The sequence below is a fragment of the Sutcliffiella cohnii genome (assembly GCF_002250055.1).
In the GTDB taxonomy this organism is placed as follows: domain Bacteria; phylum Bacillota; class Bacilli; order Bacillales; family Bacillaceae_I; genus Sutcliffiella; species Sutcliffiella cohnii.
Genome location: NZ_CP018866.1, coordinates 245,687 through 303,357 on the forward strand (window position 1 = coordinate 245,687; position 57,671 = coordinate 303,357).

Sequence of the window (57,671 nt, forward strand, 5' to 3'; positions counted from 1 at the left end):
TATACGAAAAAGTATCATGCAAAAAAACGTAGAGACTTTTATCTCTACGTTTTCGTTTTTACTGTTATTTCACTTTTTGAATTTTATCAATAACCGCTAACGAACGGCCTGTACCGATTGCGACGGATTCTAATGGATTTGGTGCTAAGTAAACAGGTACGACGATTTCTTCGCTTAACCATTCTTGCATGCCGTTTAATAAAGAACCTCCACCTGTTAGGATGACACCGCGGTCAACAATATCTCCACTTAATTCTGGAGGACAGTCTTCTAATGTTGCGCGAATGGCTTCTAAAATATGAAGTAGTGATTCTTTAAGTGCTTTTTGAATTTCAGTGGATTGAAGTTCAATTGTTTTCGGTAACCCCGATACTAAATCACGGCCACGAATTTCCATCGTCATCTCTGGATGTTCGACTAGAGCGTAGCCAATTTCCATTTTAATTTGTTCTGCCGTTCTTTCTCCGATGAGGAGGTTATATCGTTTGCGAACGTGATGGATAATATCTTCGTCTAATTGATCCCCACCAACTCGAATGGAGTGACAAGATACAACGCCACCGTAAGAAATTATCGCAACTTCTGTCGTACCACCACCGATATCGACAACAACATTCGCAACAGGCTCTTCTACTGGTAAGTCAGAACCGATAGCAGCAGCGACAGGTTCTTCAATTAAATGAACGTGCTTTGCTCCACAATTTCTAACGGCATCTTGAATAGCTCTTCTTTCTACAGATGTAGAGCCAGAAGGCGTACATACTACTACGTTTGGCTTTTTTAAAGTAAAACCTAACGTTCTCGTTGCTTTTTTCATAATTTGCTTAAGCATACTTGTCGTCACGTCAAAATCTGCAATTACGCCGTCTTTTAGTGGGCGAACAGCGACAATTTTACCCGGAGTTTTTCCAATCATATTTTTCGCTTCTTGCCCTACTGCTAGTACAGTTTTTGTTTCTATATCTAAAGCAACAACGGAAGGTTCGTTATAAACAATACCTTTATTTTTACTATAAACGAGCGTATTTGCTGTTCCTAAATCAATCCCAATTTCTGCATTTGAAAACATAATATTCACCTAATCTTCCTTATTATTGGAGTCTCATATAGTCGTTCTAAAAATGTTGTCGATTTTTGGGGGTTAAAACTCTAGATAAATATGGAAACCACCAGAGGGAAAATTATGGTATATTTTAATTTATAGGAATGTATGTATAAAATTTCTAAAGTGTAACTAATACAGCTCGCTTCGTCCAAGGGAGTCGCGAGTTTTCCTAAAAAGTGGGGGATGGAAAGATGAAAGATAGAGAAGAAGTACTCTATGAAGAGAAAGAGCGGTTGTTTACGAAAAAGCAAATCGTCTGGATCATCGTAAGTGCGGTAAGTTTAATGGTAATAGTAATTGCTTTACTTTTTGGCATCGATCAAGTAGAAGCTTATAAACATAAACGAACAAACCATTATTTACAAGAAGTGGAGCAGTTATTAAAAGAAAGTGAACAAACACTGCAAACGTTTAAAGAAGGAGAAGATGTCCCTGTTGAATTATTACCGATAATTGAAGCATCAGGAAAAGAGTGGATTGCTACTGCCCAAAGCTTAAACGCACCTTCCGCATTTACTAAACATAAAGAAGCAGTTAAACAGCTTATATTGAAGCGTTATTCGGTTGTGTCTTCAGCGGCACTTATGGTAGAAATAAATAATTATCAAGTAAATACGATTGAGGAATTATTGGCAGCATCACAAGAACTAGTGGATTTAGAAAAAGAACAATTATTTGCCTCTTTAGAAGCGGCACAAATAAAATACGAATTATTAGAAGACGGAACGATAAGATATTACATAAGGAAATGATGTAAGTATGAAGTGCTAGGCTAAAATGAATACTTTTTATTTCTACGATAGAAACTATACTTGTGAAGAACAAGGAGGAGATTCCTTATGGGAAGGTTTGTTAGACAAGTAATCATTTTGGCACTACCAATCATTATAAAAGAAGGTTTTAGTTACTTACGTGAAAGAAAGAAAAATAATAATCCTAATACAAATTCTAATTAAATCAAACGTTTGATTGAACAGAGCAGACCCTCTATAGATGCGGGTCTGCTTATTTTTTTCTAATGAAAAAACACTCAGACAATGACGTCTGAGTGTTAGTTAAACCGATAAGTGTTCTTATCAATACACGTGCGCTACAAATGTTAAGAAAAATAGCGCTGCAATGATGTACAAGGTTGCTGGTACTTCTTTTGCTTTTCCTATTGCAAGCTTTACTAGTGGGTAAGCAATAAATCCAAATGCAATTCCATCTGCAATACTGTACGAAAATGGAATCATCACGACCACTAAAAATGCTGGAATTCCTTCTGATAAATCGTGGAAGTCGATTTGCTTCACACTTTGAAGCATGAGAACACCAATAATAATTAAAATTGGTGCAATCGCACTACCAGGAATAATAGCCATGAAAGGAATAGCAAGAATGGAAAGTAAAAATAAGCTACCAGTAACAATTGCTGTGACACCCGTTCTACCTCCAGCAACAATTCCGGCAGCCGTCTCAACAGTAGAAACGGTAGGGCTAGATCCGAAAAGTCCACTCGTTAAAATAGAAATTCCGTTTGCTTGGAAGGAACGTTTAAATTTGTCAGGTCGATTAATCATATTTAGGTGCCCGTTGATCAGTCCGATATTTTCAAATAATAGGACCATCGTTAAGGAAAAGACAGCAACTAAAAACGCGAAGCTACCTACCTTTTCAAACGAAATAGCACCAAATAAGGAAGCGTAACTTTCAAATGAAATAGAACTATTGCCTACATCTGAAAAGTTAACCACACCAAGCAATCCTGCTATAACAGTTCCAACGATAATGCTAATTAAAAAATTAGCTGGAACGTTACGAATGAATAGTATTACAGTGACGATAATAGAAAGGATCGTTGCGATAACAAAGGGATTTGTCATATCGCCTAACGCTAAAAGAGAACTTTCTCCTTTAACAATTAAGCCACCTTTTTCTAATCCGATTAGTGTTAAAAATAAACCTAACCCTACTGTAATAGCATGCTTTAAAGAGTGTGGAATTGCTTCAAGTAGTAGTTGGGACAAACGTGTGAAGGAAACAATGGTAACAATAATCCCAGACACTACTACAACGCCCAATGCTTCTTGCCACGATAACCCCATAGAAAGGACTAACGTGTACGTAAACATCGCATTAATTCCCATACCTGGAACGAGAATAATTGGAGCATTTGCCCATATTCCCATTAACCAACACCCAACAACGCAAGTTAAAATGGTGGCTATAATTCCAGCTTCAAGAGGAATTCCTGCTTCTGCAAGAATGGAAGCATTAACAGCAATAATGTACACAATGGTAAAGAAAGAAATTAAACCAGCCATGAACTCACGTTTCAAGTTCGTTTCATGTCCAGATAAATCAAAATAGCTCTTTAGCCATTGAAGCATGAAAAACATCCTTATTCAGTTTCCCTCTCCCGCCCGGCCTCAAAGGACCCACAAACAATTATTATATAACTGAAATCCGGATTCGTAAACTTAAAATAGTTTTTAAAATATTCACATTTTTCATAGTGGAAATAGGGTAAAATAAAAATAAGAGAGCGAAGGGACGTGAGTGAATTGGATTTTTCAAGATTAACGGATGACCGAATTCGGAAAGCGTATGAAGAAGGTGAGTTTGAAAACTTACCTGGTTACGGCAAAAAACTGCAACTAGAAGACCTTTCGAATGTTCCCCCAGAAATGCGAATGGCCTATAAAATGATGAAAAACGCTGGAATGATGGAGGAGCAACAAGTTCGTTCGGAAATTGAATATATAGAAGACTTAATCAAAAATGCCCACGATGATTTAGAAGAACAAAGACTAACGCAACGCCTAAATGAAAAACTACTTCGCTTTAATCAAATAATGGATAAAAAGAAAAAAGAAACAAACTCAGCCACCTTTAAAAACTACCAATCCAAAATATATGATCGTTTTTCTGATTAGAGGTTGGGACATAACTTTTTTCATGAAAGTAAAAAACGAACAAAAAAATATCCAGGGAAAACTCGCTCCTGAAATATACTTCGCTTTCCGCGGGCGGCTGGTGAGCCTCCTCGTGCTTCGCACTGCGGGGTCTCACCTATGCCTTTCCTCGAAGCTGCTGAAAAAGGTTGTTATATTTAAACCAGATAAAAATTTATAGAAATAAAAGGAGTACTTTTTGATTTTTAATCAGAAAATACTCCTTTTTATCTCCTTCACAGGTCAATTTCTTACCTATTTTTCATTTATTAGTTTGATTATCCTCTTCATATTAGTGACAAATATGGTGGTAGCTCCTTGTATTTTCATACCAAATAGACCCGAGGAATTGGCTTTTTTATACCCGTGTCTATGTTTTAATTCGCTATTTTTAGCCTCAATTTTGTAACGTGTTTTAGCTAATCGCTTAAATTCCTCTGTTTCTTGAAATGCTTCTTGGGAAAGGTGTTCCGAGGATTTAATCGATACTGAATACGTTTTGGTTTTGGCCCCTTCTATATAACAGCCATCGCGTAGCGGACAAACTTTACATTTCTCTACATCAAAAAAGTATTTCAACTGCGGATTCTGGGATGTATCTTGTCTTTTTTTAACTGACTTCTTATTAGCTAAATGGCCAGCGGGGCATACATACATATTTGCGTCCTTATTAAATTCAAATTCCTTTCCTCTTTTACGATTTCCGTTCGTAATGATAGGATGCAGGCGAGAAATTAATTGCTTTTCGTTCTCATTCATATATTGTAGATTATCTTTACTAGAGTATGCGGTATCTCCAACTACTGTATCCACCATGAAACCATTTTCCTCACTAGTCTCTACCAATTCTTTTAAGTACTTGGTATCGCTTTTCTCACCTGAGGTAACCACGGCAGCCGTAATAATGCGTTCATCTGACATCGCAATATGTGTCTTATATCCCAAAAAGGAATAATCTGAAGCTTTATATCCTTTTCGTGCATCGGGATCTCCGCCATAATTCGCTTCTTCTTGAATATCCTCCACAACTTCTTTTACCATGTTGATTTTTTCTTTAATAGCTGGCAACTGCTTTAATTGTTCCTCTTTTTCGAGAACCTCGAGTATGGCAGTGGTATAAGCTAACTCATCTTCTAATGAATCTGTGGCTGGTTTATCTGGGAACTTTTCTTTTATAGATGGTTGATGTTGATAGGCAACTTTCCGTAATGATTTAGATTTCTCTTGAACATATTCATTCGCTGTTTTGGAATGGAAACGTGATAATGTATGCGTGGCATCTACAATAATCGTGTTACTCTTTAAAACCTCGTGTTCCAATGCAAGTTCGACTGTCTTCGCCACAAGTACATTCATTAAGTCCTTATCTTTCAAACGTAGTCTTCGAAATTTGGTTAAAGTACTAGAATGGATAACAGAAGCCTCTGGGATAAGATCCAAAAAATATTTAAAAGACAAATCATACCTAGCTCGTTCAACTAAGTCTGCATCAGACAGATCATGTATTTGTTTTAGAAGTAAATATTTAAACATTCGAACAGGTGGTTCAGCATTTCTCCCAGTATCTAAACAATACTTATCTTCTAGTTCCTCTTCCACAAAACTAAAATCGACCAATTCCTTCATTTGACGAAGAAAGTTATCTTTCGGAATTAACATATCGTAAAGTTGGTAATGTGCGCTTAAAGGTAATGAAGGCTGTCGTTCTAACATTGGAAATCCCCACTTTTTAATATAATAGGTTAATTATATTAAAAAGTGGGGATATTGTGTATTCTTATAGGGACTTTTTCAGCAACTTCGCCTTTCCTCCCGCTGGAGTCTACGTATATTTCCTCCGCTAATCCTGCGATTGTTCGTTTTTTATCATGATAAATTTAGTTTTGTCTCAGCCTCTTTTAGGACAAAGCAACTCTAAAGAAATAGAAACTATTCAGTCAAAGACATTGCTTTTTCATCCTCTTCCCGACGTGTTTTAAATAAAACGTTGTTTCCACCAAAAAGGGAAATACCAATGATAACTAAAAAACTAGCGACACATAGGCAAACTGGGATGAAGCCGAAATGATGGATTAATACACCACCCATTATTGGAGATATTAATACAGTGAAGCTTATCACTGAATTAGAGATACCTGTAACACGACCGATTTCGTCTTGTTTTGTCTCCATTTGTATAATGTATTGGGATGTAATAGAAAGGAGACCTACTCCTAAACCAAGAATAAAGGAGAGAGCTAAAGGAATAGCTAGTATAAATCCTTCCTGTAAAAAACCAATCCCTCCAAATCCTCCACCAATTAATACTAAACTACCTCCAATAAGCCACCCATACTGTTTTAGATTTTTATAGCGGTTTAACATAAGAATCATAACTAGAGCTCCAAGACCTGAGCTACCCATAATCCACCCAGCTAATTGTGGTAGATGTGGTGCAATTTCACGGAAAAAAACAGGAAATTGAAAGTCAATCATTTGGATGGCTGTAAAAGCTAGAAAACAAGCTATCAAACTAACGAATAATACTTTCTTTTGATAAACAATCACCCAGCCTTTTTTCCAAGAGCCCCAGAAATGTTCCTTTTCTGTTTCAGCATTTTGTTGACCAATCATTGTTGTTTTCTTAACCATTTCCTTATTAACGATAATAGTAAGAAGAATAATGGCAGAAATGGTAAAGGCGATAGCATTTATAAGTATACATAGTTTTGGTGATGCAATTCCGACTAAACTGGCACCTATAAATGGCCCGATGATTTTTGATAATTGATTAACCGAACCGTTTAAGGTAATAGCTTTCATTATTAAGTTTTCTTTTACTACTAATTTAACTAGACCTTGTTGAGCAGGGGAGTGCACGACATTTACAGTTGCTCGTAATGAAATAACGATAATAGCTGTGATTGGATGATTCGAAAATAATAAAATAAAGGTCAATAAAGCGGTAGTAAAATCAGCGACCATCATGATCTTCACTTTATGGAATTTATCACTCAACACTCCAGCGAATTGTCCTAGCACTACTTGTGGTAATGCATAAGCAACCGGAATTAATGCAATCATCATTGGGTCGGCATTCCATACATACCCGAATAAAACAATAATAGCGACCATGTCGAACCAATGTCCAAGCATGGATACCGAGTAGGAAGCAAAAAGCCTCATAAATATCGAATTTTGCCAAATTGTTTCTTCTTTTCTTAAATTTGTTGTCATCTTTCATACATCCCTTCTGAAATCTTTGTATTTAAAAGATATCGTAGGAATGTCAGAGGAATATCAGAGAATCGAATCAAGAAATTTTTTTATTTTAATTGTTAATAATGGTAGCTCATATTGTTCATATACTTCTTCTGTTTTCATCGCTAACATCTCACTTGCCTCTTCTGATATGTCCTTAACACGTAATATATCAGCAATATATAGAGCGTGAATGGTCGGAAAAGCAAATTTGGTCTTTTTCAGGACAGTAAAGGCTTGAGTGAAATAATTTACAGCAATTACTTTCCTTTTTACATAGAAGTGATAAATTCCTTTTAGCGTTAAAAATAAACCATATTCACGTTGGAAAGGGTGCTGCTCAAAAAAGGAACTAAGCACATCTATTTTCTGTTCGGCTAAATCCCAATCCTTTATACTGATTGCATATGTAAGCCAATTAATTTGAAAAAAACCGTAAAAACCGACTAATTTTGGTGATATGTTCGAATCGGCCTGTATTAGTAGACTCTTTGCCAGGTCATTATTTCCTTTTCGAAGTTCGAATAAAATTCGAATCAAGTCAATTTCTTCTTTATCATCTTCACCAAAGTATTGTTTTAATTCTAAGTTGGTTAAGTAGTAGTCTACAAGTTTTGTATCCTTTTCTAACAGTAAATAAAGACCGAATAACGGGAGTGCTTTTTCCTTATTAGTTAGTTCGGCAGAATGGAGAATGGATAAAAAATCTCCCTGTAAAAAGTTCACTAACAGTCTATGTTTATCATCCAATTGAATACCGAATGTTGACCCATCGATTAATTGCTGTATTGCCTGTCCGTGACCATAGAGATGATACTTCGAAATAAGGTTCTTCGTTAAAGACTGGAACTCCATATCATGAGCTATTTCGTGGCTTTCATGAAAAGGTACATATAAGACCAATTTGTAACCTAACCCCTTTACAGTTTCAATAGTTACCACATTGTCCCATTTTTTTAACTTTTTTCGTAACCTATATATATGGTCGTCAACTGTTCGATCAGAGGGCACTTGAAGTGGCCATACTGCTTGTAACAACTGATCCCTAGTTAAAGTTTGATTCTTGTTTTGATATAAGAAATCGAGTAATAAAAACTCTTTACGTAATAGCTTCAGTGTTGTTCCCTCGATAGTTATACTATATTCATTTAGATTGAACGATATCGACATACCGGCATCCCTTCTTTTTTGACTAATATATTTTATATTACCATTTTCAAAGAGTAATTGGATATTCTTCCAAAATAAAAATACTAACTATTCAAACCATTCTGTTTTGTACTATAATAGATAAAAAAGACTATGGACGAGGGGTAGACAGATGAAAAAGTTAGCGCTGATAATAATTACGATATTTATTGTATTAGTAGGTTGTAGTAATAATAACGAAGAAACATCTTCTGTCATTGAAAATGGACAAGTTGCATTAAAAAAGATGGAAAACACAAACATTGAATATCTACAGTTTTCTGGAAACATAAAAGTTACAGAACTAGATACAGACCAGCCCTTCTCTGTTAGATTCCTTGTAAAAGATGGCGAAGTGGAAAATATCATTAAATCAACGGAAATTGTCCTACCAGAGCAATATTTCAGAGGGAATGGTGAAGTTGTCCCAGTTGGCGAAATGCGAATGGTGACTGGAGAATATTCTGTTAAAGAACTAGAAAAAAAGATTGAAAAAGAAAATGCAGTTTATATCGAGCTTTTTAATGATGATGAAGTACTATTAAGTGAACCGATTAAAACGTTTGTACAAAATAACGGATAATACAAGGAATATGGCCGACTCATTTACGGCCATATTTTTTATTTTTAAAAACGAGATAGTGCATTAAATATCGAATTGGTATTTTCTAACTTCACTAAAATAGATTCTTCTACTATAATATTTTTTTATATGAATTAATTGTGGAGAGAAACTGTTATCCATATATAATTGGAAGAATGTTTGTATTGAACATCCTTCTCATGAAGAGGTAACCTAGAAAAAGGGAAAAAATGAAGGAGGTAACGTATGGATTGGTTTGTGAAGATTTTAGACTTCGGTAATACCGTACTATGGTCGTATTTATTAATTGTTATGTTAATCGGTTTAGGACTTTATTTTACGTATAAAACAGGTTTTGTCCAGTTCAAAAACTTTTTAGAAATGTTCCGCTTATTAGGGGATAAAAATACGGCAATAAGCGGTAAGAAAAAAGGTGTCTCGTCATTATCTGCATTTTTTATTAGTGCCGCGAGTAGAATCGGTACTGGTAACTTAGCAGGTGTTGCTAGTGCAATTGCGTTAGGTGGACCTGGTGCTATTTTTTGGATGTGGCTTATCGCTTTAATTGGATCTGCTACAGCATTTGTGGAAAGTACATTAGCTCAAATATATAAAATAAATGATAAAGAAGGTTTCCGTGGGGGACCAGCTTATTATATTGAAAAAGGTTTAAAGGCAAGATGGCTAGGGATCGTATTTGCAGTGTTAATTATTTGTTGTTTTGGCTTAGCATTTAATAGTGTACAAGCTAATACCATTACATTTGCATTTAACAACGCATTCGGAACAGACCGACTAATGTTAGGTATTGTTCTTGCTGCTTTCGTTGCACTTGTTATTTTCGGTGGAGTAAAGCGTGTGGCGAAAGTTTCTTCTATTGTTGTACCGATTATGGCTACGATATATTTAGTCGTTGCGATCTATGTACTCATAATTAACATTACAGAAGTTCCAGCAATGTTTGCCCTTATTTTTAAAAGTGCGTTCGGTTTAGAGCAAGCAATTGGTGGTGGAGTTGGTGCTGCTTTAATGATGGGAATTAAACGTGGTCTATTCTCCAATGAAGCAGGGATGGGAAGTGCGCCAAATGCGGCTGCAACGGCAAATGTTAGCCATCCTGCAAAACAAGGTTTCATCCAAAGTTTAGGTGTATTCGTTGATACCATTATCATCTGTTCAGCAACTGCGTTAATGATTTTACTTTCAGATGGATTTGCAAGTGGAGCCCAAGGAATTGAACTAACACAATTAGCATTAAGTGAGCATATTGGTGCTTGGGCAAGCAGCTTTATTGCGATTGCTATTATGTTTTTTGCTTTTAGTTCTATTGTCGGTAACTACTATTATGGAGAAACGAATATTGAATTTATCCGTTCTAGTAAAACAGCGTTATTTATTTACCGTGCAGCAGTAGTCGGTATGGTACTATTCGGCTCAGTAGCAAGTCTTCAAATTGTATGGGATATGGCCGACTTATTTATGGGATTAATGGCGGTCGTAAACTTAATTGCTATTACTTTACTAGGTAAGTTTGCATTTGGAGCATTAAAAGATTACTTAGAGCAGAAAAAAGCTGGACAAGATCCGGTCTTCTACTCTAAAAACGTTGAAGGATTACGTGATTTAGATCATTGGAAGGACGTATCACCTTCAGAGAAAAAATAATGTACTAGGAGAGGTCGAGTTAGTTTCGGCCTCTTTTTTAAAAAAAAGGTGTGGCCAAATCGTTTCTGATTTGGCCTTTATTGTGTGGATTTAACTTTTGTTAATATTTATTTTAGAGCAAATGAAATTAATGTGTTACAGCAAATAAGAGGGTGCTTATCGCAAATAAAAAAGGATTTAACCCAAATAAAAGGTGTCTACCTACCACAAATAAACTGGTTTCCCGCAATTAGTCTGAATTACTAAATAAGAATTTTAATATCTCAAGAATAAGTATTTAGAAAATTTAAAATTAATAGTTGACACACGAACGTATGTTCGCATAAAATAAGTGTACAAGCAATAAATACGAACGCGCGCTCTGGTAAATTGTTTGTATAAATTAATTTTTAAACAAGGGGATGAAGAAATGGTTAAAATTTTTATTGATCCAGGACATGGGGGAACAGATCCAGGTGCAATCGGTAATGGACTTCAAGAAAAGAACATTACATTAAGTATTTCAACAAAGATTCGGGATATTTTAGTAGCGGAGTATGATAACGTCTCAATACTCATGTCTCGAACAGGTGATACTACAAGATCATTAAGTGAGCGAACAAATCAAGCAAACTCATGGGGTGCAGACTTTTTCCTATCTGTTCATGTAAATGCAGGTGGGGGAACGGGCTTTGAGAGTTTTGTCTATCCAGGTGTTGGGGCACCGACAACAACGTATCAAACGAATATTCACGATGAAATTATGAAGGTCAATCAATTAAATGACCGTGGGAAGAAGCAACAAAACTTCCATGTGTTAAGAGAAACTTATATGCCTGCGCTTTTAACAGAAAACGGATTTATCGACCACTCAAGTGATTCAACAAAGATGAAAAGTGATAGTTGGCTTACAGCAGTAGCTCGAGGTCATGTAAATGGAGTAGCGAAATGCTTTAACCTCCCAAAGAAAAACACAGCGATTTACCACACTGTAGTTTCCGGTGACACAGTTTACTCCTTAAGTAGACAATATGGAAGTACAATTGAACAAATTAGAGAATGGAACAATTTAGATGCAAATTACACTATTTATGTTGGACAAGTTTTACGAGTGAAGTAAGTAACAAGTAACTAGCAGAAAACGGAGCAGTGGCAATAGCCATTGCTTCTTATTTTTATCAAAGTAGACCACCATGCAAACGAACTTTGCACCATGGCATATGAAATCGAGTGGTTAGGGAGTTGCTACGATATTTTACCTTTCGAAATTTAGAACCGAGAGTGGAACGTAGCGGAAGGTGCGAGACTCCAGCGGGAAGAAGAGGAATCGGGAGACCCCACAGGGCGAAGCCCGAGGAGGCTCCCGTTTCTCCCCGCGGAAAGCGAGTACCTGCAGTGAAGTGAAACGGACAAACTTAAGAAAACCAACCTATTTTCAATGTAGACTTAAAGTATAAAGTATTGTTGATGTATTATGAAATGCTATTTTCCTAAATAAGGCTATATCACAAAGGTAGAAAGGACGGTATAAAAATGGAAATAACAGATGCAGTGTTCATTCCACTAATTATAGGGTTGGTTGAGATGTTTAAACGACTAGGACTGCCAGTAAAGTATGCTCCAGTAATAGCTGTCTTGATAGGGTTACTAGTTGGAATTTTGTATATGGATATCCCCTTCAAAGATGGGATTATAATCGGACTAGTATTTGGTTTATCGGCGAGCGGTTTATATAGTGGTACGAAACACTTAGTCCACGAATAGCAAAAAAATAACGCCTCTGCTTTTCAAAACAGAGGCGTTATCATGATAAAAGAAACCTTAATGGACATACTTCCCGTAATCAGGTTTTGCAATATCATCAAAATCATGAACCAATTTTTCTAAGCTACTTGTTAACAAATCACCAGACAGTGGTAAACCATGTCCAGTAACTGCGACAGTTGGCTTAAGTGCTGCTAATTTAGCAACAGATGCCTTCGCCGCATTCCAATCCGTTGTTAAATATCTAGGTGGCCCACTAATCTCTAGTTCTTGTGTAAATACTTTATATAAATATTCTTGTTTAACAGTGACGAATGCATCACCAACGATTAATGTACCATCATTTTCTCGATAAAAAGAAACATGACCTGGAGTATGACCTGGAGTGTGAATCCACTTAAATCCAGGCATATGCGGTACTGTTCCATCAGACGGGAATGGTTTTATGTGGTTTCCTAAATTTATTGGTTCATTAGGAAACATTGGGGACATTTTCGCAACCATGCCACCTTCGACCGTTGCGTCTGGTTCAGGGTAACTTTTTTCTCCTAATAAAAACGGCATTTCTAGTTCATGTGCGTAGACAGGAATTTCCCACCGTTTTACTAATTCAATAATTGCTCCAACATGATCGAAATGGCCATGCGTTAAAATAATTGCTTTAGGACGGCTATTTTCTCCAAATCGATTTTCAATAACAGAAATAATTTCTTCTGCTGAATCTGGCATACCAGCATCAATCAAAACAAAATCATTAGTATTTGGATCACCAACTAAATGAATATTTACTATTTGAATGGTATAGTTGTAAAGGTCAGGTAAAATATCTATTCCGACACCACTCCCAATAGAAGTAGCTGGAATAAATTTATAATCACTTCCATAACTCATTTCCTTTTCCAAAAAAATCCCTCCAAAAAATCTAATTCGGAGTTAGAATTCCCTAAAGTAATCATTTTTAAATGAACGGGCATTTGTCATTTAAAGGGGAGAAAGGAAAAATGCTCAGCCTTTAGCGACTGAACATTTTAGACATGATAGGTAGCTTTTGTTTTGAAAAAGGGAAGCGTTTTCATTAAAAGACACTTCATTTTTGCTCTACAGGTAAATTTAAAGTAGGTACATTTAGAAAATGTTTTATTGCTAAAGCGCATGCACCTAACACAGAAGATCTTTTCCCAATCGTTGAAATCGATAGTGAATGATAATGACTAATAGATGAATGTAAGTTCGCCGTTATCTTTTCTAAAGCGTTCGGGTATATACGTAACAGTTCACTATCTAATACAATTACTTCCGGGTTGTACATATTAATTAAATTATTAAGTCCGATTGAGATGTAATAGATAAACTTGTCCATTAATTGCTGAACTTCTTCATCACCTTGTGCGAGGAACTCTTCTACTTGTTCATAAGTCATCTGTTCGTTTTTTAATTCGGAAAGATGAGCAAAAAAACTTGATTCAGAAGCGTATTTTTCCCAACACCCTTTATTTCCACAATTACAAGTAATCCCTTCAGGTACGATGATCATATGCCCAATCTCTCCTGCGAAACCGTTATGACCGCGGAAAAATTCATTGTTCATCATCATTCCTAATCCAATTCCAGAATAATGCGTCGTACAAAGTAAATTATTTGTTTCGTGATGGATGTATGCTCTTTCTGCAAATGAACTTAAATTTGCGTTGTTTTCAAGATGGACAGTAATACCAATTTCTTTTTCCAAATCTACTTTCAAATGAATGTTCTTCCATTTTAAACGAGGTACGAAATGAATGGTTTCATCTTTTCCAACAAGTCCGTGTATGGCAATAACAATTCCGATAATCCCAAGGTCAGTATCCGTAAACGTATGCTTCAGTTTATTTATTTCTTCCACTAATATGGATAAAATTTCTGAATAGTCCGTAGTATGTAACTCAACCGTATGTGATGAAACGGGGCTACCTAATAAATCAGATAACATAAATGTTACTTGTCCATAATCGAGATCAATTCCTAGTGCGTAACCTACTTTACGATTAATAGATAACATAATTGGTTTACGTCCAACCGCATTATGTTCTACATGAGTCTCTACTACAAGTCCATCATCTATTAAATCGGCCACTTGGGCTGAGATTGTCGCTCTAGTTAGTTCTGTTGCTTTTGATAAATCAGCTCTAGATATAAATCCTTCTTTCACAATCTCTCCGATAATAATTGATCGGTTTATTTGTTTGATAAAAGAAGCATCACCAGTAACCATAATAATCCTCCATTTCAAGCGTAAAAGTTTACTTTCATTATAACAGTTTTCATCTAAGAAAAGATACGGATAACTTTGCGTTAGATTAAATAGGAAGAAAAGAATACGGATTGTCCAGTTTGTACGCCGCTACCCAAACGCCCTCCGCATTTCTATTGTCCAGCTCCGGCGGCTAGGTCCGGCTCGAACTTCACTTTTCCTCCGTACGATAAGTCAACATCGGCTCTCTACGTTCGCCGTGTTTCCTATATCTCCTGCGGAAAACCTCCAGTTTGATTGGACCTAAACGAGCCGCCTCCGCATTTCGGATTGACGAATATATAAAAAAGTGTTAAATTAGACATGTAATTAATTTGTTTAATAAACAAATTAAAGTAAAAGGTTAATTTAAATCGTTTTTCTTCAAATTTTTTTATATTTATGAAAAGGTTTACAGAAAATAAAATAGGTCATTATGTGTGAAAGAGGGGGAGAATGAATGAACACTTTTTTAAATAAGCATTTTTTATTAGATACGAAGGCTGCTGTAGATTTATATGAAAATGCAGCGAAAGACTTACCAATCTTTGATTTCCATTGTCACCTTGTACCAGAAGAGGTTTGGGAAAATAAACCTTACGAAAATATTACGCAATTATGGCTAGGTGGGGACCATTACAAATGGAGAGCTATGCGTATGCATGGTATTGGTGAAGAATTCATTACTGGAGAGAAAAGCGACTGGGAAAAATTCGAAGCTTGGGCAAAAACAATGCCTTATTTAATCGGAAATCCGTTACATCATTGGGCTCATATGGAGTTAAAAATGTTCTTCGGAATCGAGAAAATTTTAAGCCCAGAAAAAGCACGTGAAATTTATGATGAGTGTAATGAGAAACTTGCACAGCCTGACTATAGACCAAGATCATTTATTGAAACAGCAAACGTAAAGTTTATCGGTACTACAGATGACCCAGTTTCTACATTAGAATATCACCAAAAATTAAAAGCAGATGAAACATTTGATGCAATTATCGCACCAACATTCCGACCGGATGGAGCATTATATATTGAACGTCCAACTTTTCATAACTGGGTAAAAACGTTAGAAGAAGTGTCGGATGTAAAAGTTACTGATTTAGATAGCTTCCTACAAGCATTACAGCAACGTGTTGATTACTTCCATGAAAATGGTGGTAGAGCATCTGACCATGATATTCAAAAGTTAGAATATGTGGAAACAACAAAAGAAGAAGCAGCTCCTATTTTTGCAAAACGCTTAAATGGTGAAGAACTAACTGATAACGAATTAACTGCTTATCAATCTTTCTTACTAAAACAAGTAGGTATGATGTACGCAGAAAAGAGCTGGGTAATGCAGCTTCATATGGGTGCAATGCGTAATAATAATACGAGAATGAAAGAATTAATCGGTCCTGACACTGGATTTGATTCTATTGGCGAAAAGAATTTTGCAGAAGGCGTTTCTAAGTTTTTAGATGCGTTAGAAATGGAAAATAAATTGCCAAGAACGGTCCTTTTCAACTTAAATCCGAAAGATAATGCCGTTTTAGCTGGAATGATGGGTAACTTCTATGAAGCTGGAGTACCTGGAAAAATTCAATTCGGTTCTGGTTGGTGGTTTAATGACCATATCGACGGAATGGAAAGGCAAATGAAAGACTTAGCAAACGTTGGTTTATTAAGTCACTTCATCGGAATGCTTACAGATTCTCGAAGCTTCCTATCTTATGCACGTCACGACTATTTCCGCCGCATTTTATGTAACATCTTAGGTGATTGGGTGGAGAGAGGTTTAGCTCCAAACGATCCGAAGTTTTTAGAGGAAATGGTTCGTAATATCGGATACAACAACGCTGAAAAATATTTCTTAGAGCGCTAATTCATTTTTATAAAGGTGGCTGTCTACTCGCGATAGTATTGCGGGTGAGACGGTCACTCTAATACTAAAACCATTTGATAGGAAAGGTAGAGAATATAATATGTCCAAACAACAAATTGGTGTAATTGGTTTAGCAGTAATGGGTAAAAACTTAGCACTTAACATTGAAAGCAGAGGTTATTCCGTAGCAGTATTTAACCGTTCTTTCGACAAGACAGAAGCATTTTTACAAAATGAAGCAAAAGGTAAAAACTTCGTTGGTGCAGAAACAGTTGAAGAATTTGTTAACTCTTTAGAAAAACCAAGAAAAATTTTACTTATGGTAAAAGCAGGGGATGCAACGGATGCAACAATTGACTCTTTAAGACCATACCTTGAAGAAGGCGATATTATTATCGATGGCGGAAATACGTATTTCGAAGATACAGTTCGTCGTAACAAAGAATTAGCAGAAGCGGGACTAAACTTCATTGGTACTGGTGTTTCAGGTGGAGAAGAGGGCGCGTTAACTGGTCCTTCTATTATGCCAGGTGGTAAAAAAGAAGCTTACGAGCTAGTTCAGCCTATTTTAGAAGCAATCTCTGCAAAAGTAGAAGGCGATGCTTGCTGTACGTACATCGGTCCAGACGGTGCAGGCCATTATGTGAAAATGGTTCATAATGGGATTGAGTATGGCGATATGCAATTAATTTCAGAAGCATACTTCATTTTGAAAAATGTATTAGGCTTAAGCGCACAAGAGCTTCATGAAGTGTTCGCTGACTGGAATAAAGGTGAGTTAGATAGCTACTTAATCGAAATTACTGCTGATATCTTCACGAAAGTTGATGAAGAAACAGGTAAACCGTTAGTAGACGTTATTTTAGATACTGCTGGACAAAAAGGTACAGGTAAATGGACAAGTAAAGATGCATTAGATCTTGGTGTTCCACTACCAATCATTACAGAATCCGTATTTGCTCGCTTCATTTCAGCAATGAAAGAAGAGCGTGTGAAAGCTAGTAAAATGCTTGCTGGCCCAGAAAGTAAACCATTTGCTGGTAATAAAGAAGAGCTTATCGAAGCAGTTCGTAGAGCACTTTATATGAGTAAAATTGTTTCTTACGCACAAGGTTTCGCGCAAATGCGTGCTGCAAGTGAGGAACGTAATTGGAACTTAAACTATGGTGAGATTGCAATGATCTTCCGTGGTGGTTGTATCATCCGTGCGCAATTCTTACAAAAAATTAAAGATGCGTATGATCGTGATGCAAACTTAGCGAACCTTTTATTAGACCCATACTTTAAAGAAATCGTAGAAGGTTACCAACAAGCACTACGTCAAGTTGTGGCAGTAGCAGTAGAGCGTGGAATACCTGTACCGTCATTTGCTAGTGCAATTGCATATTATGACAGCTACCGTACAGAAACATTACCTGCAAACCTTCTTCAAGCTCAACGTGATTATTTCGGTGCTCATACGTACCAACGTGTTGATAAAGAAGGAGTATTCCATACAAACTGGATGAGTAAATAATAAGTGACATCAGAGGCAAAACTAGCAAAAAAGAGCTTGTTTTGCCTCTTTTTTAACATTTTTTTAGTTAAAATTGATATGATAGAGCAATCTCAGTCAAATTTTATAAAAAACTAAGCATTTGTAGAAAACGATTTTTGTAAGCAGTTACATTACAATATAACTATACCGTTACTAGTAAATACATTGCTTTAACAAGAAGCGATGTTACGTATAAAAATGATTGTTAACGGTTACATGAGGGTGTGGAAAAATGGATCAATTTAACGACATATATAAACAACTAAATATGACAGATAACTGGCTCAACGCCTTTTATCGAATTCAAGGGCTAGAGTCGTATGAGTTTCCATTTCATTCCCATCACGAATATGAAATCTATTTTTTCTGCTCAGGTGATTGTAAATATTTAATAAATAACCACATTTATGAATTAGAGCCTGGCGACATTATTTTGTTAGATGGGTTAACGTTGCATAAACCAAATCCGAATAAAAATACGGCTTATACGAGAAGTATGCTTCATTTTTCACCAGATTGGGTGAAGGAGCTTTTACCTTCTTTAGGAATACCGAATCTACTTGATCCATTTCGAAAGCTCAACAATTTTTTAATTCGAACAGGCTATAACGAGTCAGGTCAATATGTTGACGAAAAAATGAAAAGAATTGCAATGATGCAGTCCCAATTAGGGGAAGAAAAGCAACGAACAGGTAAAGAGAATGAAGTACTAAAAGCAGAAGTAAAACTGGAACTCATTCAGTTATTAGTCAAAATTTATAAAATGAGCCAAGAAGAATTAGCTCAAGTGTCCAATAAGAAATCAGAAAAAGAGTTACATGCTGAAAATATCGCAACATGGATTAATGACCATTTTAAAGAAAAGATTAGTTTAGATCGCCTAGCGGAAGAACTAAATCTTAGTAAATATTACGCTTCCCATGTGTTTAAAGAAGTTACCGGTTTTACCGTGATGGAATATGTAATGGGATGCAGGTTAAGAGAAGTGAAATTTTTATTAGAAACGAAGCCAAAAGAAACGTTGGCCGACATTTCAAGAGAAGTAGGATTTGAAAGTGTCGCCCACTTTAGTCGATTTTTTAAAGAAAAAGTCGGGATGACACCGTCTCAATATCGTAAAACAAGATTACAGTAATTGCTTTAAGGGAGGAAGACTTAATGTTTGAAGGAATCCATATTTCAGGTTTTTCTGATGAAATTTCATCAGACTTTAACACTCAGTTAGAAGTTGTCGCTAATCTTGGGATGAACTATATATCACTACGTGGTATTGATGGAAAAAATATTGGGGATTTTACAGCAGATGAAGTAAAAGAATCTGTACTACCAAGGTTAAATGCTGCTGGAATTAAAGTATCTTCTGTCGGTTCTCCAATTGGAAAAGTGTTCATTAATGATGAAGAAGGCTTTGAAAAGCAAAAAAGTATGCTAGAAGAGCTTTGTCAAATTAGTAAATTACTAGATTGCAAGTACATTCGAATTTTTAGTTTTTATATACCTAAAGGAGAAAATCCAGACGGATATCGCGATGCTGTCGTTAGCAAAGTGAAAGAATTTGCTCAAATTGCTGAGAAGCACAACATCGTTCTTTTACATGAAAACGAGAAAGATATTTTCGGTGATATTGGCAGACGTTGTGACGACCTATTAAGATCTGTGGATTCTCCAAGCTTTAAAGCAATTTTCGACTTCGCTAACTTCGTTCAATGTGGAGAAGATACACAAGTTTGTTACGACCTACTAAAAGATTTAGTAGAGTACATTCATATAAAAGATGCAGTAACAACAGATAGTCAAAACGTTGTATGTGGTACAGGGGAAGGAAAGATACCTGAAATTTTAGAACAAGCTATTTCCTCTGGATATAAAGGGTTCTTAACATTAGAACCACATTTAGTACTTTTCGACTCATTAAAAGATTTAGAGTTAGAAGATGCTACAGAAGTAATTAAAGATGATAAAGGTTTAGACGGTGCTGGCGGTTATAAGCTTCAATACGAAGCTCTATTAAATATACTAAATCAAATCGAAAGTAAGGGGGAGTAATAATGAAAAAAGTAAGATTAGGTATTATCGGGTTAGGTGCACAAGGTGGAGCATATGCAGGGTTTATTAAAGAAGGTAGAGTACCAAACATGGAAATCGGTGCAATTTGTGACATCGATCCAGCTAAAAAGCAAGAATCTCAAGAGAAATATCCAGAAGTTCCCTTTTATGATAACTATATTGAAATGTTAGAAAGTGGCGACGTTGATGCAGTTGTAACGTGCGTACCGCATTACTTACATCCAGAAATGGGAATCGAGTCTATTAAACGTGATGTCCACGTACTAGTAGAAAAGCCAGCTGGTGTTTATACAAAGCAAGTTAGAGAGTTAAACGAATATGCAGCTACAAAACCTGAAGTGAAGTTCGCGATCATGTTCAACCAAAGAACAAACCCACTCTATCAAAAATTAAAAGAAATTATTGATAACGGGGAAATCGGTAATATCCGTCGTACAAACTGGATTATTACGAACTGGTGGAGACCACAAGGTTATTATGACCAAAGTGAGTGGAGAGCAACTTGGAGCGGTGAAGGTGGCGGTGTCCTTGTAAACCAAGCTCCTCACCAATTAGACTTACTACAATGGATTTGTGGAATGCCTGAAAAAGTTTACTCAAACGTAAAATACGGTTACCAACGTGACATTGCGGTAGAAGACGAAGTAACAGCTGTATTAGACTACGGAAATGGTGCGACTGGTGTATTCGTTACTTGTACACATGACGTTGTCGGAACAGACCGCTTTGAAATCCTTGGAGATAAAGGGAAAATCGTTGTGGAAGATAGCAAAAAAGTAACGATTAAACGTTTAAATAAACCAGAAAACGAAATGAGCGCAAGCATGAGCATGCAAGATGTGATGAGAATCTTCATGGGTGGCAGCACAGATGATATTTATAGTGAAGAAGTATTAGAGTTCGGTAGTGCATGGGGCGTTCAACACTCCGCAGTATTAGAAAACTTCGCGGCAGCTATTTTAGATGGAACAGATCTTTTAGCTCCTGGTAGCGATGGTATTTTCGGAGTACGTTTAGCGAATGCGATTCACTTATCTAGCTGGTTAGGTAAAGAAGTAGAAACGTCATTTGACGAGGATGTATTCCTTGCAGAGCTAAATAAAAAAATTGAAGAAGAAAAGAAAGTAGAAGTAAAGTAAACTTCATAAAAGACAGACGAACTTAAGGCGCAATTTCCCCTTAAGTTCGTTTCCTAAAGGGGATCGTCATATGCTGAAAATAGCAGTTATAGGTTTAGGAGATATATCTCAAATACACATTCCAGCGATACAAGCTAACCCAAATGTTCAACTTGTTGCCGCATGTGATATAGATGAAACGAAAAATGTGTATGACTCTAACATCCAATTTTATACGGATTATGAATCGATGTTAAAAAACGAATCGTTAGACTGTGTTCATATATGTTTACCACACTATTTACATTACCCTGTTACAAAAACTTGTGTAGAACATGGCGTGAACGTGTTTCTTGAAAAGCCTCTTGGACTGAACGAGCAAGAAGGATTAGAACTCGTGAAACTAGAGGAAGCTAATCCAAATGTAAAAATATGCGTTTGCTTCCAAAATCGTTTCAATGAGACGTTTGAAATGCTATACGACGCTGTTCAAACAGAAAAGTATGGGAAAGTATTAGGTGTGAAAGGGTTAGTAACTTGGTATCGACCGAAGTCTTATTATGAAACGAAACCGTGGCGTGGTCAAATGGACTTAGCAGGTGGCGGAGTGATGATTAACCAAGCGTTACACACTGTAGATTTAATGCAATTACTAGGTGGAGAAATCGAATCGATTAAAGGCTCTATCGACCAATTGCTAGACTATAACATTGAAGTGGAAGATACGGCAACTGCTAGAATTCAATTTCGAAATGGCGCAACCGGTTTATTTTTCGCAACAAATTCGAACTATGGTAACTCTAGTGTCGAGCTACAAGTTATATTTGAGCACGGCAAGTTAACGATTAAAGACAGTATTTTAACTCGAGTGGATGACGAAGGTAAAAAAGAAAGATTAATAGAAGATTCAAGATTACCTGGTACAAAGTTTTACTACGGTGCAAGTCATATGAAGCTCATTCACCATTTTTACAAGTGTATTGCAAATGATACGAACGATTATATACATGCGAAAGATGCTTTACCATCCTTAACAATTATCGATGCAATTCGAAAGTCTTCTGAAACTAACAAACGAATTCAAATGGAGGGATAAGGAATGAAAAAAGGTAAAATTGGCGTACAAATGATGATGTTAAAAGATAAAGTAGAAGAACTTGGTGTGTACGAGACGATGAAAAAGATACACGGGCTAGGTTTCAGTGCGGTGGAAGTATCACAAATTCCAATGACAGAAGAAAATGTTGCAGAGTTAAAACGTGCGAGCGAAGACTTCGGAATTGAAATCGCCGCGTTATCAGCAGCATTAGAACCAATGATGCCAGGAATGCCAGGGGAAACGTTATCTGCTGATTTTGACAAGATCGTAAATGACTGCAAAACGTTAAATTGTAATTTCCTTCGCATCGGAATGCTACCACTCACAACAATTGGCCATAAAGATAAAATTATGGAATTCGTTCAAAAAGCAGATGAGGTAGCAGAAAGATTAGCAGAGCACGGAATTGACCTTTATTACCATAATCACCATATTGAATTCCAAAAATACGACGGCGAATATTTATTCGATATTATTAAAAACAACACATCTAAGCTTGGCTTTGAAATAGACGTTCATTGGGTTCATAGAGGCGGCTTAAACCCGGTTGATGTAATTCGTAAATACGAAGGACGCGTTTCATTAATTCACTTAAAAGATTACCGTATTGGTCAAATGGACTTAAGTGTAATGGAAGGCGGATTTGATAGAGATAAGTTCTTCCAAGCGTTTAATAATACAGTTCAATTCGCAGAGCTTGGCCAAGGTAGTTTAGACTTTAACGCGATTATTGATGCTGGCCTAGAAAGTGGATCTCAATACTTCTTAATCGAGCAAGACGACGTATACGGACGCGATCCATTCGATTGCTTAAAAGACTCAGCAGAACATTTAAGAAGCATCGGATATGCGGATTGGTTTTAATAGATAAATAAACTTATTGGGAAGGCCTTTGTATAGGGTCTTCTTTTTTTGGCTCTGTCTAATTGCGACTGGAATCTATCTGTAGTTGTTCAGATATGAGCGGATGTTGACCAGAAACTGTAGGTTGTTGAACAGAATCGGCGTTGTGTTGTTTAGAAAGTGAGAATGCATAGGATATGACTGTCTGGAAGAGTAGTAATTGTTCAGATATGAGCGGATGTTGACCAGAAACTGCAGGTTATTGAACAGAACCGGCGTTGTGTTGTTTAGAAAATGTGAATGCATAGGAAATGTACGTCTGGAAGAGGGGGAGTTGTTCAGAATGAATCGGATGTTGTCCAGAAACTGCAGGTTATTGAACAGAATCGGCATCGTGTTGTTTAGAAAGTGAGAACGCATAGGAAATGTGCGTCTGGAAGAGAAGTAGTTGTTCAGATTTGATCGGATGTTGACCAGAAACTGCAGGGTATTGAACAGAATCGACGTTTTGTTGTTCAGAAAGTGAGAACGCATATGGAATGTACGTCTGGCCGAGGAGTAGTTGTTCAGAATTGATCGGATGTTGAACAGAAACTGTAGGTTATTGAACAGAACCGGCGTTGTGTTGTTTAGAAAATGTGAATGCATAAGAAATGTACGTTAGGAAGAGAAGTAGTTGTTCAGATTTAATTGGATGTTGACCAGAAACTGTAGGTTATTGAACAGAACCGGCGTTGTGTTGTTTAGAAAATGTGAATGCATAGGAATGTACAACTGGAAGAGGAGTAGTTGTTCAGAATGAATCGGATGTTGACCAGAAACTGTAGGTTATTGAACAGAACCGGCGTTGTGTTGTTTAGAAAGTGAGAACGCATAGGAGATGTACGTATGACCGAGGAGTAGTTGTTCAGACTGAATCGGATGTTGAACAGAAGTTTCAAGATATTGAACAGAACCGGCATTGTGTTGTTCAGAAATTGAGAATGCATAGGAAATGTACGTATGACCATGTAGTAGTTGTTCAAATTTGATTGGATGTTGAACAGAAACTGCAGGTTATTGAACAGAACCGGCGTTGTGTTGTTTAGAAAATGTGAATGCATAGGGAATGTACAACTGGAAGAGGAGTAGTTGTTCAGAATGAATCGGATGTTGGCCAGAAACTGCAAGATATTGGACAGAACCAGTCTGTTGGAGCCTAGAACAAGCTTGTGGACGCACATAAAAGGAAAGATAACCCACATAAATAAAAGCGTAACCCACATAAAAGAGTGGTTAATGCACATAAACGTCGGAGAAAGCCTAGAACAAGCTGTTGGACGCACATAAAAGGAAAGATAACCCACATAAATAAAAGCGTAACCCACATAAAAGAGCGGTTAATGCACATAAACGTTGGAGAAAGCCTAGAACAAGCTGTTGGACGCACATAAAAGGAAAGATAACCCACATAAATAAAAGCGTAACCCACATAAAACAGCGGTTAATGCACATAAACGTCGGAGAAAGCCTAGAACAAGCTGTTGGACGCACAAAAAAGGAAAGATAACCCACATAAATAAAAGCGTAACCCACATAAAGGAGCGGTTAATACACATGAACAGAGGGAGAGCGTAGAAAAAGGATAGGGAATGTACGACTGACCGAGGTGAAGTGGTTCAGAACCGACCGGAAGTGGAACAGAACCAGGTTCGAGCGGAACAGAGTAAAAATTGGCTCGGAAATGCACGCCTAGACCATACGTAGTGGTTCACAACCAAACACAAGTGAAACAGAAACCCGAACAAGTGAAACAGAACCCAGTTTGAGCGGTATAGAAGAGAAAACAACATTAAAAAAATCCACGCCCGAACCAGTCGTAGTATTACAAAATCAAGCTGATATTAACGAGAAACGAAATGCTGTTTTACCAAACCTCCTGCTCACCTCTAGGACGTGTAAAAAAAATATTTTTAGAACTTTCAAAATATATTGACACCGTATAAAGATGGTGGTAATCTAATTTTAATCATTTAGTTAGTTTAATGAACTAACTAATATTGTTAAACGAACTAGAATGGTTCGTTAATTTTAGATTGCGTATGAAAGGGCTTACAACTTAAAGAAAGGGTTGAAGGGGTAAAGGGGTTTAGTGGTTCAATCGTAAAATGTAAACGTATTCAAGAATGGCTTCAAAAACATTGATTAATGGGGGGAATCCGATGGGAGCGGTCAATACGACAGTGAATGATCAAAATTATCATTCTTCAAAACTTTGGAAGATAGGTTTTTTTGCATTAAATAATACGGCTACTAACTTTTATCTATTCGCAATGGGGTTTGTTGCTTACTATGCAACTGGAATAGCTGGTTTGACAGTAGTAGTTGTAAGTACAATTTTAACGGCAATGCGTTTATTTGATGGGGTAACGGACCCAATCATTGGATTCGTTATTGACAAGACGGAATCAAAGTTTGGAAAGTTTAGGCCGTTAATGATACTCGGAAATATTATTTTAGCTGGGTCTGTCATTATTATGTATAGTGTCACCCATCTTTTACCTACTAATTTGCAATTGTTATTTTTTATCTTCATTTATGCCATTCACATTATCGGCTACACTTTACAAACTGCCGTAACAAAAGCAGCTCAAACTGTTTTAACAAATCATCCAAAGCAACGCCCGCTATTCTCCATATTTGATGCAACATACAACGTTGGATTATTTACTGGTATGCAAATTGTTGTCGCATCTTATTTAGTACCGAAATACGGTGGCTTCGAAATGGGGCTATTCTTAGAGTTAAATGCATACGCAATCATCGCTTCCGCAGTTTTCACAGTACTCGCAGTAATCGGTATTTGGGACAAAGATCGTAAAGAATATTTCGGTTTAGCTGAGCAAACAGTGGAAACGAAATTCCGTGATTACTGGCCAATACTAAAAGGAAATCGTCCACTTCAAATGTTAGTCATCTCTGCATCATCTGATAAGCTTGCTGGTAGTATCGTAAGACAACCTGCAGTACACATCATTTTCTTCGGGATTATGATGGGGAATTATGCACTAAGTGGTACCGTGTCTTTAGTTACACTTATTCCAACTCTATTATTAACTTTCTTAGGGATAGGATATGCGAGAAAAAGAGGTTTGAAGAAATCGTTTGTAGCTGGGACATGGTTAGCGCTAATACCGTTTTCCATTTTACTAGTAATGTTCTTCTTCATAGACGCTACACAAATTTCATTAACTAGTTTGAACCTTGTAACGATAGTCTTCCTAGTTCTTTACTGTATCGGTTTAGGATTTGGTAGTTTAACTGGTAACATGGTTATCCCAATGATTGCCGACTGTTCGGATTATGAAACGAATAAAACAGGAAGATTCATCCCAGGAATGTTAGGAACATTATTCTCATTCGTAGATAAATTAATTTCCTCTCTTGCAGCAACTATCGTCGGAGTAGCGCTAGCATCGATTGGCTTTAGAGAGCAGTTCCCACAAGTGGATGATTCATTAACAACGTCACTACTAATGATCGGGTTACTATTAAAATTCGGATTCCCGATCTTAGGTTGGATTACTTCATTAATTGCAATGAAATTCTACCCACTAGATGATGTGAAAATGAAAGAAATTCAAGCTGCTATTGCAGAAGTAAAAAACAATGCGAAAGTAGCTTCATAGATTAGTGAAAATCAGCCTTCTAAATAGGGGGCTGATTTTTCGTTGTCGAAGGGCGGTTTTAATCATAATTTTTTCTATTTGTCTATCCTATTTTGCACTGTGCAAACAAAATTTTTAGACTCTTCAAAAAGCATTGACAACGCATACATACGGTGATAATCTATATTTAATCATTAGTTAGTTTAGTATACTAACTAATAGTAAATCAAGGGCGAACTAGCAAAATTCGCTATTTTCAGCGCCGAGATGTAAAGGCTTACATATAAAGGGATAAAAAAGAGAGATAGATAAACTTTTGTCCTTAAAATGTAAGCGTATTCCCTATCCTTTTTAACAAGCACTATAGGGAGGACAAAAGTAAAGTAATAGATTTTCAACTAGTTACAAAGGGTTTTGAAAGCGTTTTAATCAAACTTAAATAAGGGGGAAAAAATAATGGCAAACAAAGTAGGGGAATTTGCAGAGCAGTACCATAGAGCAAAAATGTGGCAGATTGGTTTTTTCGCATTAAACAACACAGCTACTAATCTCTATTTATTTATTGTTGGTTTCGTATCATATTACGCAACTGGAATTGCAGGGTTATCAGTAGTTATTATTAGTTCGATTTTAACAGCGATGAGAGCATTTGACGCCGTAACAGATCCGATTATAGGATTTATCATCGATAAAACGGAAACGAAATTTGGTAAGTTCCGACCGATGATGATTATAGGGAACGTTATACTAGCGTCTACCGTGTTAATTATGTATAACGTAACACATTTATTACCAGAATCATTCCAATTTCTATTTTTTGTATTTATTTATGCTATTTATATCGTTGGATATACGCTTCAAACTGCAGTAACGAGAGCAGCGCAAACAGTTTTAACAAATCATCCGAAGCAGCGCCCACTTTTCACTATTTTTGATGCAACGTATAATGTTGGTATATTTACGGGTGGTCAAATATTTGTGGCTTCCTATTTAATGGTGAAACATGGCAACGAATTCAATATGGGATTATTCACAGAATTAAATACTTATGCAATAATTATTTCTGCATTATTTACTATTTTAGCTGTAACAGCAATTGCTCCAAAAGACCGTAAAGAATATTTCGGATTAGCTGAAAAAGCGGTAAAAGTTAAATTTCGTGATTATTGGCCAGTATTAAAAAGTAATCGTCCACTTCAAATGTTAGTTATTGCAGCATCAACTGATAAACTAGCAAACTTAGTACTTCGCCAACCGGTAGTATATGTTATGTTCTTCGGTATTTTACTTGGAGACTATGCATTAAGTGGTACTATTTCATTAATTGTTATTATACCAACCATTTTAATTACATTCCTTGGGGTAAGGTATGCTGGAAAATTAGGGCTGAAAAAAGCGTTAGTTGGAGCTACTTGGGGAGGATTAATTAGTGCAATCGCTCTATCCATATATTTAATGATGATAGACACTGCAACAATTTCTCTAACAAATATTGGCATAACTACGATCGTTTTCTTAGTTTTATATGCACTTTTAAAAGGTTTAACTGGTTTATCAAGTTCAATTGTTATCCCTATGATTGCAGACGTTTCAGATTATGAAACTTATAAATCTGGTCGATATGTACCAGGTATGGTAGGTACTCTCTTCTCGTTTGTGGATAAAATGGTTTCATCGTTAGCGCCGGCAATCGTTGGGTTCTTAGTAGCAACGATTGGATATACGGATGCTTTACCGCAAGTTGGAGAAGCATTAACACCGTCATTAATGGTCATGACACTAGTACTAATGTTTGGAATTCCAGCTGTTGGTCTCGCAATTTCCCTTATAGCGATGAAGTTCTATAACTTAGATGGAACGAAGATGGAGGAAATTCAAGCTTCTATTGCAGAAGTGAAACGCAGTGCAAATAACGATAATAAACAAGCAGTGTAATAAAAAGCTTTTAATAGATAATGGAGGGCTCCTAAAATTAAGCGGAGCTCTCTTTTTATGTTCTAAATACAAAGTAGGGTCAGAGAATGTTCTGACCCAAGAGTAATATCATTCCACCGTCAAACACAAATCTGATATACAAAAGAAATTTTGAATCGCTAATGCACAGGCACCCATAATACATGCTTTATTGCCAAAATCGGAAATAAGTAAGCGGCTGAAATGGCCGACAGATGAATGAAGTTTAGTTTTAATTTTTTCTTCTGTTTCTGGAAAAAGTTGTAGTAATTCACTATTTATTATTAAAGTTTCCGGGTTATATAAATTAATAATATTGTTAACACCAATAGCTAAATAGTTAATGTATTTGTCTAGATCATTCATAATTTGCGAATCTGCTTTGTCAATCAAATTAGCAATTTCTTCATACGTTAAAACTTCTGATTGTGCTGTTTTACATAATTGCTTCATAAAACTTGCTTCAGATGCGTATTGCTCCCAGCATCCGGCGTTTCCACATTTACAGCGTATTCCGTCAGGCATAATAATCATATGGCCAATTTCTCCAGCGTAACCGTGGTGTCCCTTTAACGTTTCACCGTTTACGATTATACCAAGACCGATCCCAGAATATAACGTAACGGACAGTAAGTTATCACTTTGATGATGCTTAAATACTTTTTCTGCAAAAGAGCAAAGATTGGCGTTGTTTTCAATATAAATAGGAATACCGGTTTTTTCTTCTAGACCTTTCTTTAAATCAACATTTCTCCATTGATGATGTGGGACGAAAAAGATTTTCTCATCCTTATTGACGATCCCGTGAATCCCGATAACCACTCCGACTAAACCATAGGAAGAGTGAGCGCACTGGTCTTGAAAGCTCATAATATGTTCTAATAACAACGCTTCAATTTCTTCGTAATCAGAAGTATTTATACTAATACATTTGCTACTTACTTCTTTTCCAAGTAGGTTGGAAAGATTAAAGGAAATAGTCTCTTGATCTAAATCTATCCCTAACGCATAACCAGCGTTTTCATTTATCGAAAGCATAATCGGTCTTCTGCCGAGATTTTTATGTTCAAGCTGTGTTTCAAAAATAAGTTCTTCCTTTAACATTTCAGAAACTTGAACAGATATAGTTGCTTTATTTAATCCCGTTATTTTTGCAAGGTCTGCGCGAGAAATCATTCCATGTTCGATGATCTTGCTTATGATGATACTGCGGTTTATTTTCTTAATATAGGAAGCGTCTCCCGTAACCATAATACCCCTCCTAAAAATCTCACTTTTTGTTTGACGGAAATATCTCCTAATGGTATTATACAGGTAGTTAGTTTGTTTGGTAAACAAATTAATTAAAAAATGTTTTAAACAAACTAATAGAAACTAAGAATGATGCAGATAACTAATGATAGTGAATTGTGACCTATAGTTAGTATAAAACCGCTGTTCTGTATGTTGTAAGGGATTACATGTAAATATTATTATTGGAATGATATTCATTTTATCTAAGCTACGTAATTGAAGGAGTGGATGAAAAGGAATGGGAATTCTTCAAGAACTGTTAAAAGATATTCCAGTACCGAAAATGGCGAAAGTCAGAGTGAATTTTGATGAATCAAAGATTGAAGATTTAGGGTCTGCTTTAATGGAAAAATTAGACCAAGAACATATTCGTGCAACGGTAAAGCCTGGAATGGAAATTGCAGTAGCGGTTGGTAGTAGAGGTCTAGATCGTCTCGTTGAGTTAACTGCAGTGACGGTGAAATTTTTGAAAGACTTAGGTGCAAAACCATTTATCGTCCCAAGTATGGGAAGTCACGGTGGTGCAACAGCGGAAGGGCAACGTGAAGTATTAGCTCATCTTGGCGTTACAGAAGAGAGCGCTGGTTGTGAAATTCGTTCATCTATGGAAGTAGTGAAAATTGATGAACTTGAAAATGGTTTACCTATTTATGTAGATAAATATGCTTCAGAAGCAGATGGAATTGTCATCATCAATCGCGTAAAACCTCATACAGCGTTTAGAGGTCCGGTTGAAAGTGGCATTATGAAAATGATTAGTATTGGATTAGGGAAACAAAAAGGAGCAGAAGCTTGTCATCAGCTTGGCTTTAAATATATGGCGGAAAATGTACCCGCAATGGCAAAAGTGATTATGGAAAAAAAGCCTGTTTTATTTGGAGTGGCAACTGTTGAAAATGCATTTGATAAAGTTGCGCTTGTTGATGTGTTAACTCCAGATGAAATTAAAGAAAAAGAATCAGCCTTACAAGAAAAGGCGAAAGGGCTATTGCCTAAATTATTTTTCAAAGATTTAGATGTACTTGTCATTAATCAAATTGGGAAAAACATTAGTGGCGATGGGATGGATCCGAACATAACTGGTCGTTATCCAACTCCGTATGCTCATGGTGGCCCAGAAGTGAATAAAATGGTCGTTCTAGACTTAACTCCTGAAACAGAAGGAAATGCAAATGGAGTAGGAACAGCAGATTTTACAACGCAACGCCTTGTAGACAAAATGGACCGTGAAGCAACATATGCAAACGGATTAACGTCAACAGTTGTTGCTCCTACGAAAATCGCGACAACGTTACCGAACGACCGCGAAACAATTAAAGCTGCTATTAAAACTTGTAATATTTTAGATTTTACAACAGTTAAATTAGTTCGTATTAATAACACTTTAGAAATTAGTGAAATAGAAGTTTCTGAACCGCTACTAGATTATGTGAACAATCATCCGAATATGGAAGTTGTTTCAGACCTTTACGATTGGTCGTTTAATGAAGAAGGAAACTTAGCATAATTTATACAAACTTAACGATATGGAAAAGGGAGAGGAATTTATAATGACACGTTTATTTGACTTAACAGGAAAAACAGCAGTAGCAATCGGTGGAAATAGTGTACTAGGATCTTCAATCGCGCACGGTCTTGCAGAGCATGGAGCAAGCATTGCCATCGTTGGACGTAACTTAGATAAAGCAAACGAAGTAGTAAAAGAAATCGAAAGCAATGGTGGAAAAGCGAAAGCATTCCAAGCAGACGTTAGCTCTAAAGAAGCGATAGTTCAAGTTGCAGATGAAATTGAAAAATGGTCTGGCGGTTGGGACATTTTATTAAATGCACCAGGTAAAAATAGTTCAACACCTTTCTTCGATCTTGATATGGAAGAATGGGACGACATTATGGACGTTAACTTAAAAGGTATCGTATTAACAACGCAAATCTTTGCGAAAAGAATGATTGAACAAGAGAGAAAAGGAAGCATTATTAACATTTCTTCCGTATCTTCTACAACACCATTATCTAAAGTATTTACGTATTCTGTATCAAAAGCTGGTTTAAACAGTGCAACACAATTTTTAGCACGTGAATTTGCACCACATGGTATTCGTGTAAATGCCATTATTCCTGGATTCTTCCCAGCAGAACAAAACAAAAAGATTTTAAGCCCAGAGCGTATTGAGTCTATCATGAACCATACACCGATGAATCGTTTCGGAACTCCTGATGAGCTTCAAGGTGCAGCTGTTTGGTTAGCTTCTGAAAATGCTTCTAGCTTCGTAACTGGTGCGTTAATCCGTGTTGATGGCGGATTTGGCAGCATGACAATATAATAAAACACATACAATAAAATAGTTAGAGGATGTAATGTTAGCTACTTGAACGGTATGCGAATAGATAGAAAAAACATTTGAAAATGTAAGTAGCTAACATCTACTATTAGAAACGATAGACGCCTTTAATTTTTTTGGTGCGAAAGTTTTCTAATTAGAAGGGAGAGTGGAGAATGCTAACTGAGAAATATGACACATTACAGTCTATTCTCCGAGAAATGGGAAGCGTCGTTGTAGCATTTTCTGGTGGAGTGGATAGTACGTTTCTATTAAAAGTTGCGGTTGATACGTTAGGAAAAGATAGAGTATTAGCAGTGACAGCGGATTCTGAAACATATCCATCTAGTGAACTAGAAGAAGCGCGAGCATTGGCTAGTCGAATAGGTGTAGAGCATCAAGTAATCGAAACATCAGAGTTAGCAATTCCAGGCTACGCAGAAAACACGCAAAACAGATGTTATTTTTGCAAAAGTAGTTTATTCGACCATATACTGCCTGTTTTAGAAGAGAAGGGGTTCACAAATATCGTTTACGGTGTCATAGCGGACGATAAAAATGAACACCGTCCCGGTATGAAGGCGGCAAAAGAAAAAGGAATTCGAGGTCCATTGTTAGAAGCTGACTTATATAAGGAAGAAATAAGAGAGCTTTCAAAAGAAAAAGACCTACCAACATGGAATAAACCTTCGTTTGCATGTCTTTCTTCTCGAATTGCTTATGGAGAATATATTACGCAAGAAAAGCTAACAAAAGTAGAAAAAGCCGAAGCTTATTTAAAAAGCTTAGGTATTCGCCAAGTTCGTGTTCGTACACATGAAGAAATTGCAAGAATAGAAGTAGAACCGAACGATATGCCGATTGTTTTACAAAAGCACGAAACGATTTCAAAGCAATTACAACAATTCGGTTATAAATACATTACACTAGACTTAGTTGGCTATCAAAGTGGTAGTATGAATAAAGTGTTATCGCTTTAAAATAAAAGGCTTTGGAATCCAAAGCCTTTTCTAAACTAGGGAGAAAGTATAAAATAATCGTGATGATAACAGCTTAAAGTCTGTAATAAAAAATGTTAGGAAGATGCATCGTGTCTAGAGAATTCGTCATCGGTCTTGATATCGGAACAACAAGTGTAAAGGCTTGTGTTTTTCATTTAAATGGAAAACTAGTGGCTGAAGTGGAGAAAATGAACACGTTCCACTATCCGAAACAAGGATGGGTTGAACAAGACCCAGTAGAGATTGAACGAGCAGCAGTAGTAGCAATTAAAGAAGTAATGGAAGAAGCTTCTATCACTAAAGATGAATTATTAACGATAGGTTTTTCCGCAGCTATGCATTCGATTCTTTGCGTAGGAGAAGATGGAAAAGCTATTTCCCCAGCACTTATATGGGCAGACGGTAGAAGTGACGGACAAGCACAACGTTTAGATGAAAAGATGGGAGAGGAAGTGTACAAAAAGACAGGTACGCCAATTCACCCAATGACGCCTCTAAACAAATTGCTTTGGATGAAAGAAAACGAGTATGAGCCATATAGAAACGCTGCTTACTTTATGTCAGTAAAAGAATATGTTTTCTACCGTTGGTTTAACAAACGAGTAATTGACTATTCGATGGCTTCAGCAACAGGTCTTTTTAACCCAGCAACTTTAAGTTGGGAAAAAAGTTTACTAGAGCTTACAAACGTTGAAGAAAACCAACTATCTGAAATTGTTGCACCAACGACAATTTTTACAGAAATAGATGAAAGAGTTGCAGCCGAAATGGGAATCAATCGTGACCTTCCATTTGTCATCGGTTCAGCAGATGGACAGCTCGCAAACTTAGGAATAGGTGCAATCCTCCCTGGTGAAGTAGCTGTTTCTGTTGGGACAAGCGGTGCAATTCGTCAGTTAACAAAAGGTGTGAAGGTTAGTGAGGAAAGAGAAACTTTCTGTTACTCCTTTACTGCGGACACTGCCATTATAGGAGGTCCTACCAATAATGGTGGCATTGCTTTACAATGGGCAAAAGACCTATTAAACTTTGAAGGAAGCTTTGAAGAGTTACTTGCAGAAGCAGAAAAAGTTGCTCCTGGTGCAGACGGCCTTATTTTCTTACCGTACGTAAATGGCGAAAGAGCTCCAATCTGGAACCAAAAAGCGAAAGGTAGCTTTCATGGAGTAACATTAACGCATAAAAGAGAGCATTTCATTCGTGCAGTTTTAGAAGGAATTACTTTTAATCTATACCAAATAGGGAATGCTTTAGAAAGACTTGCTGGTGAATCAGAGAAGATTTATGTAAACGGTGGTCTTGCTAGATCTCCATTATGGTTAAGCATGATGGCGAATGTATTTAATGCAGAAATATATGTTCCAGAAAGTCACCATAGTGCCGCTTGGGGTGCAGCGTGGACAGGCTTAGTTGGAATAGGGAAAGTAAACTCATTTGAGGAAATTAAAGAAAACATTCCAATGAGTGCACCAGTAAAACCAGATGAGCAAACAAGTAAACTTTATAAACAGCTGTATAAAGATTACGAAAAACTTGCAAAAGATATGGTAAAGCATTTTAACTAGGGAGGAAGACTCCTATGCTAGAAGAAATTTTAAAAGAAGTACAAGAAGGTTCGATCACAATAGAGCAAGCGAAAGAAAAGCTAGCTACGTTTGAAAACTTAGGGTTTGCGAAAGTGGACCATCATCGTAAAAAAAGACAAGGCATACCAGAAGTTGTTTTCGGTGAAGGCAAAACAGCGGAACAAATCATTTCCATCGCTAAAGCTTTACGCGAGAAAAACAATCAAGTGTTAGTAACGAGAATTTCGAAGGATAAAGCAGAATTAGTAAAGGCTGTTCTTCCACAATTCACGTATGCAGAAGTAGCTCAAATCCTTTATTGGAAGGATGAAAAGGCACCGCTTCGTAACAATGAAGGATACATCGCGGTTGTAGCGGCAGGCACGTCTGATTTAAGAGTGGCGGAAGAAGCGGCAATAACGGCAGAAGTGCTTGGCAGTAAAGTACATCGTATTTATGATGTAGGAGTGGCTGGTATTCATCGATTGTTAAGTCATGCGGAAGAGATTCAAAACGCAACCGTATCGGTAGTCGTAGCTGGAATGGAAGGAGCGCTCCCGAGTGTCGTAGGTGGCCTCGTATCCCATCCAGTTATAGCAGTTCCGACAAGCATCGGTTACGGAGCAAACTTTCAAGGATTATCTGCACTATTAACGATGTTAAACTCTTGTGCATCCGGAATTAGTGTTGTGAATATCGATAACGGCTTCGGTGGAGGATACAACGCTGTTTTAATTCATCAACTCGCACAAAAGGAGAAAAGTGAATAATGAAAACTCTTTATTTTGACTGTTTTTCTGGTATAAGTGGAGATATGGTTATTGGCGCTCTTATTGATGCTGGAGCAGATCCAAACCATCTCGTACAACAACTGAAAAAATTAAAAATCGATGATGAGTACGAACTGAAGTGGACAAAAGTTGTAAAAAACGGAATTACGAGTACAAAGTTTGATGTTGTGTTATTGAATGAAGGCAATTATCATAGTCATTCCCATTCGCATCATGAACATAGTCATGGAAACGATCACACACATGAACACGACCACGGACATAGCCATGCACATGCACACGCTCATAGTCATTCGCACGACCATGATCACGGTCATTCGCACGATCACAGTCATGATCACGATCACGGTCATTCGCACGGTCACAGTCACGATCACGATCACGGGCATGTACACGACCACGGGCATGTACACGACCACAGTCATGATCACGGTCACAGCCACGATCACCACCACCATCATCGTTCTTACAAAGATATTGTCGAGATGATTGAACAGTCTGAGTTAGAAGATGATGTGAAAGAAACGGCACAACGTATTTTTCGTAAAATTGGCGAAGCGGAAGGGCTTATTCATGGAATGCCTTTAGATAAAGTACACTTCCATGAAGTTGGAGCGGTAGATTCAATTGTCGATATTATTGGTGCAGCGATACTAATCCATCAGCTAGGAGTTGACGTCGTAAAATCGTCCCCAGTTCCGGTTGGCAAAGGAAAGATTCGTATCGACCACGGAATTTATCCAGTGCCAGCACCGGCAACGTTAGAAATTTTACGCGGAGTCCAGTTAGAACAATCGGACGTTCGATTTGAACTGACCACTCCAACCGGTGCAGCAATTGTAGCTGTGCTGGCGGAAGAGTTTTGCTCGATTCCATCGATGAAAGTCGAAAAAATTGGGTATGGTGCAGGTACAAAAACGTTTAAGGACCATCCGAACGTTCTGCGAGTGTTAATAGGAGAATAGCCGTCATAAAGGTGTGTGTGCAATGACTAATTCGTTACCACCAAATAAAGAACATATCGATTCCGAGATGGTAAAAATGGAAGTGAATTTGGACGATATTTCCGGAGAGCTGCTAGGTTATGTGATGGACTTACTTTTCGAAGCAGGGGCAAATGATGTATACTATACCCCTATTTACATGAAAAAGAATCGTCCCGCCGTACAGCTACAGCTCCTCTGTTCCGAACAGAAGGTAGCGGCAATGAAGGAAATATTGTTTAAAGAAACAACAACTCTCGGTGTTCGATACTACCCATTATCTGTCCACCGTCTCGAAAGGCGTTTTACGAAAGTAGAAACGAAATGGGGACCAGTTACAGTAAAGGTAGGAATGTTAGAACAAAATGCTGTTCAAAAAGCACCAGAGTTTGATGAGTGTAAAAAAATAGCTCAGCAACATGGTGTTCCGTTAAAAACAGTATACGAAGAAGTTTGGAAAACAATGGAAAGCTCTACCTAAATCGCAAAACGGTTTAGGTTGACATAAATTAAAAAACTATTTTTATAGAATAGGAGTGTTGATGTATGACAACAACAGATAAGCAAACACAAATCGAACAAGTAGCAATAAATACGATTCGTACATTATCAATCGACGCAATTGAAAAAGCAAACTCAGGTCACCCAGGAATGCCAATGGGTGCAGCACCTATGGCTTACGCACTTTGGGCAAAAGAAATGAACCATAACCCATATAACCCAAGTTGGTTTAACAGAGACCGCTTCGTTTTATCAGCAGGTCACGGTTCTATGCTTTTATACAGCTTATTACATTTATTCAACTACGATGTTTCCATGGAAGATCTTAAAAACTTCCGTCAGTGGGGCAGTAAAACACCTGGTCACCCTGAATTTGGTCACACTCCTGGAGTAGAAGCAACAACAGGTCCACTTGGACAAGGAATTGCAATGGCTGTTGGAATGGCGATGGCTGAGAGACATTTAGCAGCTACATATAACAAAGAAGGTTATAACGTAGTAGATCACTTTACGTATAGCATTTGTGGTGACGGCGACTTAATGGAAGGTGTTTCTGCAGAAGCGGCTTCTTTAGCTGGTCACTTAAAACTTGGTAGATTAGTAGTTATGTATGATTCTAACGATATTTCTTTAGACGGTGACCTACACCTATCATTCTCTGAAAATGTAGAAGATCGTTTCAAAGCTTACGGCTGGCAAGTAATTCGTGTAGAAGACGGTACAGACATCGACACAATTCAAAAAGCGTTACAAGAAGCGAAGTCTGACACGGATCGTCCTACTTTAATTGAAATTAAAACAGTTATCGGATACGGTTCACCAAACAAATCTGGTAAATCAGCTTCTCACGGTGCGCCACTAGGGAAAGAAGAAATCGCCCTAACGAAAGCATCTTACGGTTGGGAAAGCGACGAGCCATTTTACGTACCAGCTGCAGTAAGAGAGCATTACCAACAGCTTGCTGAAGAAGGTAAACAAAAAGAAGCAGCTTGGAACGAATTGTTTGAAAGCTATAAAGCAGCTCACCCTGAGTTAGCTCAACAATTAGTAGCAGCAATCAATGGAGAGCTTCCAGCTGGTTGGGAAGAAACATTACCTGCATTCGCAGACGGTGAAGGATTGGCAACACGTGATTCTTCTGGAAAAGCATTAAATGCAGCAGCTAAAGCAATTCCACAACTAATCGGTGGATCAGCTGACTTAGCTGGATCAAATAAAACACATTTAACTTTTGAGAAAAACTACGCGATGGACGGCTACGAAGCTCGTAACATCTGGTTCGGTGTAAGAGAATTCGCAATGGGTGCAGCAATGAACGGTATGGCACTTCACGGTGGAGTAAAAGTATTCGGTGCAACATTCTTTGTATTCTCTGACTACTTACGTCCAGCAATTCGTCTAGCAGCACTTATGAAACTACCAGTAACGTATGTGTTCACACATGACAGTATCGCTGTTGGAGAAGATGGACCAACTCATGAGCCTGTAGAACATTTAGCAGCGCTACGTGCAATGCCTGGAGTTTCTGTCATTCGTCCAGCTGACGCAAAAGAAACAGTAGCAGCATGGAGATTGGCTATTGAAAGCACAGACACTCCAACTGCACTTGTATTAACTCGTCAAGGGTTACCTACTTTAAGTGTAAGCCAAGAAGAAGTATATAACGGTGTAAGTAACGGTGCATACGTAGTTTCTCCTGCGAACGGTGAAGTAAGTGGTTTATTACTTGCAACAGGTTCTGAAGTTGCTCTAGCAATGGAAGCACAAAAAGCACTTGAAGCAGAAGGTATTTCCGTATCTGTCGTAAGTATGCCAAGCTGGGATCGTTTCGAAAAACAATCAGCAGAATACAAAGCGACAGTTTTACCGAAAAACGTAAAAGCACGTCTTGCAATCGAAATGGGCTCTACAATTGGTTGGAGAGAGTACGTTGGCGACGAAGGGAAAGTACTAGGTATCGACCAATTCGGAGGATCTGCACCTGCTAGCAAACTACTAGAAGAGTACGGATTCACGGTAGAAAACGTAGTGAACAACTTTAAACAATTATTAAATAACTAATTATAGTAAATGAGATGGCCGGGCACCGTATAAACGATGGTGCCAGGCTTCCTAATATAAAAATTGTGGAGGGAAATAAACATGAAATTTTTTATCGATACAGCTAACTTAGAAGATATTAAAAAAGCGTACAAAATGGGTGTTCTTTCTGGAGTTACAACGAACCCTTCGTTAGTAGCAAAAGAAGGCGTAAAATTTGAAGACCGTATTGAAGAAATCCTACAAGCAGTACCGGAAGTAGAATCTGTATCTGCAGAAGTAAGCCCAAATGCAGTAACTGCAGAAGAAATGATCGCAGAAGCAGAAGAGCTTTTAAAAATTAACGGTGGCGATGACAAAATCACAATCAAATTGCCAATGACGTTAGCTGGTTTAGAAGCGACTCGTTACTTAGCGAAAAAAGGTGTAAAAACAAACGTAACGTTAATCTTCACAGTAAACCAAGCATTATTAGCTGCTCGTGCAGGTGCAACATACGTTTCTCCATTCTTAGGTCGTTTAGACGATATTTCTCAAGATGGCGTACTATTAGTAGAAAAAATTGCGGAATTATTCCGTGTTCATAACTTAGATGCACAAATCATCGCTGCATCCGTTCGCCACCCAGACCACGTTACTCGCGTAGCACTAGCTGGAGCACACATTGCAACAATTCCTTACAACGTAATCGAGCAACTTTCTAAGCACCCATTAACAGACCAAGGCTTAGAAAAATTCGCTGCTGACTGGAAAACAACATTTTAATAAATGACATTGAGGCTACACTTCTGATGGGAAGTGTGGTCTTTTTTTGTTTTAACTAGTATTAAAGTAGAACGTACTTATTTTTAGCTATATTAAGGTTAAAACCTTCCATTTTCTCTTCGAATAGATGTAACCACCTCGATTTATGTGGTGTATATGAATCCATTTATGTGTCCCGCGTAACCGTAAAATGAGCCTACCCTCGGTTAATCTGGGAGATGAACCAATGTATGTGGGACAACCACTGATTTATGTGGGTAATAAATTAATTTATGTGTCCCACGTGTCTGTTAAATGAGTCTGTAGCGGTTAATGTGGGAGATGAAACAAATTATGTGGGACAACCACTGTTTTATGTGGGTTATGAACCAATTTATGTGTACTATGTGTCCGTTAAATGAGTCCGTACTCGGTTAATGTGGGTGACGAAACGTTTTATGTGGGACAACGACTGATTTATGTGGGTTAAAAATTAATTTATGTGTCCCACGTGTCCGTTAAATGAGTCCGTACTCGGTTAATGTGGGTGACGAAACGTTTTATGTGGGACAACCACTGATTTATGTGGGTTATAAATTAATTTATGTGTCCCTCGTGTCTGTTAAATGAGTCTGTAGCGGTTAATGTGGGAGATGAAACAAATTATGTGGGACAACCACTGTTTTATGTGGGTTATGAACCAATTTATGTGTACTATGTGTCCGTTAAATGAGTCCGTACTCGGTTAATGTGGGTGACGAAACGTTTTATGTGGGACAACCACTGATTTATGTGGGTTATAAATTAATTTATGTGTCCCACGTGTCTGTTAAATGAGCCCGTACGCGGTTAATGTGGGTGACGAAACGTTTTATGTGGGACAACCACTGATTTATGTGGGCTATAAATTACTTTATGTGTCCCACGTGTCTGTTAAATGAGTCTGTAGCGGTTAATGTGGGAGATGAAACAAATTATGTGGGACAACCACTGATTTATGTGGGTTATAAATTAATTTATGTGTCCCACGTGTCTGTTAAATGAGCCCGTACGCGGTTAATGTGGGAGATGAACCAATTTATGTGGGACAACCACAGATTTATGTGGGTTATAAATCCATTTATGTGTCCCTCTCCTCCGTTAAAGCCGGAAAACGATGTACCGATCATTACAGAACCACCAAACACCCCACAATTCTAATCCAATTCTCATGTTTTACATCTTTTTTTCCTGTAAGATAAAATAGAAGCAAGTTGACTAAACTAAAGATAGATAAGTAATACCATTGAGGTGTTTCATATGAATAAAGTGTTATTAATAGAAGATGAAAAAAACTTAGCGCGGTTTGTAGAATTAGAGCTTCAATATGAGGGCTTTGACGTAACAACTGCCTTTGAAGGTAGGGAAGGACTTGCACTTGCGCTTGACGAAGAGTGGGATGTTATTCTTTTAGATTTAATGCTTCCCGGCCTTAGTGGGATGGAAATTTGCCGGAGAATTCGTGCAGTAAAGGATACACCGATTATTATGTTAACAGCGCGAGATAGCGTCATGGATAAAGTTTCTGGTCTTGATAGTGGAGCCGATGATTACATGTCTAAGCCGTTTGCGATTGAAGAGTTACTAGCTCGCATTCGCGCGTTAAAAAGAAGAACAGAAAATCGCTCACATGAAGGCGAAGAAGATAAACTTTCCTTTAAAGATTTAGTTATCGACAAGAGTGCCAGAACGGTTTTCCGCGCTAACGAGGAAATTGAGCTAACGAAAAGGGAATTCGATTTATTAGTCACGCTGATGAGTAATAAAAACCGAGTGTTAACACGTGAACTACTATTAGATAAAATCTGGGGCCTTGGCTCGTATGCCGAGACAAATGTAGTAGATGTGTATATTAGATATCTGCGCAATAAATTAGATAAACCAAAACAAGATAGCTATATTCTAACTGTGCGTGGGACTGGATATGTGATGCGAGAATGAATGGGATAAAAAGGTTTTACGGACATTTACCGATTAGATGGAAGCTAGCACTATGGTCTTCTATCGTATTATTCGGTTTGTTCGCTACATACAACTCATTACAATATTACGTGTTAAATAGTTGGATGATGGATCAAGAAGAACGTCACATAAAAGAAAAGATGAATGAGGTCCAAAACTTCTTTGCAGATCCTTCTCATTTAATAGACCGGAATTCCATTATTAATAGTAGTCGCTTTTTAGAAAATATCGTAGAAGCAGATGAATTAATTCGAATTATGGATCGCAACGGCAACTTAATCGTTGGAGTTGCCAACAATTTTTCAGAAGAAATTATTGTGAGTCCCATTGAGAGTGGAGATTTAGAGTTAGTTTTAATAGATGGAAAGCATATATTAATTTATCGCAGACCGCTTATTACACCTGGTTTTGTTGGGTATGTAGAGGTAATTCGTGATTTAAAAACGTATGAACGACTAAGAGGTTTAATCTTTTTAGTTACCTTTTCGGCAGGAATGGGTGCAATCCTCCTTAGTGGATTAGGTGGAATGATTATCGCAAAACAGTTGTTACGACCAATAGCAGCGTTGACAGAAACGATGAAAAGAATAAAAATGCGCGGTCTAAAAGAACGGGTACCGTTAGATGCTAACCAAAAGGACGAAGTGGCAGACTTATCGCGAATGTTTAACGAAATGATGGATGACGTAGAATTATCTTTCCAAAAGCAAAAGCAATTCGTGGAAGATGCATCCCATGAATTACGAACACCAATCGCAATTTTAGAGGGGCACTTATCGCTATTAAATCGCTGGGGGAAAAAAGACCCTGAAGTGTTAGAGGAATCATTAAAAGCTTCCCAACAAGAAGTAGAGAGATTAAGAAAGCTAGTATTGGAACTTTTAGAGCTTACAAGGCTAGAATCGGATCAGTTTGAAATAGGTGAAGAGGAAATAGATCCTGTTACGGTTATCGAAAAGACAATTGCTAACTTTGAATTAGTTCATCCAGACTTTAAATTTGTGTTTCATAATTTAGTAAAAGATAAGAAAAACAATAGCCTTCGTGTTGCAGAGCGCCATTTAGAACAATTGCTCATGATTTTAATGGATAACGGCATTAAATATTCACAAGACAAAAAGTTGTTAGAGATTACAGCGGAAACGAACGAAATGTCGAAGGAATGGGTCTTTCGTATAAAGGATTATGGAATCGGAATACCGAAAGAAGATATTGAAAAAATATTTGATCGTTTTTATCGTGTAGATAAGGCAAGAAGTAGAGCAAAAGGTGGCCACGGTCTTGGACTATCCATCGCACAACGAATCGTCTCCCATTATAAAGGGAACATAAAAGCCGAAAGCAAAGAAGAACAATGGACAGAAGTAATCGTCACCATCCCAAACGTAATCTAACGAATGAATAATTCGTTGTTGCGTTTAAATAAGCAGAAGGCAGCCAATGCCCCATGTGGTAATAAAGTTTTGCACCATGGAGCTTGAAAAATAACTAACGGATAGTTTTTATATTAAGCTTAGACTGGCTTTATGAGTTTAGAACCGTAAGTGGAACGTAGCGGAAGACACTTGACTCCTGCGGGATGTAGAGGGAAGGTCGAGACCCCACAGGCGCAGCCGAGGAGGCTCGAATCCCTCCCCGCGGAAAGCAAGTGTCTGCAGCGAAGTGAAACGAACTAAATGAAAACCACTATCCTATTTCAAGGTAAACACATAAACTCTTATGTCCTTCAAACGCACCCAAATAGCATTTTTAATCAAAATCTCATTTTACTTTAAGGTTAATTTTAACTTAATAAGGTTAAATAATAGTATAGAGATGAAGATAAAAACAATTAGCACGATGAGGTGAGTTACAATGGGTTATTACGATGATCATATGAGATCAGAAAAGATGAAAAAAGAGCGAGGGGGAAGCGGCAAAATTTTTATAGCTGCTATCTCCGGTGGAATTGTTGGAGCGTTAATCGTCGTGGCGATGCTTCCAATTTTGCTCGACTGGGGTGCCTATATGCAACCAGACAATCAAGCATCAGCCCAGGAAAGTGTAGCAACGACAACAACGATCCCAAGTGAACAAATAGAATTTAAACAAATCCAAACAGAAGTAACAGACGCAGTTGGGAAAGTAAGTGACGCTGTAGTGGGGGTTGTAAATATTCAACAAGGTGGAGGTTCCATCTTTAGTCCACCAGGTGCGACAGAAGCAGGAACTGGATCGGGTGTTGTGTATAAAAAAGAAAACGGCAAAGCGTATATCGTTACAAACCATCACGTAATCGATAAAGCATCAAAAATTGAAGTAAGCTTATCCAACGGTACGAGAGTGGAAGCAACTTTGTTAGGTAGTGACAGTTTAACAGATTTAGCAGTGTTAACGATAGAAGAAGAGCATGTATCTCAAGTTGCGGTTTTTGGTGACTCCGATACGATTACGCTTGGTGAGCCAGTTATTGCAATTGGTAACCCACTAGGATTAGAGTTTTTCGGGTCCGTTACACAAGGGATTGTGAGTGGTACGGAAAGAACGATACCAGTGCTTTATGATAGAAGTGGCCAACCACAATGGGAGGCAGATGTTATTCAAACAGATGCAGCCATTAACCCAGGTAATAGCGGTGGCGCACTAGTAAACTTACGAGGTGAAGTCATCGGAATTAATTCCATGAAAATTGCTCAGTCACAAGCAGAAGGTATCGGGTTTGCGATTCCAATCAATACGGCAAAACCAATCATTGAAGATTTAGAAATGCATAATGAAGTAAAAAGACCATTTATGGGTATAGGGTTAATGTCCCTTTCTGATATTTCACTAGAACATCAAAGAAATACATTGAAACTTCCAGAAGAAGTAACACACGGTATTGTCGTGACAGGTGTAGAGCAGCAATCACCAGCCTTTAATGCAGGGTTAAAGCAATACGACGTTATCGTAAAATTAGACGATACCGAAATAAAAGGCACATTAGAACTACGAAAATACTTATATAACAGCAAAAATGTCGGAGATACGATGAAAGTCACGTATTATCGAGACGGTAAGTTACAAGAAACGGAAATGACGTTAATCGAACAAGTATTTTAATTAAAAAACGAATTGAGGCGGTAAGATGGAAAATAAAGAAGAGCAAGTTAAGAAGCCATTAGCCAAATGTTTAGATGTTCGAAAAATTGCCGAGAAATATAGTAAAAAAGGGTTTAAAGTAGAAGTATGTAAACCACGGATAAGTTTAATAAAAGAATTAGACTTACAAATTTCATTATAAATAAGCTACAAACATAAACATAAAAAAACGGCCATCACATTTGGCCGTTTTTTATTTTGATATTAATTGATCCATTTGTACTTTTTGATATAGATGAATAATTTGGTCATCATCTAGAGGTAACAAATCTTCTTCTAAATGAAATCCGTAATCTACTAAAGTTTGTTCTACGCTTTCTCGTTCATAGTCTGTCAAAAAGTATTTTCTAGAAATTATCATCTTATCTCACCGCCATCTTTCCTTAATGATTAGTAGTATTATTATTATTTTTCCATTTTCATAGATTTATATACATAAAAGATAAGAAATGAGTCTTCTTAACTAGTTTTCACTTAAAATATCCAACTCTATTATAATACGTAAACCAATTCATTAAGTTACAAATTATTAAAAAAATTTTGTAAACAGTTTTACGATGTATTTTATGTGAAAAGAGTAGGTGATGTGACGGGTTCTCGCATGGTAACAGTTACCTTTATCGTGTCAAACAAACGTTTGATTGAGAACAATCCGTTCCTTATGCTAAACGGATTTATTCTAGTAGTTTTTGGGGCGCGTGTTAAAATATTTTTATAGCAAGAATCTTACAATGAGGGAGAAAAAACAATTGAGTAAGAGTACGATAAAATTTTATGAAATTCCTAAATGGGGACGTTATTTACGCGGTAAATGGGAAGCATCATTCGCTAGTCATTTATCAACGGTTGAAAAAGAAGCAATCTATTTTAAATCTTTTTTATGGCATTTATGTAGCTGGGAGAAAGTAGATTGTTATGAAAAACACGACGCAATCAAGATGTTTGAGAGACAGGAAAAAATGAAGTGTACGATATTTTATGAACATACGGAAGAGGCTTATCTCATTGATAACGCTAAAAACTTATCTGTTAAAGATTTACCCCATGACCAATTTCACATGTATTATGGGGATATGTACGTAATGGATTGGAATGGTCAGTGGACATTTATAATGACGCACGAAAGTGAATGTGGACCATATTTTATTAATGCATCTCGGAAAAGTAAAAAACGCTCAAAATAAATCCGAGCGTTTTCACTGTTTTTAATTCTATTGCCGCGCCTCAATCTTATAAACAAACTCTGTAAAAACGACTAGTCGTTCCATATGTGTTCTTATTTTGCGATTCCATGTTCCTGTGCAAGTGACTAAATTGAGTCTTCTTTTATTAGTTGGCCCAAACACTTGCTGCAGTGGTGCATCTTGATAAGGAAATGTTTCTTTTTTGATCACAACGAAAACTAGCTTATGCCCGTTTTCATCTATAATGGAAACAAAATCTCCTTGCTGAAGCTTTTTTAAGTTGTAAAAAATAGCAGGACCAACATAACCGTCCACATGGCCAGCTAAAACAGCATTACCAGGCTCACCAGGGGAAACGCCATCAGCAAACCAAGCTACTTCCTCTGTTTGATCGGTTATATTCATAACCCCGTTTTCATTTAAATGGGAAGGGTAAATGGATGCCGCCACATCAATAGCAGGAATCACGATTTGCACAGGCTTTGCTTCTTTAAGCGAATGAACCTCAGCAGAAACTAGATTACCGCTCAACAAAAATAGAACAGATAAAAAGAATAACTTACGCATTTTTCTTTCTTCTAAATAACGTAAACAATGACCATATAAGCATGCTTCCAAGTCCAATTAAAAGAGGTAGAACATTTGGTGCAGGTTGTTCCGTTCCTCCAAGTCCCGTCTTCGGTAGGCTACCTGGTAGCATCGTGTAATCAACTAAAACGATTGGCTCTAAATCATCTTCTGTATTAAAAGCATACACCGTATAAATATTATTTTGCTTCAATTCTACATTGGCTAAATCAACATTGCTATTTTCTCCACGAAGTTGAATTCCGTATTCCCCTGCATCGAGAATTTCATAATCAGTAATATCCCCATAGGAAACATCGCTAAATAGAATCGCGTCATTCATAATAGCGAAATCAGCGGTTGGTGTGTCAGGAGATAGATGTCCAATACGTACCATCGTTTGACCTAGTGGTACATCCATTGCATTTTCTACTAATTTCACATCGATGTTTTCAATTCTATTGGCCACTATTAGTGTGTAAACTTCGTTAGCACGAATGGAAAGTGTCGTATCTGCAAGTGCATCGTTCTCACCTTTCGTACCTGTTTCATAAATTTCTACTGTGTAATTACCTTCATTCACATTTATGTACTCAGAAGCATCTTTAAAATGAATCCCTTCTGCAATTAGTTCTCCATCTAAATAAATATCAACAGCAGGAGCATCTGGCACAGCGTGAAGAGCTCGAATCATAGAAGTGCCGTCCGTTGCTTCTCCGTGCGCAGATGGGATGTAGAGTGCAAATAATAGTAGTGGCACCAACGTGAAAAAAGCAAACAGTTTTCTTTTCATATATAAACCTCCTTCAAAATCTACCATTAACATTTGTAAAATATTTGAAGAGTATTCATAATGGAGGGTAATATTTCATAATAAGAAGGAAATCTCACGTTCATATAGAAAGGTTAGAAAAGAAGAATGGAGGGGAAATATGTACGAGTTAAAAACGAAGGAAACAGATTCAAGTGTAATTGAATTTATTGAAAGTGTTGAAAATGTGAAAAAGCGCGAGGATGCATACAAACTATTGGACATCTTTACAGAAACGTCTGGCTATGAAGCGAAAATGTGGGGAGCGTCCATTATTGGATTTGGCTCTTATCATTATAAATATAATTCAGGTCATGAAGGAGATGCACCGCTCGTTGGTTTTTCACCGCGGAAAGCGAATTTTAGTCTTTATTTTGCAACAGGAGACACAGAGCGAGAAGAGCTTCTAAAAAACTTTGGTAAGCATAAAGCAGGGAAGGCTTGTGTGTATGTTAATAAAGTGAACGACATCGATGTAGATGTATTAAAAGCATTAATTACGCAGTCAATACAATTTTTAAGAAAAACATATCCGCCACAAGACGAAAAGTAGCTTAGAAGTTTAAGCTACTTTTCCATATACTCGAATAAAAAGGATTGTCCATTCCGATAAAAGCGAGGGTCATATATACCAAGTCGCTCGTCATCATCAACAATAACGACAAATGGCGACCATTCATACAACGTTCTTGCTTCTGGAACTTCGGAGAAAAGCGTATTTAAATCAGCCTCTTCTTCTGACTGTAAAGAGTACTGTAAAGTTGGCTCTGTAAATAAACTAACATCTTTAATTACGACGGTATCATCTTGCTTACCAATTAAAGAATAATGCCAAGGTAAAAAGCTTGCGGACAGAGCAATTTGATCATAATCGTCTTTATATTTTTGATAAAGAGCAAAGCCTTGTGCTGATTGAACCGTAACGTGTAGAATAATGAGCACCCAAACGAGACGATATAGTTGATGACGATTGTACTTCCAATATCGTCTAGAGAAAAAACTAACCCCAATAATGAACCAAATAACTAAATCTACAATTGGAATCGTTCCAAACGTAATTCGGATACTGGAAAAAGGTTCTAAATAGCCTGTCCCCCAAGCATTAAATAAATCACTCGTATTATGTATAAACACAGCAAGGAGGGAAACATAAAAGAAACGCCAATCTTTTCTTTTTAAGTAAATCATGCTTAATAAAAAGAATAGAAGTGCCCATACCGGTACTAAAAAGAGCGAGTGAGTTATGCCACGATGCCATAATTGATACATTCCTTCTGTATCCCAAAGCTGCGAAATTACATCAATATCAGGGATTTGACTCGCGGCAATGGCGGTGACGAACATAGCTCGTTTAGTTTTTATATCATCTTGTCTTTTATCGACAGAACCGTATATAGTTAATCCGAATAATGTATGTGTAATGGTATCCATCTTTCAACTCCTTCTAGCACTGTTTGCTTTATTATACTGAAAAAGGAAGGATGAAAGAAAGCGATACAAACTGGAAAGAAAAAAACAACCAGAAGCGGTTGTTTTATTGCTTATCATTATCAATCTTCTGGAGGTAATGGGTCAATTTCAACAGACTCTTTTCCGTTTAACCCTAAATATAAAGTGCCGTAAAATAAACCAACGCCAATAGCAAGAATTAACATGAATCCAAAAAATGCAACGTATCCTCCTATCAAAATAAACCCTCCCTTTGTCGTGAGTGAAGCGTGAACTCTATACTGTGAAGTTTCACGTATAACCAATTTATGTGACAAAGAAGGAAAACATGATAGATTTTACGAGCATAAAAAAAGCACCATCGCTAGGAAGCAGATGGGCCAACACGTTACAATCTATTTATTTGCTCTTAAATTACCTAGCTCTTCCACAAGTGCTTGCATTTCGTTAGGACTAAAGGAATCTTTTTTCATTACTAACTCATAAATTTCTTTTAGCTCTTCGTACATTTCACCATCAAAATGAGAAGGTTTAATGGCACCTAAATTTAATACTTTTAGTTTTTGTTTAATTTCTTCTATCATGTACTCTACATTTTCAATAGACTTTTCAGAAAGATTCACAATATCATCCTTTCGTGTATATACGTACTATTTATACTATCAGAATTTAGTCAGTAATCAAGAAAACATCGAGAGAAAGTTTTCATAATTGTATATAATGGGAATAGAAAATGAAAAGGGAGAATGTGAAAAAATGGTACGAGTATTATTTGTATGTTTAGGGAATATTTGTAGATCGCCAATGGCAGAAGCTATTTTTAGATCTCTTATAAAAGAAGAAGGATTAGCTGGAAAAATAGAAGTAGATTCTGCCGGAACAGGGAACTGGCACGTTGGAAAGCCTCCGCATGAAGGAACACAATCGATATTAACGAAAAATAACATTAGCTTTGAAGGAATGAAAGCACGCCAAGTTCAAACGGAAGATGTAACTGCTTTTGATTACGTAATTGCGATGGACGCAGAAAATTTAGGAAACCTTCGTAAATTGGCTGGTTACACGAAAACAGGTTTTATCGGAAGACTGCTCGATTTTGTTCCGGAAAGTGAAATACTAGATGTACCAGATCCATATTATACAGGTAATTTTGAGGAAACATATGAGTTAGTGGGAAAAGGATGTCGGAATCTACTACAAAAAATAAAAGAAGAAAAGCAACTTTAAGGGAGAGAAACATAAATGAGTAATCGGAACAAACTATTAGAAGGTATGTTAATTGGAGCAGTAGTCGGAGCAGCAATCTCGCTATTAGACCGCGAAACGAGAGAAACGGTTATACATAATTCCAAAAGATATGGGCAAAAAATGAAATATGTTATTCAACATCCAGACGAAGTCACTCAGTCAGTTCGAGACAAATTTCACAACATTAAAGAAGCAGTTGAAGACGTTTCAGACGACCTTGAATATTTAAAAGGAAAAATGGACGAACTAAAAGAAACTACTCCAAAAATCGTTGAAATCGTAAAAGATACTAGCGAAGTTATCTCCAAACGAGTAGACAAAATGGATAAGTAAGGTATATGACCTAATTAGAGTTTGAGTGGTCGTAGAGGTTTAAGCATTAAAGTTTGAAACCATGAGTGGATCGGAGCGGAGGGAACTTGACTCCTGCGGGAGATAGAGGGAAGGTCGAGACCCCACAGGCGAAGCCGAGGAGGCTCGACTCCCTCCCCGCGGAAAGCAAGTTCCCGTAGCGAAGAGGAACGGACTAGCTTTATACTCAATATTAAGGTAGAAAACAAAACGAAAGGAGACAAAACGATGAACATTTTTTCTTTCGCAAAAACGATCCTCTTTCGTTTAGACACAGACGAAGCATTAGGAAGAGCGGCAGAACTATCCTACTTTTTCATCCTATCCCTGTTTCCTTTCTTAATCTTTTTACTAACATTAATCGCCTACCTTCCAATTTCTCAAGCAGACGTATTAAACGTCATCCGCCAATACGCACCAGGGGACACAATGCGAATTATTGAAGTCAACTTAGGACAAATCATGAACGAACAACGAGGCGGACTATTATCGTTCGGTTTAATCGGAGCAATTTGGGCTGCCTCAAACGGCATAAACGCCATCGTACGTTCATTTAATCGTGCATACGATGTTGACGAAGGCCGCCCCTTCCTTATCGCAAGAGGAATGGCAGTACTATTAACTTTTGCCATGGTGTTCATTATTATCGTTGCCTTGTTACTTCCGGTTTTCGGGAAAGAGATCGGTTTGTTTATTTTCTCTCATTTCGGCTTATCGCAGGAATTTTTAACGTTTTGGGAAGCCACTCGTCTAGTAGTGAGCGCGATTATTCTTTTCTTTGTGTTTATCGCACTGTATTTCGTTGCACCTAATGTGAAGCTACAACTTCGCCATGTGCTAGTAGGAGCTTTGTTTACGACGATAGGCTGGATGGCAGTTTCTTACCTTTTTGGATACTATGTTAGCAATTTTGGTAATTATTCCGCGATGTACGGTGGACTCGGTGGAATAATCGTCCTACTTATTTGGTTTTACATTTCAGGCTTGCTCATTATTATAGGTGGAGAAATTAATGCTCTATTGTTAAAAATTCATCATGAAAGAATTATTAGAAAGTCGTGAAGAAATTACCTGTCAATTTTACATGACATGAGGGAACGATATAAGAGAAAGACCACAACATGTTAAATGGAGGTTTTTTTCATGGCAAAGCATACGAAAAAAGACGGCGGTACGAAACAAAATAAAAACCAAAAACCAAAAAATAAAACGTCCGGAAGTGCTAATGGCCAAAACGGATATCATTAAATAGTGAAAAACGCGTTGTAGAGCTTTACGCCTCTATGACGCGTTTTTTTGTTGCTGTTGTAAGGGTATGAATATTCGTATTATTCCCAAAAGAATGTTGACTTTGCTTACATATTACGGAAAAATTTTATATAAGTGGAAATGAAATGGAGGGAATGTATGTGAAGAATAAAATAATCGTCTTTGTAACCTTTCTACTTATCGTTACGACAATAGAAGTAAAAGCCAATATCTCTTCTAAGTTTTTAGCTGTACCGAATGTTAAACAGGAACAATCACTTTGGTGCTGGTCAGCTTCAGGTGTATCGATATTAGGGTATAAAGGAAAAAACATCAATCAGTCTAGTTTTGCTCGAACTGTAAAAGGGTCAACAGCGAACCAATCAGCAACAGACAGAGAAGTGAGGTCAGGGTTATTAAATTGGGGTGTTAGTAGTTCACAATCTACTAGTGCGATCAGCTTTACCGAAGTTGTCAACCAAGTAAACAATAATCGTCCCATTTATGCGGGGCTATCATGGTACAGCTCCGGAAATCGAACGGGTGGGCATGCCGTTGTCATAAGAGGATACGTAACAGAATCAGGAACTAATTATGTTTCCTACATGGATCCAGCTAATGGAACTAGATATTCCATGGCGTTCAACGATTTTCGTGGCGGAACATCGAAGTCAAGACATTGGGATGGTACTTTATATAACGTTAGATAGGAGGGAGTAATTTAATGAAATGGATAGGTAGTATGTTAGTTATTTTAATGTCGCTTAGTTTACATGTTGCGAAAGCTTCCGACCAATCCGAAGAACTACTAGAAGCGGCAAATGAAGGGCTAGAAACGTTTAAGCGCGTCGTTGCCCATGAGTATGCTGGCTACGGATACGAAAGCGTTCAACAGCTAAACGAGGCAAAAATAGCTTTTGGAGTAGAAATTTTTCAATTAGATTTTGATGTGCTAGAAAGTAAAAAATATAAAAAAATAAGAGAAGCTACAATTGCGACGGACGAGTGGGAGTTTTTCGTTACTTCTAGTAATGATGTGTCTTCTATACTAAGGGTAGCGAAAGATGCTAACGGTGACTATAGTGCCGTTTCATTTGGAGGCGACGCAAAAAATCTTATAAGCATGATCCATTCAGTAGAAAAGTTAACCTCGATAATAGATCCTCTACTAATCGTAATCGGAAATAAATATTACATACTTTACGAAACTGTGAATGGAAAAGAGTATATGATGAAGGTTCCAGAACCGTCTGAATTTACGACGTATAGTGATGTAGATGCTAAAGATTTCGGTGAGAAGCTACTAGAAAATGTGAAAAAATTAAAGCCGGGTGAGCGTGGGGGAATTGATGGCGGAATTTTTCCAATTGAGACGGCTCAATCGAAAGAAGCATCTCCTATAATATCGGCAGAAAAAGGTTTAGTATCGATTACACTAATAGCTATTGTAATGACGTTATTCTTTTTCGTGAGAGAAAGGTATCGCAAAAAAGAGAGTTAAAATACGCAAAAAAGTGCTAATATTTACATATAGGATAGATAGTATACTTTAATACTGTTTATCCTATTCTTTATGGTGATTTTTTGAAAGGTTACGATGGTTTAAAAGTATCATTTTAGAGTCCCATGTTAAAATTAATGTTATAGTTAGAAAGATAAATTCTTAAAAATGAGTAGGTGAACAACATGATTGAAGTAAAAACATCTTCAGTTAGTGATGGGGAATTCAATAGAGGGGTATTTGCTACACGTGATATTAAAAAAGGAGAGCTTATACATGAAGCGCCTGTACTTTCTTATCCGAACGACCAGCATCAACATATCGAGAAAACAAATCTCGCTGATTACGCTTTTGAGTATGGGGAAAACCATTCAGCAATCCTTCTAGGATATGGAATGTTATTTAACCATTCTTATGAACCTAATGCAAATTATGAAATTAATTTTAGAAATCATACATTTGAATTCTATGCATTCACAAATATTAAAAAGGGCGATGAGATTCTAATCAATTATAATGGCGATGTCGATGACAAAGATCCGTTATGGTTTAATCAGGACTAAACAATCGTTAGTTGAATAAGAAAGGACGGGGTTGTTCTAAGAGTCAGTAAAGACTGACTTTTAGAATAACCCCGTCCTTTAATTTATTTTTCGAGCTTTTTTGTTTTGCTTACGTTATTTTAACAGTCTTAAACCGTTTAAAATAACGAGTATCGTGCTTCCTTCGTGACCGATCACACCGAAAGGTAAGTCAATAATTTGTAAAAAGTTAGAAGCAATAAGTAACATAATAACGGTAATGGAGAAAATAACATTTTGTTTAATAATCCGGTTCATTCGTTTCGATAATTCAATGGCTTCCGCGATTTTATTTAGATCGTTCTTCATTAATACAACGTCCGCTGTTTCTAATGCAACATCGGTACCTTCACCCATTGCAATTCCGACGTTTGCAGTTGCAAGTGCAGGTGCGTCATTAATACCGTCACCAACCATCCCAACTGCTGCAAATTTTTGTTTTAAATCTTTAATAGAACTCACTTTTTCTTCTGGCAAACATTCCGCAATATAGTTAGTAATGGCTGCTTCTTTTGCAATCGCACTAGCTGTTGTTTTGCTATCACCTGTTAACATAATAGCTTGAACATTTAAAGAAGTAAGCTGTTTAATGGCTGCAGCTGTTTCTTGGCGGACAATATCTTTTAAAGCAAGCACACCACAAATTCCTTGATCATCTTTTGCGAATACGACTGTTTTTCCTTCTTGGGCAAATGCTGACGTATCTGCAAATTTTAGCGCTTCATCTCTACCAACAAAATCAGCTTTTCCGATTAATATCGTTTTATTGTTTATAGTTCCGACAATTCCCCAACCAGCCTTATCTTCTAGTTGGTCTGGACGTTGTAACGGTTTCGTGCTGTTTTTTTTCGCATACGCCGTAATCGCTTGTGCTAACGGATGGTTTGAATGGCTTTCAATCGAGCCAACCGTGTATAGGAAATCTTCTTTTGTCCAATCGTCCCGAACAATAACATCGGTAACTTCAGGCTTCCCTTTCGTTAACGTTCCAGTTTTATCAAAAGCAATCGCTTGTAGGTTACTTAAGTTCTCTAAGTGAACGCCACCTTTGAACAAAATACCTTTTCTAGCACCGTTAGAGATAGCTGAAAGAGTTGCTGGCATAACAGATGCAACTAAGGCACACGGTGAGGCAACAACGAGTAATATCATCGCGCGATAAAACGTTTCGTTCCAGCTCCAACCTAGAAGTAGAACAGGTAAAAACATCATAAGTCCGACAACGATTAGAACGATTTTTACGTAAGGACCTTCAAAACGTTCAATAAACTGTTGAGAAGGGGATTTTTCACTTTGAGCGTTTTGGACAAGGTTTATGATTTTTTGGAAAAGCGTTTCATTTGCTCGTTTTTTTACTTCCACTGTAATCGAACCATTTAAATTCATCGTTCCTGCATAAACAATATCTTGTTCTTTTTTACTTTGTGGCATCGACTCTCCCGTAATAGCAGCTTCATCAATGTTTGAAGTTCCTTGAAGGATCGCGCCATCAGCTGGAATTCTCTCACCAGGCTTTACTAAAATCGTATCGCCAATTTGTAATTCAGAGATGTGAACTTTTTCTTCACGGCCACCAACAATACGCAATGCTTCTTCAGGTTGAATGTCCATTAGCGCAGATATTTCACGATTGCTTCGGTTCATCGTGTACGTTTCTAGTGCACCACTTAATGCAAAAATGAAAATGAGGATAGCTCCTTCCATCCAATACCCGATAATAGCAGCACCAATCGCCGCAAAGATCATCAACATTTCAACATTCAATTCTTTTTCTGCAATGGTATCTTCAATGCCTTCCTTCGCTTTGAAGAAGCCACCAATAACATAAGCTAAAATAAATATAGGTACGGAAACGGCTGTAAGCTCAACGTTCATTAATAACCAACCAACTAAAATAAGTACACCTGAAATAATGGCAAATAGTAATTCAATATGTTGTTTCCCTTTTTCTATTAAGCTAACTTTTTCTTCATTGTTCATCGCAATAGGTGTAGTCATTTGCTTCGTTTCAGCATTCATCCTTTTCCACGCTCCTTAGTATAAGATTAATAGATTGTATTTTACAGTGATGTTCTTATTTATAATAATTATAATATAGTAATTATTATAAATTAAGTCAAGGGAAAAAGCTAGTTATTTTTTATTTTATAAAAACCCAACGACCTACCTCCGCTTTTCTTCTTGCTAATGATTATCAACGTCACTTCCCCTATAAAACGACGAAAGCTGCCATCGGGTTACGATAGCAGCATTATAGCTTTTCTTTTTTAGATTATTTAATTTTTTAGTTACCTTTATTATAAACAACAACAGCTCGTTATGTCACTACTTTTAAGCCGTTTTCCCAACTAAAGATTTTTTTCCTTTTGTGATGAGAAGTATAGTGATGACTAAAAATAACGTACTAATAATGGTAAAGAAACTAATTCCTTCAAACAGTTGAATGAACAATCCACCGAGAATAGGACCTAGTAAGCTTCCAAAACTGAAAAAGATCCCACACATTAAATTTCCGGTTGGTAATAAGTTTTTAGGCATAAGATCGGTCATGTATGCTATCCCTAATGAAAAAGTCGAGCCAACAAACATACCGGCTAGAAAGATAGTAATGGCAAGACCGAAAAAGTAGCCTTCTAAAAATCCCGCTGTTGTAAAGGTGATAAATCCTAAAAGGAATACAGCGACAAGAATGTTTTTCCGTCCCCATTTATCACTTAACATCCCGAGTGGCAGCTGAAAAACAATTCCTCCAATTGCAAAGGCAGCTAATATAATGGAAACATTGCTTACTTCGAACCCTATTCGGAGCGCATAAACTGGAAAACTACCATTCAATGAAGCTTCTAAAAACCCATACGTGAGCGGGGGAAGAAACGCGATCCATCCATATTTCCATGCTAGTTTAAACCTTTTCAACGTATGGAAAAACGAGTTCATCTGAATATCTTGTTCTGGATAATCGTTGTGCAGGAAGAATACAAACGCCCAACCGATTAAACAAAGAACAGACGAGACGATAAACGGTAATGCCTCATTAATTTGTACTAAAGGAGTCATTAACGGCCCAGCAGCAAATCCTATTCCGAAGAAAAGCCCATAAAGAGAGATGTTTCTACCACGGCGATGTTCGGGTGAAAAAGCAGTAATCCAAGTTTGCGTTGCGAAATGGAGGGCGTGATCACCGATTCCAATTAATAGTCGTAACACGAACCAAAACCAAAACGTTTTCCAGAGTGGAAACATCGCAAGAGAAAGAAATACGAGCAAGCCACCAATAATAATGACTGGTTTATAACCGTACTTCCGTAAAGGTTGTTCCATAAAAGGAGAAGCGAGAAGTACTCCAATATATAAAGCAGTTGCATTTACTCCGTTTAAAAAGGAAGATACGCCTGCATTTTCAAAAATAATCGCAATAAGTGGCAGTAGCATCCCTTGACTAAAACCGGATATTGCAACAATACTAACTAAAATCCAAAACCGAAACCGATTCATAAAACCCTCCTACATATACGAA

52 protein-coding genes are annotated in these 57,671 nt (G+C 37.2%); 36 read left to right on the forward strand and 16 right to left on the reverse strand.

The window, feature by feature from the left end; all coding sequences use genetic code 11:
* Positions 1–64 precede the first annotated feature (64 nt).
* Positions 65–1,069 carry a rod-share determining protein MreBH gene (gene mreBH, locus BC6307_RS01070; protein ID WP_066421458.1) on the reverse strand — a complete coding sequence of 335 codons (1,005 nt, stop codon included), beginning with the start codon at positions 1,067–1,069 and terminating at the stop codon, positions 65–67.
* 227 nt (positions 1,070–1,296) lie between these two features.
* On the opposite strand from mreBH, the gene BC6307_RS01075 reads away from it, so the two are divergent.
* The gene (locus BC6307_RS01075; RefSeq protein ID WP_066421460.1) at positions 1,297–1,857 is read left to right on the forward strand and encodes a hypothetical protein; all 561 of its coding nucleotides are present in this window, start codon (positions 1,297–1,299) and stop codon (positions 1,855–1,857) included.
* Positions 1,858–2,181: 324 nt separating this feature from the next.
* Here BC6307_RS01075 and BC6307_RS01080 read toward each other — a convergent pair whose 3' ends face one another.
* Positions 2,182–3,477, reverse strand: a complete 1,296-nt coding sequence (locus tag BC6307_RS01080) for an NCS2 family permease (protein ID WP_066421463.1) — start codon at positions 3,475–3,477, stop codon at positions 2,182–2,184.
* 174 nt (positions 3,478–3,651) lie between these two features.
* On the opposite strand from BC6307_RS01080, the gene BC6307_RS01085 reads away from it, so the two are divergent.
* Positions 3,652–4,023, forward strand: coding sequence for a DnaJ family domain-containing protein (locus BC6307_RS01085; protein ID WP_066421466.1), 372 nt, complete (start codon positions 3,652–3,654; stop codon positions 4,021–4,023).
* A 273-nt stretch (positions 4,024–4,296) separates the two neighbouring features.
* On the opposite strand, the gene BC6307_RS01090 is transcribed toward BC6307_RS01085, so the two are convergent.
* The 3 genes from BC6307_RS01090 to BC6307_RS01100 all read right to left on the reverse strand — a co-directional run bounded on the left by BC6307_RS01090 (position 4,297) and on the right by BC6307_RS01100 (position 8,451).
* Complete coding sequence (locus BC6307_RS01090; RefSeq protein ID WP_066422033.1) at positions 4,297–5,754, reverse strand: IS1182 family transposase; 1,458 nt, start codon at positions 5,752–5,754, stop codon at positions 4,297–4,299.
* A gap of 216 nt (positions 5,755–5,970) precedes the next feature.
* The gene (locus BC6307_RS01095) at positions 5,971–7,257 is read right to left on the reverse strand and encodes an MFS transporter (protein WP_066421380.1); all 1,287 of its coding nucleotides are present in this window, start codon (positions 7,255–7,257) and stop codon (positions 5,971–5,973) included.
* Positions 7,258–7,320: 63 nt separating this feature from the next.
* The gene (locus BC6307_RS01100) at positions 7,321–8,451 is read right to left on the reverse strand and encodes a winged helix-turn-helix domain-containing protein (RefSeq protein WP_066421382.1); all 1,131 of its coding nucleotides are present in this window, start codon (positions 8,449–8,451) and stop codon (positions 7,321–7,323) included.
* A 151-nt stretch (positions 8,452–8,602) separates the two neighbouring features.
* Between BC6307_RS01100 and BC6307_RS01105 the strand changes: the two genes are divergently transcribed.
* The 4 genes from BC6307_RS01105 (at position 8,603) to BC6307_RS01120 (ending at position 12,460) form a co-directional block, all read left to right on the forward strand.
* Positions 8,603–9,052 carry a hypothetical protein gene (locus tag BC6307_RS01105; RefSeq protein WP_066421385.1) on the forward strand — a complete coding sequence of 150 codons (450 nt, stop codon included), beginning with the start codon at positions 8,603–8,605 and terminating at the stop codon, positions 9,050–9,052.
* Positions 9,053–9,298: 246 nt separating this feature from the next.
* Complete coding sequence (locus BC6307_RS01110) at positions 9,299–10,717, forward strand: alanine/glycine:cation symporter family protein (RefSeq protein WP_066421387.1); 1,419 nt, start codon at positions 9,299–9,301, stop codon at positions 10,715–10,717.
* 409 nt (positions 10,718–11,126) lie between these two features.
* Positions 11,127–11,816 carry an N-acetylmuramoyl-L-alanine amidase family protein gene (locus BC6307_RS01115; RefSeq protein WP_066421392.1) on the forward strand — a complete coding sequence of 230 codons (690 nt, stop codon included), beginning with the start codon at positions 11,127–11,129 and terminating at the stop codon, positions 11,814–11,816.
* 413 nt (positions 11,817–12,229) lie between these two features.
* Positions 12,230–12,460 carry a hypothetical protein gene (locus BC6307_RS01120; protein WP_066421396.1) on the forward strand — a complete coding sequence of 77 codons (231 nt, stop codon included), beginning with the start codon at positions 12,230–12,232 and terminating at the stop codon, positions 12,458–12,460.
* Between the two features lie 57 nt (positions 12,461–12,517).
* Here the strand turns inward: BC6307_RS01120 and BC6307_RS01125 are convergent, their stop codons facing one another.
* Both BC6307_RS01125 and BC6307_RS01130 read right to left on the reverse strand, forming a co-directional pair.
* Complete coding sequence (locus BC6307_RS01125) at positions 12,518–13,363, reverse strand: MBL fold metallo-hydrolase (RefSeq protein ID WP_066421398.1); 846 nt, start codon at positions 13,361–13,363, stop codon at positions 12,518–12,520.
* 184 nt (positions 13,364–13,547) lie between these two features.
* Positions 13,548–14,711, reverse strand: a complete 1,164-nt coding sequence (locus BC6307_RS01130) for an ROK family transcriptional regulator (RefSeq protein ID WP_066421401.1) — start codon at positions 14,709–14,711, stop codon at positions 13,548–13,550.
* Between the two features lie 478 nt (positions 14,712–15,189).
* On the opposite strand from BC6307_RS01130, the gene uxaC reads away from it, so the two are divergent.
* From uxaC to BC6307_RS01175, 9 genes are all read left to right on the forward strand, one after another.
* Entirely contained in the window at positions 15,190–16,593 is a 1,404-nt protein-coding gene (gene uxaC, locus BC6307_RS01135) for a glucuronate isomerase (RefSeq protein ID WP_066421415.1), read from the forward strand.
* A gap of 100 nt (positions 16,594–16,693) precedes the next feature.
* Positions 16,694–18,109, forward strand: a complete 1,416-nt coding sequence (gndA, locus tag BC6307_RS01140; RefSeq protein WP_066421414.1) for an NADP-dependent phosphogluconate dehydrogenase — start codon at positions 16,694–16,696, stop codon at positions 18,107–18,109.
* A gap of 253 nt (positions 18,110–18,362) precedes the next feature.
* Positions 18,363–19,265 carry an AraC family transcriptional regulator gene (locus BC6307_RS01145; protein WP_066421412.1) on the forward strand — a complete coding sequence of 301 codons (903 nt, stop codon included), beginning with the start codon at positions 18,363–18,365 and terminating at the stop codon, positions 19,263–19,265.
* 23 nt (positions 19,266–19,288) lie between these two features.
* Entirely contained in the window at positions 19,289–20,176 is an 888-nt protein-coding gene (locus BC6307_RS01150) for a sugar phosphate isomerase/epimerase family protein (protein WP_066421411.1), read from the forward strand.
* Positions 20,177–20,178: 2 nt separating this feature from the next.
* Complete coding sequence (locus tag BC6307_RS01155) at positions 20,179–21,336, forward strand: Gfo/Idh/MocA family protein (RefSeq protein WP_174522397.1); 1,158 nt, start codon at positions 20,179–20,181, stop codon at positions 21,334–21,336.
* Between the two features lie 70 nt (positions 21,337–21,406).
* Entirely contained in the window at positions 21,407–22,411 is a 1,005-nt protein-coding gene (locus tag BC6307_RS01160) for a Gfo/Idh/MocA family protein (RefSeq protein WP_066421407.1), read from the forward strand.
* A gap of 3 nt (positions 22,412–22,414) precedes the next feature.
* Positions 22,415–23,278: a sugar phosphate isomerase/epimerase family protein gene (locus BC6307_RS01165; protein ID WP_066421404.1), complete on the forward strand. Its 864-nt coding sequence runs from the start codon at positions 22,415–22,417 to the stop codon at positions 23,276–23,278.
* Positions 23,279–25,458: 2,180 nt separating this feature from the next.
* Entirely contained in the window at positions 25,459–26,925 is a 1,467-nt protein-coding gene (locus BC6307_RS01170) for an MFS transporter (RefSeq protein ID WP_066420561.1), read from the forward strand.
* 435 nt (positions 26,926–27,360) lie between these two features.
* Entirely contained in the window at positions 27,361–28,839 is a 1,479-nt protein-coding gene (locus BC6307_RS01175) for an MFS transporter (RefSeq protein ID WP_066420562.1), read from the forward strand.
* A 108-nt stretch (positions 28,840–28,947) separates the two neighbouring features.
* Here BC6307_RS01175 and BC6307_RS01180 read toward each other — a convergent pair whose 3' ends face one another.
* Positions 28,948–30,108, reverse strand: coding sequence for an ROK family transcriptional regulator (locus tag BC6307_RS01180; RefSeq protein ID WP_066420563.1), 1,161 nt, complete (start codon positions 30,106–30,108; stop codon positions 28,948–28,950).
* A gap of 280 nt (positions 30,109–30,388) precedes the next feature.
* Between BC6307_RS01180 and BC6307_RS01185 the strand changes: the two genes are divergently transcribed.
* The 13 genes from BC6307_RS01185 to BC6307_RS24630 all read left to right on the forward strand — a co-directional run bounded on the left by BC6307_RS01185 (position 30,389) and on the right by BC6307_RS24630 (position 45,356).
* On the forward strand, positions 30,389–31,657 hold the full coding sequence (locus BC6307_RS01185; RefSeq protein WP_066420564.1) for a nickel pincer cofactor-dependent isomerase, group 22: 1,269 nt from the start codon (positions 30,389–30,391) through the stop codon (positions 31,655–31,657).
* A gap of 43 nt (positions 31,658–31,700) precedes the next feature.
* On the forward strand, positions 31,701–32,471 hold the full coding sequence (locus BC6307_RS01190; RefSeq protein ID WP_066420565.1) for an SDR family oxidoreductase: 771 nt from the start codon (positions 31,701–31,703) through the stop codon (positions 32,469–32,471).
* A 173-nt stretch (positions 32,472–32,644) separates the two neighbouring features.
* Positions 32,645–33,448: an ATP-dependent sacrificial sulfur transferase LarE gene (gene larE, locus BC6307_RS01195; RefSeq protein ID WP_066420571.1), complete on the forward strand. Its 804-nt coding sequence runs from the start codon at positions 32,645–32,647 to the stop codon at positions 33,446–33,448.
* A gap of 110 nt (positions 33,449–33,558) precedes the next feature.
* On the forward strand, positions 33,559–35,034 hold the full coding sequence (locus tag BC6307_RS01200) for a gluconokinase (RefSeq protein ID WP_084380696.1): 1,476 nt from the start codon (positions 33,559–33,561) through the stop codon (positions 35,032–35,034).
* A 14-nt stretch (positions 35,035–35,048) separates the two neighbouring features.
* The gene (gene larB, locus BC6307_RS01205) at positions 35,049–35,804 is read left to right on the forward strand and encodes a nickel pincer cofactor biosynthesis protein LarB (RefSeq protein ID WP_066420575.1); all 756 of its coding nucleotides are present in this window, start codon (positions 35,049–35,051) and stop codon (positions 35,802–35,804) included.
* Positions 35,804–36,790: a nickel pincer cofactor biosynthesis protein LarC gene (gene larC / locus BC6307_RS25415; protein ID WP_066420577.1), complete on the forward strand. Its 987-nt coding sequence runs from the start codon at positions 35,804–35,806 to the stop codon at positions 36,788–36,790. Before larB ends, larC begins: the two co-directional genes overlap by 1 nt.
* Positions 36,791–36,812: 22 nt before the next feature.
* Positions 36,813–37,289 (forward strand): nickel pincer cofactor biosynthesis protein LarC2, encoded by a 477-nt coding sequence (gene larC2, locus BC6307_RS25420; RefSeq protein ID WP_066420579.1) that lies wholly within the window; start codon positions 36,813–36,815, stop codon positions 37,287–37,289.
* 65 nt (positions 37,290–37,354) lie between these two features.
* On the forward strand, positions 37,355–39,370 hold the full coding sequence (gene tkt / locus BC6307_RS01220; RefSeq protein ID WP_066420581.1) for a transketolase: 2,016 nt from the start codon (positions 37,355–37,357) through the stop codon (positions 39,368–39,370).
* An 81-nt stretch (positions 39,371–39,451) separates the two neighbouring features.
* Positions 39,452–40,114 (forward strand): fructose-6-phosphate aldolase, encoded by a 663-nt coding sequence (fsa, locus tag BC6307_RS01225; protein ID WP_066420583.1) that lies wholly within the window; start codon positions 39,452–39,454, stop codon positions 40,112–40,114.
* 1,278 nt (positions 40,115–41,392) lie between these two features.
* On the forward strand, positions 41,393–42,073 hold the full coding sequence (locus BC6307_RS01230; protein ID WP_066422001.1) for a response regulator transcription factor: 681 nt from the start codon (positions 41,393–41,395) through the stop codon (positions 42,071–42,073).
* Positions 42,070–43,488 carry a sensor histidine kinase gene (locus BC6307_RS01235; RefSeq protein WP_066422003.1) on the forward strand — a complete coding sequence of 473 codons (1,419 nt, stop codon included), beginning with the start codon at positions 42,070–42,072 and terminating at the stop codon, positions 43,486–43,488. Before BC6307_RS01230 ends, BC6307_RS01235 begins: the two co-directional genes overlap by 4 nt.
* Before the next feature lie 460 nt (positions 43,489–43,948).
* Entirely contained in the window at positions 43,949–45,175 is a 1,227-nt protein-coding gene (locus BC6307_RS01240) for a S1C family serine protease (protein WP_066421624.1), read from the forward strand.
* Positions 45,176–45,200: 25 nt separating this feature from the next.
* The gene (locus BC6307_RS24630) at positions 45,201–45,356 is read left to right on the forward strand and encodes a hypothetical protein (RefSeq protein WP_157076721.1); all 156 of its coding nucleotides are present in this window, start codon (positions 45,201–45,203) and stop codon (positions 45,354–45,356) included.
* Positions 45,357–45,407: 51 nt separating this feature from the next.
* On the opposite strand, the gene BC6307_RS24635 is transcribed toward BC6307_RS24630, so the two are convergent.
* Positions 45,408–45,575, reverse strand: a complete 168-nt coding sequence (locus BC6307_RS24635) for a hypothetical protein (RefSeq protein ID WP_157076722.1) — start codon at positions 45,573–45,575, stop codon at positions 45,408–45,410.
* A 388-nt stretch (positions 45,576–45,963) separates the two neighbouring features.
* On the opposite strand from BC6307_RS24635, the gene BC6307_RS01245 reads away from it, so the two are divergent.
* Positions 45,964–46,398, forward strand: coding sequence for a DUF4275 family protein (locus tag BC6307_RS01245; RefSeq protein ID WP_328227055.1), 435 nt, complete (start codon positions 45,964–45,966; stop codon positions 46,396–46,398).
* Positions 46,399–46,425: 27 nt separating this feature from the next.
* Here the strand turns inward: BC6307_RS01245 and BC6307_RS01250 are convergent, their stop codons facing one another.
* Both BC6307_RS01250 and BC6307_RS01255 read right to left on the reverse strand, forming a co-directional pair.
* Positions 46,426–46,965, reverse strand: coding sequence for a class F sortase (locus tag BC6307_RS01250; protein WP_066421636.1), 540 nt, complete (start codon positions 46,963–46,965; stop codon positions 46,426–46,428).
* Positions 46,958–47,758 (reverse strand): DUF4397 domain-containing protein, encoded by an 801-nt coding sequence (locus BC6307_RS01255; protein WP_066421638.1) that lies wholly within the window; start codon positions 47,756–47,758, stop codon positions 46,958–46,960. The genes BC6307_RS01250 and BC6307_RS01255 overlap by 8 nt, the downstream gene beginning before the upstream one ends.
* Positions 47,759–47,897: 139 nt before the next feature.
* Between BC6307_RS01255 and BC6307_RS01260 the strand changes: the two genes are divergently transcribed.
* A complete protein-coding gene (locus BC6307_RS01260; protein WP_066421640.1) occupies positions 47,898–48,329 on the forward strand; it encodes a DUF1801 domain-containing protein in 432 nt (143 codons plus the stop codon).
* Between the two features lie 14 nt (positions 48,330–48,343).
* Here the strand turns inward: BC6307_RS01260 and BC6307_RS01265 are convergent, their stop codons facing one another.
* The 3 genes from BC6307_RS01265 to BC6307_RS01270 form a co-directional block, all read right to left on the reverse strand.
* Complete coding sequence (locus tag BC6307_RS01265) at positions 48,344–49,207, reverse strand: metal-dependent hydrolase (RefSeq protein ID WP_066421643.1); 864 nt, start codon at positions 49,205–49,207, stop codon at positions 48,344–48,346.
* 119 nt (positions 49,208–49,326) lie between these two features.
* A complete protein-coding gene (locus tag BC6307_RS24640; protein ID WP_157076723.1) occupies positions 49,327–49,464 on the reverse strand; it encodes a hypothetical protein in 138 nt (45 codons plus the stop codon).
* A 156-nt stretch (positions 49,465–49,620) separates the two neighbouring features.
* Entirely contained in the window at positions 49,621–49,848 is a 228-nt protein-coding gene (locus BC6307_RS01270; protein ID WP_066421646.1) for a DUF1128 domain-containing protein, read from the reverse strand.
* A gap of 133 nt (positions 49,849–49,981) precedes the next feature.
* Here BC6307_RS01270 and BC6307_RS01275 point away from each other — a divergent pair, with 133 nt between their 5' ends.
* From BC6307_RS01275 to BC6307_RS01300, 6 genes are all read left to right on the forward strand, one after another.
* The gene (locus BC6307_RS01275) at positions 49,982–50,452 is read left to right on the forward strand and encodes a low molecular weight protein-tyrosine-phosphatase (RefSeq protein WP_066421649.1); all 471 of its coding nucleotides are present in this window, start codon (positions 49,982–49,984) and stop codon (positions 50,450–50,452) included.
* 15 nt (positions 50,453–50,467) lie between these two features.
* Positions 50,468–50,806, forward strand: a complete 339-nt coding sequence (locus BC6307_RS01280; protein ID WP_066421651.1) for a YtxH domain-containing protein — start codon at positions 50,468–50,470, stop codon at positions 50,804–50,806.
* 246 nt (positions 50,807–51,052) lie between these two features.
* The gene (locus BC6307_RS01285; RefSeq protein WP_066421275.1) at positions 51,053–51,886 is read left to right on the forward strand and encodes a YihY/virulence factor BrkB family protein; all 834 of its coding nucleotides are present in this window, start codon (positions 51,053–51,055) and stop codon (positions 51,884–51,886) included.
* Between the two features lie 347 nt (positions 51,887–52,233).
* Positions 52,234–52,782 (forward strand): papain-like cysteine protease family protein, encoded by a 549-nt coding sequence (locus tag BC6307_RS01290; protein WP_066421277.1) that lies wholly within the window; start codon positions 52,234–52,236, stop codon positions 52,780–52,782.
* Between the two features lie 14 nt (positions 52,783–52,796).
* A complete protein-coding gene (locus BC6307_RS01295) occupies positions 52,797–53,573 on the forward strand; it encodes a hypothetical protein (protein WP_066421278.1) in 777 nt (258 codons plus the stop codon).
* Positions 53,574–53,758: 185 nt separating this feature from the next.
* Positions 53,759–54,136 (forward strand): SET domain-containing protein, encoded by a 378-nt coding sequence (locus BC6307_RS01300; RefSeq protein ID WP_066421281.1) that lies wholly within the window; start codon positions 53,759–53,761, stop codon positions 54,134–54,136.
* A 114-nt stretch (positions 54,137–54,250) separates the two neighbouring features.
* Here BC6307_RS01300 and BC6307_RS01305 read toward each other — a convergent pair whose 3' ends face one another.
* Positions 54,251–56,173 (reverse strand): heavy metal translocating P-type ATPase, encoded by a 1,923-nt coding sequence (locus BC6307_RS01305; RefSeq protein ID WP_066421284.1) that lies wholly within the window; start codon positions 56,171–56,173, stop codon positions 54,251–54,253.
* A 312-nt stretch (positions 56,174–56,485) separates the two neighbouring features.
* Positions 56,486–57,649: an MFS transporter gene (locus BC6307_RS01310; RefSeq protein ID WP_066421285.1), complete on the reverse strand. Its 1,164-nt coding sequence runs from the start codon at positions 57,647–57,649 to the stop codon at positions 56,486–56,488.
* Between the last annotated feature and the right edge of the window lie 22 nt (positions 57,650–57,671).

Excerpts from the sequence above, each read along its gene's own strand:
- BC6307_RS01250 (WP_066421636.1), bottom strand. The coding sequence starts at position 46,965 with ATGCGTAAGTTATTCTTTTTATCTGTTCTATTTTTGTTGAGCGGTAAT.
- BC6307_RS01175 (WP_066420562.1), top strand. The coding sequence starts at position 27,361 with ATGGCAAACAAAGTAGGGGAATTTGCAGAGCAGTACCATAGAGCAAAA.
- larE (WP_066420571.1), top strand. The coding sequence starts at position 32,645 with ATGCTAACTGAGAAATATGACACATTACAGTCTATTCTCCGAGAAATG.
- BC6307_RS01110 (WP_066421387.1), top strand. The coding sequence starts at position 9,299 with ATGGATTGGTTTGTGAAGATTTTAGACTTCGGTAATACCGTACTATGG.
- BC6307_RS01265 (WP_066421643.1), bottom strand. The coding sequence starts at position 49,207 with ATGGATACCATTACACATACATTATTCGGATTAACTATATACGGTTCT.
- BC6307_RS01120 (WP_066421396.1), top strand. The coding sequence starts at position 12,230 with ATGGAAATAACAGATGCAGTGTTCATTCCACTAATTATAGGGTTGGTT.
- BC6307_RS01310 (WP_066421285.1), bottom strand. The coding sequence starts at position 57,649 with ATGAATCGGTTTCGGTTTTGGATTTTAGTTAGTATTGTTGCAATATCC.
- BC6307_RS01235 (WP_066422003.1), top strand. The coding sequence starts at position 42,070 with ATGAATGGGATAAAAAGGTTTTACGGACATTTACCGATTAGATGGAAG.
- BC6307_RS01160 (WP_066421407.1), top strand. The coding sequence starts at position 21,407 with ATGCTGAAAATAGCAGTTATAGGTTTAGGAGATATATCTCAAATACAC.
- BC6307_RS01180 (WP_066420563.1), bottom strand. The coding sequence starts at position 30,108 with ATGGTTACGGGAGACGCTTCCTATATTAAGAAAATAAACCGCAGTATC.
- BC6307_RS01095 (WP_066421380.1), bottom strand. The coding sequence starts at position 7,257 with ATGACAACAAATTTAAGAAAAGAAGAAACAATTTGGCAAAATTCGATA.
- larC (WP_066420577.1), top strand. The coding sequence starts at position 35,804 with ATGAAAACTCTTTATTTTGACTGTTTTTCTGGTATAAGTGGAGATATG.
- larB (WP_066420575.1), top strand. The coding sequence starts at position 35,049 with ATGCTAGAAGAAATTTTAAAAGAAGTACAAGAAGGTTCGATCACAATA.
- BC6307_RS01165 (WP_066421404.1), top strand. The coding sequence starts at position 22,415 with ATGAAAAAAGGTAAAATTGGCGTACAAATGATGATGTTAAAAGATAAA.
- BC6307_RS01275 (WP_066421649.1), top strand. The coding sequence starts at position 49,982 with ATGGTACGAGTATTATTTGTATGTTTAGGGAATATTTGTAGATCGCCA.
- BC6307_RS01075 (WP_066421460.1), top strand. The coding sequence starts at position 1,297 with ATGAAAGATAGAGAAGAAGTACTCTATGAAGAGAAAGAGCGGTTGTTT.
- BC6307_RS01090 (WP_066422033.1), bottom strand. The coding sequence starts at position 5,754 with ATGTTAGAACGACAGCCTTCATTACCTTTAAGCGCACATTACCAACTT.
- BC6307_RS01305 (WP_066421284.1), bottom strand. The coding sequence starts at position 56,173 with ATGAATGCTGAAACGAAGCAAATGACTACACCTATTGCGATGAACAAT.
- BC6307_RS01100 (WP_066421382.1), bottom strand. The coding sequence starts at position 8,451 with ATGTCGATATCGTTCAATCTAAATGAATATAGTATAACTATCGAGGGA.
- BC6307_RS01255 (WP_066421638.1), bottom strand. The coding sequence starts at position 47,758 with ATGAAAAGAAAACTGTTTGCTTTTTTCACGTTGGTGCCACTACTATTA.
- BC6307_RS01230 (WP_066422001.1), top strand. The coding sequence starts at position 41,393 with ATGAATAAAGTGTTATTAATAGAAGATGAAAAAAACTTAGCGCGGTTT.
- BC6307_RS01280 (WP_066421651.1), top strand. The coding sequence starts at position 50,468 with ATGAGTAATCGGAACAAACTATTAGAAGGTATGTTAATTGGAGCAGTA.
- mreBH (WP_066421458.1), bottom strand. The coding sequence starts at position 1,069 with ATGTTTTCAAATGCAGAAATTGGGATTGATTTAGGAACAGCAAATACG.
- BC6307_RS01240 (WP_066421624.1), top strand. The coding sequence starts at position 43,949 with ATGGGTTATTACGATGATCATATGAGATCAGAAAAGATGAAAAAAGAG.
- BC6307_RS01150 (WP_066421411.1), top strand. The coding sequence starts at position 19,289 with ATGTTTGAAGGAATCCATATTTCAGGTTTTTCTGATGAAATTTCATCA.
- BC6307_RS01130 (WP_066421401.1), bottom strand. The coding sequence starts at position 14,711 with ATGGTTACTGGTGATGCTTCTTTTATCAAACAAATAAACCGATCAATT.
- larC2 (WP_066420579.1), top strand. The coding sequence starts at position 36,813 with ATGACTAATTCGTTACCACCAAATAAAGAACATATCGATTCCGAGATG.
- BC6307_RS24635 (WP_157076722.1), bottom strand. The coding sequence starts at position 45,575 with ATGATAATTTCTAGAAAATACTTTTTGACAGACTATGAACGAGAAAGC.
- BC6307_RS01080 (WP_066421463.1), bottom strand. The coding sequence starts at position 3,477 with ATGCTTCAATGGCTAAAGAGCTATTTTGATTTATCTGGACATGAAACG.
- BC6307_RS01295 (WP_066421278.1), top strand. The coding sequence starts at position 52,797 with ATGAAATGGATAGGTAGTATGTTAGTTATTTTAATGTCGCTTAGTTTA.
- gndA (WP_066421414.1), top strand. The coding sequence starts at position 16,694 with ATGTCCAAACAACAAATTGGTGTAATTGGTTTAGCAGTAATGGGTAAA.
- BC6307_RS01105 (WP_066421385.1), top strand. The coding sequence starts at position 8,603 with ATGAAAAAGTTAGCGCTGATAATAATTACGATATTTATTGTATTAGTA.
- BC6307_RS24630 (WP_157076721.1), top strand. The coding sequence starts at position 45,201 with ATGGAAAATAAAGAAGAGCAAGTTAAGAAGCCATTAGCCAAATGTTTA.
- tkt (WP_066420581.1), top strand. The coding sequence starts at position 37,355 with ATGACAACAACAGATAAGCAAACACAAATCGAACAAGTAGCAATAAAT.
- BC6307_RS01190 (WP_066420565.1), top strand. The coding sequence starts at position 31,701 with ATGACACGTTTATTTGACTTAACAGGAAAAACAGCAGTAGCAATCGGT.
- BC6307_RS01145 (WP_066421412.1), top strand. The coding sequence starts at position 18,363 with ATGGATCAATTTAACGACATATATAAACAACTAAATATGACAGATAAC.
- BC6307_RS01300 (WP_066421281.1), top strand. The coding sequence starts at position 53,759 with ATGATTGAAGTAAAAACATCTTCAGTTAGTGATGGGGAATTCAATAGA.
- BC6307_RS01115 (WP_066421392.1), top strand. The coding sequence starts at position 11,127 with ATGGTTAAAATTTTTATTGATCCAGGACATGGGGGAACAGATCCAGGT.
- BC6307_RS01260 (WP_066421640.1), top strand. The coding sequence starts at position 47,898 with ATGTACGAGTTAAAAACGAAGGAAACAGATTCAAGTGTAATTGAATTT.
- BC6307_RS01155 (WP_174522397.1), top strand. The coding sequence starts at position 20,179 with ATGAAAAAAGTAAGATTAGGTATTATCGGGTTAGGTGCACAAGGTGGA.
- BC6307_RS01170 (WP_066420561.1), top strand. The coding sequence starts at position 25,459 with ATGGGAGCGGTCAATACGACAGTGAATGATCAAAATTATCATTCTTCA.
- BC6307_RS01285 (WP_066421275.1), top strand. The coding sequence starts at position 51,053 with ATGAACATTTTTTCTTTCGCAAAAACGATCCTCTTTCGTTTAGACACA.
- fsa (WP_066420583.1), top strand. The coding sequence starts at position 39,452 with ATGAAATTTTTTATCGATACAGCTAACTTAGAAGATATTAAAAAAGCG.
- uxaC (WP_066421415.1), top strand. The coding sequence starts at position 15,190 with ATGAACACTTTTTTAAATAAGCATTTTTTATTAGATACGAAGGCTGCT.
- BC6307_RS01185 (WP_066420564.1), top strand. The coding sequence starts at position 30,389 with ATGGGAATTCTTCAAGAACTGTTAAAAGATATTCCAGTACCGAAAATG.